The sequence below is a fragment of the Streptomyces argenteolus genome (assembly GCF_042902585.1).
Lineage (GTDB): Bacteria > Actinomycetota > Actinomycetes > Streptomycetales > Streptomycetaceae > Streptomyces > Streptomyces argenteolus.
Genome location: NZ_JBIBEG010000002.1, coordinates 1,000,705 through 1,058,030 on the forward strand (window position 1 = coordinate 1,000,705; position 57,326 = coordinate 1,058,030).

General features: G+C 73.3%; 53 protein-coding genes (1 of these 53 running past the window's edge). 35 read left to right on the plus strand and 18 right to left on the minus strand.

What is annotated here, in order from left to right:
- Positions 1–126: 126 nt before the first annotated feature.
- On the minus strand, positions 127–306 hold the full coding sequence (locus ACFY8O_RS11065) for a hypothetical protein (protein ID WP_387900674.1): 180 nt from the start codon (positions 304–306) through the stop codon (positions 127–129).
- Between the two features lie 283 nt (positions 307–589).
- Between ACFY8O_RS11065 and ACFY8O_RS11070 the strand changes: the two genes are divergently transcribed.
- From ACFY8O_RS11070 to ACFY8O_RS11085, 4 genes are all read left to right on the plus strand, one after another.
- A complete protein-coding gene (locus ACFY8O_RS11070) occupies positions 590–1,849 on the plus strand; it encodes an NYN domain-containing protein (protein WP_387901101.1) in 1,260 nt (419 codons plus the stop codon).
- 106 nt (positions 1,850–1,955) lie between these two features.
- On the plus strand, positions 1,956–2,939 hold the full coding sequence (locus tag ACFY8O_RS11075) for an ABC transporter ATP-binding protein (RefSeq protein ID WP_387901104.1): 984 nt from the start codon (positions 1,956–1,958) through the stop codon (positions 2,937–2,939).
- A gap of 43 nt (positions 2,940–2,982) precedes the next feature.
- Positions 2,983–3,831, plus strand: a complete 849-nt coding sequence (locus ACFY8O_RS11080) for an ABC transporter permease (RefSeq protein WP_387900676.1) — start codon at positions 2,983–2,985, stop codon at positions 3,829–3,831.
- A 34-nt stretch (positions 3,832–3,865) separates the two neighbouring features.
- Positions 3,866–4,603, plus strand: coding sequence for an ABC transporter permease (locus ACFY8O_RS11085; protein ID WP_387900678.1), 738 nt, complete (start codon positions 3,866–3,868; stop codon positions 4,601–4,603).
- 112 nt (positions 4,604–4,715) lie between these two features.
- On the opposite strand, the gene ybaK is transcribed toward ACFY8O_RS11085, so the two are convergent.
- From ybaK to ACFY8O_RS11105, 4 genes are all read right to left on the minus strand, one after another.
- Positions 4,716–5,216: a Cys-tRNA(Pro) deacylase gene (gene ybaK, locus ACFY8O_RS11090; RefSeq protein ID WP_387900679.1), complete on the minus strand. Its 501-nt coding sequence runs from the start codon at positions 5,214–5,216 to the stop codon at positions 4,716–4,718.
- 16 nt (positions 5,217–5,232) lie between these two features.
- Complete coding sequence (locus ACFY8O_RS11095) at positions 5,233–6,009, minus strand: LON peptidase substrate-binding domain-containing protein (protein WP_145802193.1); 777 nt, start codon at positions 6,007–6,009, stop codon at positions 5,233–5,235.
- Positions 6,010–6,020: 11 nt separating this feature from the next.
- Positions 6,021–7,055 carry a hypothetical protein gene (locus ACFY8O_RS11100; RefSeq protein ID WP_145802195.1) on the minus strand — a complete coding sequence of 345 codons (1,035 nt, stop codon included), beginning with the start codon at positions 7,053–7,055 and terminating at the stop codon, positions 6,021–6,023.
- Positions 7,056–7,277: 222 nt separating this feature from the next.
- Positions 7,278–8,879 carry an oxidoreductase gene (locus ACFY8O_RS11105; protein ID WP_387900680.1) on the minus strand — a complete coding sequence of 534 codons (1,602 nt, stop codon included), beginning with the start codon at positions 8,877–8,879 and terminating at the stop codon, positions 7,278–7,280.
- Positions 8,880–9,039: 160 nt separating this feature from the next.
- Between ACFY8O_RS11105 and hisD the strand changes: the two genes are divergently transcribed.
- The 10 genes from hisD to bdeA (ACFY8O_RS11155) all read left to right on the plus strand — a co-directional run bounded on the left by hisD (position 9,040) and on the right by bdeA (ACFY8O_RS11155) (position 17,104).
- Positions 9,040–10,362, plus strand: coding sequence for a histidinol dehydrogenase (gene hisD, locus ACFY8O_RS11110; RefSeq protein WP_387900682.1), 1,323 nt, complete (start codon positions 9,040–9,042; stop codon positions 10,360–10,362).
- A complete protein-coding gene (locus tag ACFY8O_RS11115; protein WP_145802200.1) occupies positions 10,359–11,486 on the plus strand; it encodes a histidinol-phosphate transaminase in 1,128 nt (375 codons plus the stop codon). The genes hisD and ACFY8O_RS11115 overlap by 4 nt, the downstream gene beginning before the upstream one ends.
- Positions 11,483–12,085, plus strand: coding sequence for an imidazoleglycerol-phosphate dehydratase HisB (hisB, locus tag ACFY8O_RS11120; protein WP_145802202.1), 603 nt, complete (start codon positions 11,483–11,485; stop codon positions 12,083–12,085). Before ACFY8O_RS11115 ends, hisB begins: the two co-directional genes overlap by 4 nt.
- Positions 12,082–12,249: a hypothetical protein gene (locus ACFY8O_RS11125; RefSeq protein ID WP_387900684.1), complete on the plus strand. Its 168-nt coding sequence runs from the start codon at positions 12,082–12,084 to the stop codon at positions 12,247–12,249. The genes hisB and ACFY8O_RS11125 overlap by 4 nt, the downstream gene beginning before the upstream one ends.
- A 9-nt stretch (positions 12,250–12,258) precedes the next feature.
- Complete coding sequence (gene hisH, locus ACFY8O_RS11130) at positions 12,259–12,900, plus strand: imidazole glycerol phosphate synthase subunit HisH (RefSeq protein ID WP_387900686.1); 642 nt, start codon at positions 12,259–12,261, stop codon at positions 12,898–12,900.
- Positions 12,900–13,625 (plus strand): bifunctional 1-(5-phosphoribosyl)-5-((5-phosphoribosylamino)methylideneamino)imidazole-4-carboxamide isomerase/phosphoribosylanthranilate isomerase PriA, encoded by a 726-nt coding sequence (gene priA / locus ACFY8O_RS11135; RefSeq protein WP_145802205.1) that lies wholly within the window; start codon positions 12,900–12,902, stop codon positions 13,623–13,625. The genes hisH and priA overlap by 1 nt, the downstream gene beginning before the upstream one ends.
- Entirely contained in the window at positions 13,622–14,020 is a 399-nt protein-coding gene (locus ACFY8O_RS11140) for a RidA family protein (protein WP_145802207.1), read from the plus strand. Before priA ends, ACFY8O_RS11140 begins: the two co-directional genes overlap by 4 nt.
- Positions 14,017–14,772, plus strand: a complete 756-nt coding sequence (gene hisF / locus ACFY8O_RS11145) for an imidazole glycerol phosphate synthase subunit HisF (RefSeq protein ID WP_145802209.1) — start codon at positions 14,017–14,019, stop codon at positions 14,770–14,772. The genes ACFY8O_RS11140 and hisF overlap by 4 nt, the downstream gene beginning before the upstream one ends.
- A gap of 210 nt (positions 14,773–14,982) precedes the next feature.
- Positions 14,983–15,915, plus strand: a complete 933-nt coding sequence (gene bdeA / locus ACFY8O_RS11150) for a bis(hydroxyethyl) terephthalate hydrolase (RefSeq protein WP_387900688.1) — start codon at positions 14,983–14,985, stop codon at positions 15,913–15,915.
- A gap of 253 nt (positions 15,916–16,168) precedes the next feature.
- Positions 16,169–17,104 (plus strand): bis(hydroxyethyl) terephthalate hydrolase, encoded by a 936-nt coding sequence (gene bdeA / locus ACFY8O_RS11155; RefSeq protein WP_387900690.1) that lies wholly within the window; start codon positions 16,169–16,171, stop codon positions 17,102–17,104.
- A 58-nt stretch (positions 17,105–17,162) separates the two neighbouring features.
- Here bdeA (ACFY8O_RS11155) and ACFY8O_RS11160 read toward each other — a convergent pair whose 3' ends face one another.
- Positions 17,163–17,936, minus strand: a complete 774-nt coding sequence (locus tag ACFY8O_RS11160) for an alpha/beta fold hydrolase (RefSeq protein WP_387900692.1) — start codon at positions 17,934–17,936, stop codon at positions 17,163–17,165.
- Between the two features lie 160 nt (positions 17,937–18,096).
- Here ACFY8O_RS11160 and ACFY8O_RS11165 point away from each other — a divergent pair, with 160 nt between their 5' ends.
- The 3 genes from ACFY8O_RS11165 to ACFY8O_RS11175 all read left to right on the plus strand — a co-directional run bounded on the left by ACFY8O_RS11165 (position 18,097) and on the right by ACFY8O_RS11175 (position 24,595).
- Entirely contained in the window at positions 18,097–20,901 is a 2,805-nt protein-coding gene (locus ACFY8O_RS11165) for a helix-turn-helix transcriptional regulator (protein WP_387900693.1), read from the plus strand.
- A 126-nt stretch (positions 20,902–21,027) separates the two neighbouring features.
- Positions 21,028–22,362 (plus strand): PucR family transcriptional regulator, encoded by a 1,335-nt coding sequence (locus ACFY8O_RS11170; RefSeq protein WP_387900695.1) that lies wholly within the window; start codon positions 21,028–21,030, stop codon positions 22,360–22,362.
- A gap of 631 nt (positions 22,363–22,993) precedes the next feature.
- Entirely contained in the window at positions 22,994–24,595 is a 1,602-nt protein-coding gene (locus tag ACFY8O_RS11175) for a sodium/solute symporter (RefSeq protein WP_387900697.1), read from the plus strand.
- Between the two features lie 114 nt (positions 24,596–24,709).
- On the opposite strand, the gene ACFY8O_RS11180 is transcribed toward ACFY8O_RS11175, so the two are convergent.
- Positions 24,710–25,342 carry a TIGR03085 family metal-binding protein gene (locus tag ACFY8O_RS11180; protein ID WP_145802222.1) on the minus strand — a complete coding sequence of 211 codons (633 nt, stop codon included), beginning with the start codon at positions 25,340–25,342 and terminating at the stop codon, positions 24,710–24,712.
- Between the two features lie 84 nt (positions 25,343–25,426).
- Here ACFY8O_RS11180 and hisI point away from each other — a divergent pair, with 84 nt between their 5' ends.
- From hisI to lgt, 11 genes are all read left to right on the plus strand, one after another.
- On the plus strand, positions 25,427–25,807 hold the full coding sequence (hisI, locus tag ACFY8O_RS11185) for a phosphoribosyl-AMP cyclohydrolase (RefSeq protein ID WP_145802224.1): 381 nt from the start codon (positions 25,427–25,429) through the stop codon (positions 25,805–25,807).
- Positions 25,808–25,818: 11 nt separating this feature from the next.
- The gene (locus ACFY8O_RS11190; RefSeq protein ID WP_145802226.1) at positions 25,819–27,312 is read left to right on the plus strand and encodes an anthranilate synthase component I; all 1,494 of its coding nucleotides are present in this window, start codon (positions 25,819–25,821) and stop codon (positions 27,310–27,312) included.
- A gap of 14 nt (positions 27,313–27,326) precedes the next feature.
- On the plus strand, positions 27,327–27,986 hold the full coding sequence (locus tag ACFY8O_RS11195) for a TIGR02234 family membrane protein (protein ID WP_387900700.1): 660 nt from the start codon (positions 27,327–27,329) through the stop codon (positions 27,984–27,986).
- A 91-nt stretch (positions 27,987–28,077) separates the two neighbouring features.
- Positions 28,078–28,329 (plus strand): HGxxPAAW family protein, encoded by a 252-nt coding sequence (locus tag ACFY8O_RS11200; protein ID WP_145802230.1) that lies wholly within the window; start codon positions 28,078–28,080, stop codon positions 28,327–28,329.
- 124 nt (positions 28,330–28,453) lie between these two features.
- Entirely contained in the window at positions 28,454–28,897 is a 444-nt protein-coding gene (locus tag ACFY8O_RS11205; protein WP_387901108.1) for a DUF2752 domain-containing protein, read from the plus strand.
- Between the two features lie 114 nt (positions 28,898–29,011).
- Complete coding sequence (trpC, locus tag ACFY8O_RS11210; RefSeq protein ID WP_145802232.1) at positions 29,012–29,821, plus strand: indole-3-glycerol phosphate synthase TrpC; 810 nt, start codon at positions 29,012–29,014, stop codon at positions 29,819–29,821.
- Positions 29,822–29,847: 26 nt separating this feature from the next.
- Positions 29,848–30,045 (plus strand): tryptophan biosynthesis modulator TrpM, encoded by a 198-nt coding sequence (trpM, locus tag ACFY8O_RS11215; RefSeq protein WP_387901110.1) that lies wholly within the window; start codon positions 29,848–29,850, stop codon positions 30,043–30,045.
- Between the two features lie 191 nt (positions 30,046–30,236).
- Entirely contained in the window at positions 30,237–31,517 is a 1,281-nt protein-coding gene (trpB, locus tag ACFY8O_RS11220; RefSeq protein WP_145802234.1) for a tryptophan synthase subunit beta, read from the plus strand.
- Entirely contained in the window at positions 31,514–32,326 is an 813-nt protein-coding gene (trpA, locus tag ACFY8O_RS11225) for a tryptophan synthase subunit alpha (RefSeq protein ID WP_387900703.1), read from the plus strand. The genes trpB and trpA overlap by 4 nt, the downstream gene beginning before the upstream one ends.
- Before the next feature lie 75 nt (positions 32,327–32,401).
- On the plus strand, positions 32,402–33,226 hold the full coding sequence (locus tag ACFY8O_RS11230) for a DsbA family protein (protein WP_145802238.1): 825 nt from the start codon (positions 32,402–32,404) through the stop codon (positions 33,224–33,226).
- 117 nt (positions 33,227–33,343) lie between these two features.
- The gene (lgt, locus tag ACFY8O_RS11235) at positions 33,344–34,354 is read left to right on the plus strand and encodes a prolipoprotein diacylglyceryl transferase (RefSeq protein ID WP_387900705.1); all 1,011 of its coding nucleotides are present in this window, start codon (positions 33,344–33,346) and stop codon (positions 34,352–34,354) included.
- A 117-nt stretch (positions 34,355–34,471) separates the two neighbouring features.
- Here lgt and ACFY8O_RS11240 read toward each other — a convergent pair whose 3' ends face one another.
- From ACFY8O_RS11240 to ACFY8O_RS11270, 7 genes are all read right to left on the minus strand, one after another.
- Positions 34,472–35,287 carry an HpcH/HpaI aldolase/citrate lyase family protein gene (locus ACFY8O_RS11240; protein ID WP_387900707.1) on the minus strand — a complete coding sequence of 272 codons (816 nt, stop codon included), beginning with the start codon at positions 35,285–35,287 and terminating at the stop codon, positions 34,472–34,474.
- The gene (locus ACFY8O_RS11245) at positions 35,284–36,492 is read right to left on the minus strand and encodes a CaiB/BaiF CoA transferase family protein (RefSeq protein WP_387900709.1); all 1,209 of its coding nucleotides are present in this window, start codon (positions 36,490–36,492) and stop codon (positions 35,284–35,286) included. The genes ACFY8O_RS11240 and ACFY8O_RS11245 overlap by 4 nt, the downstream gene beginning before the upstream one ends.
- On the minus strand, positions 36,489–37,373 hold the full coding sequence (gene rbsK, locus ACFY8O_RS11250) for a ribokinase (protein ID WP_387900711.1): 885 nt from the start codon (positions 37,371–37,373) through the stop codon (positions 36,489–36,491). The genes ACFY8O_RS11245 and rbsK overlap by 4 nt, the downstream gene beginning before the upstream one ends.
- Entirely contained in the window at positions 37,370–38,737 is a 1,368-nt protein-coding gene (locus tag ACFY8O_RS11255; RefSeq protein WP_387900713.1) for an ADP-ribosylglycohydrolase family protein, read from the minus strand. Before ACFY8O_RS11255 ends, rbsK begins: the two co-directional genes overlap by 4 nt.
- The gene (locus ACFY8O_RS11260; RefSeq protein ID WP_387900715.1) at positions 38,734–39,921 is read right to left on the minus strand and encodes an ADP-ribosylglycohydrolase family protein; all 1,188 of its coding nucleotides are present in this window, start codon (positions 39,919–39,921) and stop codon (positions 38,734–38,736) included. The genes ACFY8O_RS11255 and ACFY8O_RS11260 overlap by 4 nt, the downstream gene beginning before the upstream one ends.
- Entirely contained in the window at positions 39,866–41,107 is a 1,242-nt protein-coding gene (locus tag ACFY8O_RS11265) for an ADP-ribosylglycohydrolase family protein (RefSeq protein WP_387901112.1), read from the minus strand. The genes ACFY8O_RS11260 and ACFY8O_RS11265 overlap by 56 nt, the downstream gene beginning before the upstream one ends.
- 74 nt (positions 41,108–41,181) lie before the next feature.
- On the minus strand, positions 41,182–42,333 hold the full coding sequence (locus tag ACFY8O_RS11270; RefSeq protein WP_387900717.1) for an ADP-ribosylglycohydrolase family protein: 1,152 nt from the start codon (positions 42,331–42,333) through the stop codon (positions 41,182–41,184).
- A 224-nt stretch (positions 42,334–42,557) separates the two neighbouring features.
- Between ACFY8O_RS11270 and ACFY8O_RS11275 the strand changes: the two genes are divergently transcribed.
- The 3 genes from ACFY8O_RS11275 (at position 42,558) to ACFY8O_RS11285 (ending at position 49,732) form a co-directional block, all read left to right on the plus strand.
- Positions 42,558–43,289 (plus strand): VIT1/CCC1 transporter family protein, encoded by a 732-nt coding sequence (locus ACFY8O_RS11275; protein WP_145802253.1) that lies wholly within the window; start codon positions 42,558–42,560, stop codon positions 43,287–43,289.
- 430 nt (positions 43,290–43,719) lie between these two features.
- Positions 43,720–48,279: a glutamate synthase large subunit gene (gene gltB, locus ACFY8O_RS11280; RefSeq protein ID WP_387900718.1), complete on the plus strand. Its 4,560-nt coding sequence runs from the start codon at positions 43,720–43,722 to the stop codon at positions 48,277–48,279.
- On the plus strand, positions 48,272–49,732 hold the full coding sequence (locus ACFY8O_RS11285) for a glutamate synthase subunit beta (protein WP_145802258.1): 1,461 nt from the start codon (positions 48,272–48,274) through the stop codon (positions 49,730–49,732). Before gltB ends, ACFY8O_RS11285 begins: the two co-directional genes overlap by 8 nt.
- A 198-nt stretch (positions 49,733–49,930) precedes the next feature.
- Here ACFY8O_RS11285 and ACFY8O_RS11290 read toward each other — a convergent pair whose 3' ends face one another.
- The gene (locus tag ACFY8O_RS11290; protein ID WP_145802260.1) at positions 49,931–50,845 is read right to left on the minus strand and encodes a rhomboid family intramembrane serine protease; all 915 of its coding nucleotides are present in this window, start codon (positions 50,843–50,845) and stop codon (positions 49,931–49,933) included.
- 272 nt (positions 50,846–51,117) lie between these two features.
- On the opposite strand from ACFY8O_RS11290, the gene ACFY8O_RS11295 reads away from it, so the two are divergent.
- The 4 genes from ACFY8O_RS11295 (at position 51,118) to ACFY8O_RS11310 (ending at position 54,924) form a co-directional block, all read left to right on the plus strand.
- Positions 51,118–51,639, plus strand: coding sequence for a pyridoxamine 5'-phosphate oxidase family protein (locus ACFY8O_RS11295; protein ID WP_145802262.1), 522 nt, complete (start codon positions 51,118–51,120; stop codon positions 51,637–51,639).
- A 58-nt stretch (positions 51,640–51,697) separates the two neighbouring features.
- On the plus strand, positions 51,698–52,309 hold the full coding sequence (locus tag ACFY8O_RS11300) for a TetR/AcrR family transcriptional regulator (RefSeq protein ID WP_387900720.1): 612 nt from the start codon (positions 51,698–51,700) through the stop codon (positions 52,307–52,309).
- Positions 52,310–52,844: 535 nt separating this feature from the next.
- Entirely contained in the window at positions 52,845–53,048 is a 204-nt protein-coding gene (locus tag ACFY8O_RS11305) for a cold-shock protein (RefSeq protein ID WP_015607926.1), read from the plus strand.
- A gap of 208 nt (positions 53,049–53,256) precedes the next feature.
- Complete coding sequence (locus ACFY8O_RS11310) at positions 53,257–54,924, plus strand: DEAD/DEAH box helicase (protein ID WP_387900721.1); 1,668 nt, start codon at positions 53,257–53,259, stop codon at positions 54,922–54,924.
- 92 nt (positions 54,925–55,016) lie between these two features.
- On the opposite strand, the gene ACFY8O_RS11315 is transcribed toward ACFY8O_RS11310, so the two are convergent.
- The 3 genes from ACFY8O_RS11315 to ACFY8O_RS11325 all read right to left on the minus strand — a co-directional run.
- Complete coding sequence (locus ACFY8O_RS11315) at positions 55,017–56,132, minus strand: ankyrin repeat domain-containing protein (protein ID WP_387900723.1); 1,116 nt, start codon at positions 56,130–56,132, stop codon at positions 55,017–55,019.
- 35 nt (positions 56,133–56,167) lie between these two features.
- Positions 56,168–57,073 (minus strand): hypothetical protein, encoded by a 906-nt coding sequence (locus tag ACFY8O_RS11320; protein ID WP_387900725.1) that lies wholly within the window; start codon positions 57,071–57,073, stop codon positions 56,168–56,170.
- A 150-nt stretch (positions 57,074–57,223) separates the two neighbouring features.
- Positions 57,224–57,326 carry the end of a glycoside hydrolase family 35 protein gene (locus ACFY8O_RS11325; protein ID WP_387900726.1) on the minus strand. 1,676 nt of this gene lie beyond the right edge of the window, so 103 of the gene's 1,779 nt are visible here — the last part of the coding sequence; its start codon lies beyond the right edge, outside the window — the gene reads right to left on this strand; its stop codon occupies positions 57,224–57,226.

Below are 57,326 nucleotides of genomic sequence, written 5' to 3' on the forward strand. Positions count from 1 at the left end.
CCAGCTTAGGGGGGGGGGCGGGGGGGGGGCGGGGGCGGGCGCCCCCCCGCCCCCCCCCCCCCCGCGGGGGGGGCCCCCCCGGGGGGGGGGGGGCCGCCCCTCTCGGCCTGTCGGCCCGGCGGGCCGTCAGTTGTGGCCGAAACGCTTCTGGTGCTTGCGCGCGACGTCGGCCGGGCTGCCCTGCGCCTGTGTCTGGGGCTGCGTCTGCGACTCGTACGCCGTCGACTTGGCCTGCTCCGCGCCGCGCTCGGCCGCGGAGGCGCGGTCGGGCTGGCTGCTCTGCTTGCGATTCTTGTTCTTCGCCATGGTGATACCTCCTGTGGAGAGATCCGGGGGGTCCAGAACCGCTGTCAGACTCACATATCACCACAAAGGCCGCATGTTGGATCATTACCCAGTGTAGTAGGGGAGGTATCATGCGCCGTTTTCCGGATCCGCCACGCCGATGATCGAGTTCCGGACCTCAACCCCACTGCCGTCGGGCAGACTCGAAGGAAACCCTGAGTGAGCGAAACCCGGGTCACCGGGTGAGTGGGTCCACCCCCCCATGTCCGGACCCGCTGACTCCGCTCCCGACTCCTGGAAGAGGGTGGAACGCGTGGACCGTTGCGTCGTCCTGGTGGACGCCGGCTACCTGCTGGGCGCAGCCGCGAGTCTGCTGGCCGGAGAGCCCGCCCGTTCCCGCATCACGGTGGACCACGCGGCCCTGATCCAGGGCCTGCGCGAGCGTGCCGAGGCCGACACGGAACAGCCTCTCCTGCGCATCTACTGGTTCGACGGCGCCCCCGACCGCGTACCCCAGCCCGAGCACCGCAGGCTACGCGTCATGCCCAGGGTGACGGTTCGGCTGGGTGCGCTCACGCGCAGTGACGGCCGGTGGGCCCAGAAGGGCGTCGACGCGGCCATGCACGCCGAGCTGACCGAGCTGGCCAGGAACCGCGCCTGCTCCGACGTGGTGCTCGTGACCGGAGACGGCGATCTGCTGCCCGGCCTCATGTCCGCCAAGGAGCACGGGGTCGCCGTCCACCTCTGGGCGGTCCAGGCCGCCGACGGTGACTACAACCAGTCCGAGGACCTGGTGGCCGAGGCCGACGAACGGCGGGTGCTCGACCGGATCTGGATCACCAAGGCCGTCCGGGCCAAGGAGACGGGCGGCGTGTGCGCGCCCTCGCCGGTCCCGCGTCCGGAGATCGCCGCCATCCTCTCCGCGCCGCTGCCCGAGGCGGCCCTCGCGGCCTCCGCCGAGCGCGCCTCGGAGGCCCAGGCCGCCGCGGCCCGCAACGGCACCGCCGCACCGTCCGGCGACACCGTGACCCACGCGCAGCCCGCCCCGGGACACAAGGGCGTCCCCACCCCCAAGGACCTGGCCGGTCTGCGCGCCCCCGGCGACCGGGGCGCGCACGCCCCCGCGCAGCAGCCCGCGCCCAACGCCACCCTGCGCTGGTCCTCCGACAGGGGCTGGGTGGAGCGCGGCGGGCCGCTCGGCGAACCCGCCGAGACCGCGTCGCTGCCCACCCTGGCCCAGCTGACGAGCGCCGAGCAGCGCTGGGCCGACCGGGAGGAGGACATCACCACCGTCGGCGGCGACCCCTTCGAGGTCGGCCAGGTCTTCGCCCGGCGCTGGATGGAACGGCTCCCGGAAACCGTCCACCTGCAAAAACTCTCCACGATGTACCCCCGCATCCCGCACCGCATCGACGGCGAACTGCTGAGGTACGCGGCCCGCTTCGGGCTGCTCGCGCACAAGGACGACCAGATCGACGAGCACGACCGCTATGCCATCCGCGCGGGGTTCTGGCGTGAGATCGACGTACGGGCCGCCGCCGAGCACGCCCCGGCGGGGGAATGAGCGGGGCGCCTCAGCCATGCCCCGGACGCGATACGGGGCATCCGACCCCGTACTCTCGTACCTCGTGAGTACGGGCACAGCACAGGCACAGACCGGGACCGGGACCGTGTGCGCGGTGCGTGATCTGGTCAAGACCTACCCCGCGGTCCGCGGCCGACGCGGCCGGGCCGCCACCCCCGAGGTGCGCGCCACCGACGGGGTCGGCCTCGACGTCCGGCGCGGCGAGATCTTCGGGCTGCTCGGGCCCAACGGGGCGGGCAAGTCCACGCTCGTACGGCAGCTCACCGGACTGATGCGCCCCGACTCCGGAAGCGTCGAGGTGCTGGGACACGATCTCGTGCGCCATCCCGAGCGAGCCTCCCGGCTCATCGGCTACCTCGGCCAGGAGTCCACCGCCCTCGACGAACTGACCGTGTCGCTCGCCGCCGAGACCACCGGACGCCTCAGGGGCCTGCCCGTGCGTGCGGCGCGCGCCGCACGCGACGAGGTGCTGGAGGAGCTGGGCCTCACCGAGCTCGCCGGGCGCCCGCTGAAGAAGCTGTCGGGCGGTCAGCGCAGGCTCGCCTGCTTCGCCGCCACCCTGGTGGGGGAGCGCCCCGTCCTGGTGCTGGACGAGCCGACGACCGGGATGGACCCCGTCGCCCGCCGTTCCGTCTGGTCCGCCGTCGACCGGCGGCGTGCCGAACGGGGAGCCACGGTGCTGCTGGTGACCCACAACGTCATCGAGGCCGAGACGGTCCTGGACCGGGTCGCCGTCATGGAGCGCGGCAAGGTCATCGCCTGTGACACCCCGTCCGGGCTCAAGGAACAGGTCGCCGGAGAGGTCCGGGTCGAGCTGGTGTGGCGCGAGCGCGCGCCGCTGGACGTCCCCGAGGTCGCCGCGCTGCGCGCCTCCGCCCAGGAGTCGGGACGCCGCTGGGTGCTGCGGCTCGGCGCCGACGAGGCACGGGCCGCGGTCGCCGCCGTGACCGGTGGGGCCGCGTTCTCCTCGCTGGACGACTTCACGCTGGCCACGCCCAGCCTGGAGGACGTCTATCTGGCGCTCGGCGGGGACGCGGCCCGGGCCACCGAGGGGCTGGTGAAGGCGTGATCATGGACTCGAAGGTGAACGTGTCGGACGGGAGCTGTGCCAGGTGACGAGCATCGTTCCCACGGAGTCCGCGCAGGTGGCCGGCCCGACACCGCGGAACTCCGCGGTGCGGACCGGCCGCCCCACCCGTACCGCCCCGGCCCCCCTCGCGCCCCGCGCCAGGCTGCTGCCCTCGCTGGCCGCCGTGTACCGCGCGCAGCTGTCGCGCGCACGGGTCGCCCGGATCCCGCTGCTCTTCGTCGCGACCTTCCAGTCCGTCGGGATCATGGTGCTGATGCGCGGCGTCGTCGACGGCGGCGCGGAGGCGCGCGCCGTCGTGGCCGGGTCCAGCGTGCTGGTGGTGGCCTTCGTCGCGCTCAACCTGCTCGCCCAGTACTTCGGCCAGCTCCGGGCCGGCGGGGGACTCGACCACTACGCGACCCTTCCCGTACCGCCCGCCGCCGTGGTGCTGGGTGCGGCGGGCGCGTACGCCTCGTTCACCGTGCCCGGCACGATCGTCACGGCCGTGGCGGGCAGCGCCCTGTTCGGCCTGCCGATGACGCACCTCTGGGTGCTGGTCGCGGTCATCCCGCTGTCCGGGGCGGCGCTCTCCGGGCTCGGCGCAGCGCTCGGCCTGCTGGCGCCGAGGCAGGAACTGGCGACGCTGCTCGGGCAGCTGGGCATGTCCGCGGCGCTGCTGCTGGGCGTGCTCCCGGCGGAGCGGCTGCCGGCCCCCGTCGGGTGGGCACGCGACCTGCTCCCCTCGACCTACGGGGTCGAGGCGCTGTCCCGGTCCTTCGACGCCCACCCCGACTGGGCGGTCGTCGCCCTCGACCTCGCCGTGTGCGCGGCGGTCGGTGTGCTGTCGCTGGCGGTCGCCACATGGGCGTACCGCCGTGCGGCGGTCCGGTGAGGCGGTACCCGGACACGCCTGGCACGATGGCACCGTGACCGCACCGTTGACGCCGCCGCACCAGCCACAGCCGAACGACCCCTGGCAGGGCCCGCCCGCCGGCTCGCACGCCGTGCCCGGCGACCGGCCGGATGCGGACGAGCGGCGCCTGGAACTCCGTCAGGGCGCGACGATCGCCGCCCTGCTGACGGTGGCGGGTGTGGGTCTCGGCCTCCTCTGGCTCTGGCTCGCGCCGAGGGTGCCGCTCGTCTCCGACGACACGGCCGTCTTCCTCAAGAACAGCGAGGGCGAGGAGGCGATCGGCGCAGACGGCACCTTCGTCCTGCTCGCCCTGGCCTTCGGCCTCGTCTCGGGACTCGCCGTCTTCCTCTTCCGCAGGCGCGGTGGCATCCCGCTGGTGGTGGGGCTCGCTCTGGGCGGGCTGCTCGGGTCCCTGCTGGCGTGGGGGATCGGGACCTGGTTCGGTCCCACATCGGACGTGGTGGCCCACGCCAAGGAGGTCGGCAAGGGGGTCACGTTCGACGCGCCGCTGGAACTGCACGCGGTGGGGGCGGGGATGCTCGCCTGGCCCGTCGCCGCGATGATCGTGCACCTCGGGCTGACGGCCCTGTTCGGGCCCAGGGACCCCGAGCCGGAGTGGGGCGGGCCCTACGGGGACCCGTACGCGGCGCACCTCTCGGAGTCCTCCACGGAGCCGGAGCCCGGGCGGGAGCCCCAGTCGCGGCCGGCGGAGAACGGCGGAGCGCCGGGGGAGTGGCCGCGGCGCCCGTAGCGGCACCCACCGGCCCGGCGCCGTCGCGGCCGGGCCTCCCTCTACGCGCGGCCGACCGGGGCCGGGCGCCTGTGGTCTCCTGCGCGGCCGACCGGGGCCGGGCCGACCGGGGTCACGTGCGGCCGATCGGGGCCAGGGTGGCGGTCGTCATGGCCGTGAGGTCCTCGGGGGACAGCTCGACCTCCAGGCCACGGCGGCCCGCCGAGACGCAGATCGTGGGATGGGACGCGGCCGACGCGTCCAGCACCGTACGCAGCCGCTTGCGCTGACCCAGCGGGGAGATCCCGCCCCGCACGTAGCCCGTCGTGCGTTCCGCCGCCGCGGGGTCCGCCATGGCGGCCCGCTTGCCCCCGACCGCCGCTGCCAGCGCCTTCAGGTCCAGCGATCCCGCGACCGGCACGACCGCGACGACCAGCTCGCCGTCGACGTCGGCCACCAGAGTCTTGAACACCCGGTCCGGTGAGACGCCGAGGGCCTCCGCGGCCTCCTCGCCGTAGGACGCCGAGGACGGGTCGTGCTCGTAGGAGTGGACGGTGAACGCGGTGCCTGCCGTGGTCAGGGCGACCGTGGCCGGGGTGCCGCCGGGCTGCTGTTTCCTGGACTTCTTCGCCACCTGGCTGGTCCTCGGGTCAGTTGGGGTGGGTGGGGCCGCGGGTCAGGTCGATCGCCGGCAGCGACGGCAGGTGCCGGATCACGGCGGTCTCCTTGCGCAGGAGGGCGAGCTCCTCGCGCAGCCGGGTCGCCGTGTCCGGCGCCTGGAGCAGCCGCTGCTTCGAGGGCACGTCGAGCACGGCGGCGGCGGCCACCAGGTACGAGACGACGGACGGGTCGTCCGGCAGGTCCGAACTCGTCGTCAGCGAACGCTCGCTGGCACCGGCCAGCCGCTTCTGGTAGCTGCGGAACGCGCGCAGGACACCCTCGGCGAGGGCCCCCGCCTCGTCCGGGGGCGAGATCTCGTCCTCGGCGGTCCCCGGGTCCTCGGGCAGTTCCTCGACCTCGGCCGTCAGGAACGGGCCGCTCGCGTCGACGGAGAGCAGCCGGACGCGCGTGGTGCCCGTCGCCAGGACCTCGTAGCTGCCGTCGGCCCGCTCACGGATCTTCGCCGCGTCCGCGACGCAGCCGACCCGGTGGAAGGTCTGGATGGGATCGGGACCGAAGCCGTCGGCCGGGGCCCGCTCGGCAGGGGGTGCCGTGGAGACCGTGTCCGGCATCCCGGTGGCCGTCGGGGCGGTCTCGCGGCCGTCGCGGATCGCGACCACCACGAAGCGGCGCGGTTCGTCCTCGTCGATCTCGAGCAGCTCACGCATCATGGCGCGATAGCGCTCCTCGAAGACGTTGAGCGGCAGCACGAGGCCGGGGAACAGCACCGCGTTCAGCGGGAAGAGGGGCAGGCGAGCGGTGGTCACAACGGCCAAGCCTAATGGCCACGGCGCCCGCTGTGCTCCGGCCTCCCGCGCAACGGCGTCGAAGAGGCCACCCCGAGCCGGGCGGCGGCCCGCGCTTCGAGGAAACCGCCGAGCGCCTCCCCGGTCACGTGGGCCCAGGGGAAGGACGTGGCGTACGGCCCGATCAGCCGGAACTGCTCCAGTGCGTCGGCCGAGCGGCCCCGCGCGACCAGCACGTAGGCGAGCAGGTTACGGACCTCGGCCGGCCAGGGGTCACCGGCAGGAAAGGCGGACGAGAGCCCGATCGCGAGATCGGCCGCGTCGTCGATCCGGTCCTCCTGCACGGAGGTCGCCCGCGCCCAGGCCCGCTCGTCGCGCAACAGGGCGTACGCCGCCCGCACGGGCAGCGCCTGCACGAGGGAATCCCCGGCGGCGTCCTCGGCCGCCCGCTCGGCGAAGTCGAAGCACTCGCGGTGGGACCCGTACCACTGCGCCGAGAGGTACCGGAGCGCGGCGACATGACTGCCGTAGTGGTGCGGGGAGCGGCGAACGGCCTGCTCCCAGAGCGATTCGAAGACCGTGTGCGTGGCATGGGTGCCCCGGGCGTGGTCGAGCGCCAGCCGCCACGGGACCGGGTCACGGGGGTCCGCCTCGGCAGCCGCCGTGATCAGCGGGCCGACGTCGCGCAGCAGCTCGGCGTGGGCGGGGGACTCCCACGCGCGGCGCACCGCCAGGGCCGCCTTGACGAGCAGGGCGTCCGGGTCGCGCGGGGCGGCGGCCAGCCAGCCGCCGAGCCAGCCGTCCCGGCTGCGGGCGAAGGCGACCAGCAGGGCGAGGCAGCGGTCGCGGCTCTCCCAGTCCGCGGCGTCCCGGGTGGTGGCCAGGAGCTTGGCCGCCGGTTCGAAGTCCCCCAGGGCCGCCGCGACCAGGGCCGGGGAGAGCCGCTCGTCCGGGGCGTCGAGCAGCACCGCGTCGTCCGAAGGCAGCCCGGCGGACAGCCCGGGGCCCCACCGGAACGCGCGCGCGGAACTCAGCAGAGCGCGGAGGAAAGCCATGGTGCAGACCATTGAAAAGCCCTGGTAGGGGCGGCGCCAGAGAGCCACTGTGAAGCTTCTGTAGCGAGTGGGAGGGTTGCCCTGGAGCAGGTCAAGAAAGGGCAAAGGAAGCGCTACCCGGCGGCCGGAATCCGACCTTCCCGTCGAGGGGAACCGCCCGCCCTGCCGGGCCTCGACCGGCCTTTCGAGCGAGGAGCCGCCCGGGCGCCGGGCCGGAGCGAGGAGTCCTTCGGGTCAGCCGCGGCGCAGCAGCCGCGACGCGCCCGCCGCCACCGTCGTGGCCAATATCCACCCGAGCAGGACCAGTGCCGCCGCCGCCCACTGCCAGCCGCCCTCCAGCAGCCAGTACCCGTCCTGCCCGAGGTTGATCACCGGCACCAGCAGATCCAGCGCGTACAGCGCCGGGTTCCACTGCGGATGCTCGTTCCCCTTGATCGACTCCGGCTCGTACTGCGAGAAGGCCACCGCGCCGGCAGCCCACAGCACCGCCATCCACACCAGGGCGCGCCCCGGCCGGTAGCCGTAGGCCACCATCCAGTCCTGGAGGTAGCCCCAGGCCCTGCCCGCGGGCGGCAGGGTCTCGCGCCGGCGCCGCTGTTTGGCCAGCAGCACCTCGCGCGCGTCCGCGTCCTCCCCGCAGCTGCGGAGCACCGTCGCGAGGCGCTCGTACGGCTCCGGGACGTACTCCGGGGTCGCGGCCAGCACCCACTCCAGGCGGCGCGACAACGGGAAGTGGCCGTAGGGCACGAGGTTCTCGTAGACGAAGCCGTCCATCGCCAGGCCGCCCGGCCCCGGCCAGCTGGTCGACACGTCGATCAGCGTGACGACCTTCGCGCCGTTCAGGACGACCCGGCCCTCCTGGGGGCGCTCCGCGTTGAAGCGCAGCTCCGGCGTGACGATCCTGCGCAGGGAGAGCTCCTCGCGCCCGGCGAGGACGAAGCGGGCCTTGTGCAGGTCCACCGCGTCACCGAAGCGCCCGTCGTCCAGCCGCACCGCGCCCCGGCACTCGAAGACCTGCGCACGCGTCCCGCGCGCAGGACCGCCCTCGCGGGCGATGCCGAACGGGGGAGTGGTGCCCTGGTTCCCCGTGTCGATGCTCACCCAGGCCTCCGTCATGTACAGCGTGCGCTCCACGCTGAGCTGCGGGGCGTTCAGCGCCCGCCGCCCGTCCGAGGCGCGCAGCCTGCTCCCGCGCAGGCTCAGCGATCCGCCGACCTTCGCCCCGCGCAGGCTCAGCTCGCCGCGCGTCTCGATCATCTCGGCCTGGAGGTCCTGGGCGACCGACATCCCGTCGCCGACGAACGCGCGCCCGCGCCGGTCGGGGCCGACGCCGAGCTGGTTGATCAGCAGGTCCGTGCCGATCTGCGCGTCGGTCAGCCGGATGCCGCGCTCGATCCGGCAGCGCGGCAGATGCAGATCCCCCTCCGTGTGCAGCCGTGCCGCGTCCAGCCGCGGCACCGCGCAGCCCACCAGCCGGAGCGTCGTGAAATAGCACTCGGGCAGCACCACCTCCTGCTCGAAGCGGCAGCCGGTCAGCTCCACGTACGGCGAGACGCGGCCACCCGCCAGATCCAGCTTCCCCGTGATCCGTACGCCCCGGAGCTTCAGGGCCGCCACCCGCCCCGGACGGGCCGGCGGCCCGCTCAGCAGCAGCCGTGCCACCGTCCTGGCCCCGACGCTGCGCTCCGGCCCCCAGAGGTGCGGCGCGAAGGGATCGTCGCGCACCGGGTCGTGGGAGCGCAGATCGTACGTCGTGCCGTTCCGGAAGGCCTGCCACATGCCCAGCTCCGCCGCGCTGAGCCCGTCGGGGATCTCGCCGTCGTGCGGTTCGATCACTGCCTCACCTCCGCCCGCGCGGTTCACCCCGCGCTTCGTACAGTCGTTCTTCCCTCTGTGTGACCGTGTGAAAGCTAACGGTCAGCAGTGACAGCCGGGGCATGTATCAGCCAGTGATACGGACGACCGGGCGCCTGAACCGGTCTGAGAGAATTGCGGTGTGATCTCTCGAATCGATCTGCGCGGCACCGCCCTCCCCGAGGGCGGCGACCTGCGCGACCTGCTGCCCCGTGCCGAGTTCGACGTGGAAGCCGCCCTGGAGACGGTGCGGCCCATCTGCGAGGACGTACGCCATCGTGGCTCCGCGGCAGTGATCGAGTGGGGAGAGAAATTCGACGGTGTGCGGATCGAGTCGCTGCGGGTCCCCGCCGACGTGATCGCCGGGGCGCTGGAGCGCCTCGACCCCGCCGTGCGGGCCGCCCTCGAGGAGTCGATCCGCCGCGCCCGCCTCGTCCACCGCGCACAGCGCCGCACCACCCACACCACCCAGGTCGTCCCCGGCGGCACGGTCACCGAGAAGTGGGTGCCCGTCGAGCGCGTGGGGCTCTACGTCCCGGGCGGTCGCTCGGTCTACCCCTCCTCCGTCGTGATGAACGTGGTCCCGGCCCAGGAGGCGGGTGTCGAGGGCATCGCCGTCGCCTCCCCGCCGCAGAAGGGGTTCGGCGGCCTGCCGCACCCCACGATCCTCGCCGCCTGCGCCCTCCTCGGCGTCGACGAGGTGTACGCCGCCGGAGGCTCCCAGGCCGTCGCGATGTTCGCGTACGGCACCGAGGACTGCCTGCCCGTGAACCTCGTCACCGGCCCCGGCAACATCTACGTCGCCGCCGCCAAGCGCCTCCTCAAGGGCCGTGTCGGCATCGACGCCGAGGCCGGCCCCACCGAGATCGCGATCCTCGCCGACGCGAGCGCCGACCCCGTGCACGTCGCCGCCGACCTGATCAGCCAGGCCGAGCACGACCCCATGGCCGCGGCCGTGCTGGTGACCGACTCCGAGGAGCTCGCCGCCGCCACCGAGGCCGAGCTGAGGCCCCAGATCGCCGCGACCAGGCACGTCACCGACCGCATCGAGCCGGCGCTCGCCGGGCGCCAGTCCGCGATCGTCCTCGTCAACGACCTGGAGGACGGTCTCAAGGTCGTCGACGCGTACGCGGCCGAGCACCTGGAGATCCAGACGGAGAACGCCGCCGCCGTCGCCGACCGGGTCCGCAACGCCGGAGCCGTCTTCGTCGGACCCTGGTCGCCCGTCTCCCTCGGCGACTACTGCGCCGGCTCCAACCACGTCCTGCCCACCGGCGGCTGCGCCTGCCACTCCTCGGGCCTGTCCGTGCAGTCCTTCCTGCGCGGCATCCACATCGTCGACTACACCCGCGACGCGCTGGCCGAGGTCACCCACCACGTGGTCACCCTCGCCGAGGCGGAGGACCTCCCCGCCCACGGCGCCGCGCTCAAGGCCAGGTTCGGCTGGAAGGTTCCGCAGGCGTGACGAACAGCAGCACCCCCCAGAACGCGTGGGACGCCCTCCCGATCCGCGACGAGCTCCGCGGCCAGTCCCCGTACGGGGCGCCCCAGCTCGACGTGCCGGTCCGGCTGAACACCAACGAGAACCCGTACCCGCTGCCCGACGCGCTCGTCGACCGCATCGCGGAGCGGGTCCGCGAGGCCGCCCGCGACCTCAACCGCTACCCCGACCGCGACGCCGTCGAGCTCCGCACCGAGCTCGCCCGCTACCTCACCCGCACCGCCGGGCACGAGGTCGCCGCCGCCAACGTCTGGGCGGCCAACGGCTCCAACGAGGTCCTCCAGCAACTGCTGCAGACCTTCGGCGGCCCCGGCCGCACCGCGATCGGCTTCGAGCCCTCGTACTCCATGCACGCCCTCATCGCACGCGGCACCGGCACCGGCTGGATCTCCGGGCCGCGCAACGAGGACTTCACCATCGACGTGGAGGCCGCGAAGAAGGCCGTCGCCGAGCACCGGCCCGAGGTCGTCTTCATCACCTCACCCAACAACCCCACCGGCACCGCCGTGGACGCAGAGACCGTCGTCGAGCTCTACGACGCCGCCCAGGCCGCCCGGCCGTCGATGGTGGTCGTCGACGAGGCGTACGGCGAGTTCAGCCACCACCCCTCGCTGCTGCCGCTCATCGAGGGCCGCCCCCACCTGGTGCTCTCCCGCACCATGTCCAAGGCCTTCGGCGCCGCCGGCCTGCGCCTCGGCTACCTCGCGGCGGCCCCGGCCGTCGTGGACGCGGTCCAGCTGGTCCGGCTGCCCTACCACCTGTCCTCGATCACGCAGGCCACCGCGCTCGCCGCCCTGGAGCACACCGATACCCTTCTCGGGTACGTCGCGCAGCTCAAGAGCGAGCGCGACCGGCTGGTCGACGGCCTGCGGGAGCTCGGCTTCGCCGTGACCGACTCGGACGCCAACTTCGTCCAGTTCGGCCGCTTCGCCGACAGCCACACCGCCTGGCGGCAGATCCTCGACCGGGGCGTCCTGGTCCGGGACAACGGCGTACCGGGATGGCTGCGGGTCTCCGCGGGAACCCCGGCAGAGAACGACGCGTTCCTCGATGCGGTGCGCGAACTGAAGAAGGAGCACGACGCATGACTCGCGAGGCCCGCGTAGGAAGAGTGGAGCGGACCACCAAGGAGACCTCCGTGCTCGTCGAGATCAATCTCGACGGCACCGGCAAGGTCGACGTCTCGACCGGGGTCGGTTTCTACGACCACATGCTCGACCAGCTCGGCCGCCACGGCCTCTTCGACCTCACGGTCAAGACCGAGGGCGACCTGCACATCGACTCGCACCACACCATCGAGGACACCGCCCTCGCGCTCGGCGCCGCCTTCAGGCAGGCGCTCGGCGACAAGGTCGGGATCTACCGCTTCGGCAACTGCACCGTCCCGCTGGACGAGTCGCTCGCCCAGGTCACCGTCGACCTCTCCGGCCGCCCCTACCTGGTGCACACCGAGCCGGAGAAGATGGCGCCGATGATCGGCGAGTACGACACGACGATGACCCGGCACATCCTGGAGTCCTTCGTCGCCCAGGCGCAGATCGCCCTGCACGTCCACGTCCCGTACGGCCGCAACGCCCACCACATCGTGGAGTGCCAGTTCAAGGCGCTGGCCCGCGCCCTGCGGTACGCCAGTGAGCACGACCCGCGTGCGGCCGGCATCCTTCCGTCCACGAAGGGCGCCCTGTGACCGGCCTCAACACCGTTCTGATCGTCGTCGGCCTCTTCCTGGCCGGCGGCGTCTACTCCTTCTGGAAGCAGGGCATGCCCAAGGGCGTCCTCGTGCTCCTCGGGATCGGCTCCGTGATGTGCCTGGTGGCAGGCGTCATGCGGATCCAGGGACTCTGGGACTGAGGTGGCACTGTGAGCGACAAGAAGAAGATCGTCGTCTTCGACTACGGCTTCGGCAACGTCCGTTCGGCCGAGCGGGCACTCGCCCATGTCGGCGGGGACGTGGAGATCACCCGCGACTTCGACACCGCGATGAACGCCGACGGGCTGCTCGTGCCCGGCGTCGGCGCCTTCTCCGCCTGCATGACGGGTCTCAAGAAGGCACGCGGCGAGTGGATCATCGGCCGTCGGCTGGCCGGCGGACGCCCCGTCATGGGCATCTGCGTCGGTATGCAGATCCTGTTCGAGCGCGGCATCGAGCACGGCGTGGAGACCGAGGGCCTCGACGAGTGGCCCGGCACCGTCGGCCCGCTGAAGGCCGACATCGTCCCGCACATGGGCTGGAACACCGTCGAAGCCCCCGAGGACAGCCAGCTCTTCGCGGGTCTCGGCGCCGACGCCCGCTACTACTTCGTGCACTCCTACGCGGCGCACGACTGGTCCCTCGAAGTGACCAACGACAAGATCCGTGCGCCCAAGGTCACCTGGGCGACGCACGGAGAGCGGTTCGTGGCCGCCGTGGAGAACGGCGCGCTGTGGGCCACCCAGTTCCACCCCGAGAAGTCCGGCGATGCCGGCGCCCAGCTGCTGACCAACTGGATCGAGACGCTGTAATGCCGAAGCTTGAACTGCTCCCCGCCGTAGACGTCCGCGACGGCCAGGCCGTCCGCCTCGTCCACGGCGAATCCGGCTCCGAGACCTCCTACGGCTCGCCGCTGGAGGCGGCCCTCGCCTGGCAGAGCGCCGGCGCCGAGTGGCTGCACCTCGTCGACCTGGACGCCGCCTTCGGCACCGGCGACAACCGCGCCCTCATCGCCGAGGTGGCCGGCGCCATGGACATCAAGGTCGAGCTCTCCGGGGGCATCCGCGACGACGCCTCGCTCGCCGCCGCCCTGGCCACCGGCTGCCGCCGGGTCAACCTCGGCACCGCCGCCCTGGAGAGCCCCGAGTGGGTCGCCAAGGTCATCGCCGAGCACGGAGACAAGATCGCCGTCGGCCTCGACGTCCGGGGCACCACCCTGCGCGGCCGGGGCTGGACCCGCGACGGAGGCGACCTGTACGAGACGCTCGCCCGCCTCGACTCCGAGGGCTGCGCCCGCTACGTCGTCACCGACATCGCCAAGGACGGCACGCTGGAGGGTCCCAACCTCGCCCTCCTGCGTGACGTCTGCGCCGCCACCGACCGGCCCGTCGTCGCCTCCGGCGGTGTCTCCTCGCTCGCCGACCTGCGCGCGATCTCCCTGCTCGTCCCCGAAGGCGTCGAGGGAGCCATCGTCGGCAAGGCGCTCTACGCCAAGGCCTTCACCCTCGAAGAGGCCCTCAAGGCGGTCGCCGCATGACGGACTCCGTACGCCGCGTCTCCTCGGGCGGCCCCTGGGAGGAGAAGTTCGGCTACTCCCGCGCGGTGCAGCTGCCGAACGGACTCGTCCTCGTCGCGGGCTGCACGTCCGTGGTCAACGGCCAGATCTCCGCGGGCGGTCCGTACGACCAGGCCGTCGCCTCCTTCCAGGTCGCCTTCGACGCGCTGAAGCAGGTCGGACTCGGCCGCGAGGACGTCGTCCGTACCCGGATGTACATCACCCACGCCCGGGACGTCGACGAGGTGGGCCGCGCCCACAAGGAACTCTTCGACGACGTGCGCCCCGCCGCGTCCATGATCATCGTCTCCGGCTTCGTCGACCCCTCGCTGGTCGTCGAGGTCGAGGTCGAGGCCTACCGGGCAGGTGCGCGATGACGCTGGCCGTACGGGTCATCCCCTGCCTGGACGTGGACAACGGCCGTGTCGTCAAGGGCGTCAACTTCCAGAACCTGCGCGACGCGGGCGACCCGGTCGAGATGGCGAAGCTGTACGACGCCGAGGGCGCCGACGAGCTGACCTTCCTCGACATCACCGCCTCCAGCGGTGACCGCGAGACGACGTACGACGTGGTGCGCCGCACCGCCGAGCAGGTCTTCATCCCGCTCACCGTCGGCGGCGGGGTCCGCACCCCCGACGACGTCGACAAGCTGCTGCGCGCCGGTGCCGACAAGGTCGGGGTCAACACCGCTGCCATCGCCCGCCCGGAGCTGATCCGCGAGATCGCCGAACGCTTCGGGCGCCAGGTGCTCGTGCTCTCCGTCGACGCGCGGCGCACCCCCGAGGGCACCTTCGAGGTGACCACGCACGGGGGCCGCAGGGGCACCGGCATCGACGCGGTCGAGTGGGCGCACCGGGCGGCCGAGCTCGGCGCGGGGGAGATCCTCCTCAACTCGATGGACGCCGACGGCACGAAGGACGGCTACGACACCGAGATGATCAAGGCGGTACGGGCGCACGTCACCGTCCCCGTCATCGCCTCCGGCGGCGCGGGCCGGCTCTCCGACTTCCCGCCCGCCATCGAGGCGGGCGCCGACGCCGTCCTCGCCGCGTCCGTCTTCCACTTCGGTGACCTGCGGATCTCCGAGGTCAAGGGCGCACTGCGGGAGGCCGGTCAGCCCGTTCGCTGACCTCGGCCGGACGTCGTTCAGGCTTCGGCCACGGTGAGGACCGGGTGCGGACACCGGCGATCTCGCCGATGTCCGCACCCGGGGCGCGCCGCCAGAGTGGCGCCGTCAGCACATGACGGCGCCACCCACGCGGTGCTCCCCCGAGGCCCAGGACGACGAGGCCTTCGGCTGCCGCGGTGGGGTGCGCCACAACCGAGAGGATCCCCCCTCGTGCAGCAGCACCTCCCCTCCGGCGACGTCTCCCCGCGCCGCCACCGGACGTCCACGAGCCGCTCCCGCACCGTCAGGTTCGGTCTGGCCGCAGCGGCGGCGACCGCGGGCCTGGTCACCGCGCTCATACCGGGCGCGCACGCCGCCGACAATCCGTACGAGCGTGGTCCGGCGCCGAGCAACTCGAGCATCGAGGCGCTCCGCGGTCCGTACGCCACGTCCGAGACGTCCGTGTCCTCGCTGAGCGTCAGAGGGTTCGGCGGTGGCACGATCTACTACCCGACGTCCACGTCGGACGGGACGTTCGGCGCGGTGGTCATCTCGCCCGGTTTCACCGCCTATCAGTCGAGCATCGCGTGGCTGGGTCCGCGTCTGGCCTCGCAGGGTTTCGTGGTGTTCACCATCGACACCAACACCACGGCGGACCAGCCGGCGAGCCGTGGTGACCAGCTGCTGGCTGCGCTGGACTACCTGACGGGCAGCAGTTCGGTGCGCGGCAGGATCGACTCGTCCCGGCTGGGCGTGATGGGCCACTCCATGGGTGGTGGCGGAACCCTCGAAGCCGCGAAGGACCGGCCGTCGCTCCAGGCGGCGATCCCGCTGACGGGGTGGAACACGGACAAGACCTGGCCCGAGGTGAAGACCCCTACCCTGGTGATCGGTGCGGACGGGGACACGATCGCCCCGGTCGCCACGCACTCGCAGCCGTTCTACAACTCGCTGCCGAGTTCGCTGGACAAGGCGTACCTGGAGCTGCGGGGTGCCACGCACTTCACTCCGAACTCGTCGAACACGACGATCGCGAAGTACAGCATCTCGTGGCTGAAGCGGTTCATCGACAACGACACCCGCTACGAGCAGTTCCTCTGCCCGCTGCCCTCGACCAGCCTGACCATCGCCGAGTACAAGGGCAACTGCCCGCACACCTCCTGACGGACAGCGCCACCCCGGGGCCGGACCGCGTCGCGCGGTCCGGCCCTCCGTGCTGCCGTCCGCCGCCTGGACGCCGGGTGGCCAGGGAACGAAGACCGGCGATCTCGCCGATGTCCGCGCGGGGGTCCCGCCGCGACAGTGGCGGCAGGCCAACGAACGACGGCGCCCACCTGCGTGCACCCCCGAACGCCCCCGGACGACGGGGCCTTCGGCGGCCATGTCGAGGTGACGCCCTCACCCGAGAGGAATCCCCGTGCAGCAGCACCTCCCCTCCGGAGACATCTCCCCGCGCCGCCACCGGACGTCCACGAGCCGCTCCCGCACCGTCAGGTTCGGTCTGGCCGCAGCGGCGGCGACCGCGGGTCTGCTCACCGCGCTCGTCCCCGGCGGTGCCCAGGCCGCCGACAACCCCTATGAGCGTGGTCCGGCGCCGAGCAACTCGAGCATCGAGGCGCTCCGCGGTCCGTACGCCACCTCGCAGACATCCGTTTCCTCGCTCAGTGTCAGAGGGTTCGGCGGTGGCACGATCTACTACCCGACGTCCACGTCGGACGGGACGTTCGGCGCGGTGGTCATCTCGCCCGGTTTCACCGCCTACGAGTCGAGCATCGCGTGGCTGGGTCCGCGTCTGGCCTCGCAGGGTTTCGTGGTGTTCACCATCGACACCAACACCACGCTGGACCAGCCGGCGAGCCGTGGTGACCAGCTGCTGGCTGCGCTGGACTACCTGACGGGCAGCAGTTCGGTGCGCGGCAGGATCGACTCGTCCCGGCTGGGCGTGATGGGCCACTCCATGGGTGGCGGCGGCACGCTGGAGGCGGCGAAGGACCGGCCGTCGCTCCAGGCGGCGATCCCGCTGACGGGGTGGAACACGGACAAGACCTGGCCCGAGGTGAAGACCCCGACCCTGGTCATCGGTGCGGACGGGGACACGATCGCCCCGGTCGCCACGCACTCGCAGCCGTTCTACAACTCGCTGCCGAGTTCGCTGGACAAGGCGTACCTGGAGCTGCGGGGTGCCACGCACTTCACTCCGAACTCGTCGAACACGACGATCGCGAAGTACAGCATCTCGTGGCTGAAGCGGTTCATCGACAACGACACCCGCTACGAGCAGTTCCTCTGCCCGCTGCCCTCGACCAGCCTGACCATCGCCGAGTACAAGGGCAACTGCCCGCACACCTCCTGACCACGGGGGACGAGGGCCGGGCCGCGCGTACCGCGGTCCGGCCCTTCGTGCGTGGCGCTCACCCCCGCGAGAGGAACTCCGCGATGGCACCGGCGAACCCGGGATCGCGTACCGCCGTCAGATGGTCCCCCGGCAGCGTCGTCAGCTCCGCCCCCGCGATCGCGGAGGCCAGCACCTGGGGCCGGGTGGCCAGCGGATCGCTCTCGCCGGTGAGCACCAGCGTGGGAACCGTTATCCGGTCCAGCGGCAGCGCGTCCCGGTGCACCGAGCGGATCTGCGCGGCCAGCGCAAGCCGGTCGCACCCCGCTGTGTCCGCCAGCACGCGGAAGGCCCGGGTCCGCTCGGGCGCGTCCGCCGCGTCCTCGGCCGTCAGCGCGGCGGACACCAGCTCCGGAGGCATCACCCGGGTGTCCAGGCCACCCACCTCCACCGCGCCCGCACCGATACCGCCGACCACCAGGCGGCTGACGCGCTCGTCCACGGCCGTCGCCAGCACCGCCACCACGGCGCCCATGGAGTAGCCCACGAGATGCACCCGCTCCGCGCCCGTGCGGTCGATGAGCAGGCGCACGTCACGGGCCATCAGCGACTCGCCGTAGCGCGTGTCGTCGTGGGGCCGGTCCGACTCACCGTGGCCCCGCGCGTCCAGGGCGTACACCCGCCGGCCGCGCGCCACCAGGGCCTCGACCACCCCCGGCCCCTCCCAGTTCAGCCGCGCGTGAGCGGCGAAGCCGTGCAGCAGCACCACCGGGGGCAGGGAGGTGTCCGGGTCCCGCGACCAGGACCAGTAACGCAGGGTCAAACCGTCGTGTGTACGCAATTCATCGGTCATGCACCGACGTTAGGGGCGGCCGTGGCGGGACGCGCCGGGACTGTGCCCCGGCACAGCGTGGCTGCCGTTCTGTTGGGAGCCCGCACCGCTCCGGGCCGCCCGGGAACGGGGAGCGGACGCGAGCCTTCCGACGCTGTTTACGCGGAAGTAACGTGAAAGCGTGACCCCATCGACGACCGTGCACAGTCCGCTCCGGCTGTACGGCCGCAGCGGTGAACTCGCCATCCTGGAAACCCTGTTGGGACGGCTGCGGGCAGGGGACGGCGGAGCGCTGGTGCTGACCTCGCCCCCCGGCCTCGGCCGCACCGCCCTGCTGCGGCAGACGGCCGCCGACTACCGCGTCCGGCACGGCGGCCCCGTCGTGTACGCCGCGGCGGCCCCCACCGAACAGCGCCTGCCCTACAGCGGGCTGCACGCCCTGCTCTGCTCGGCCCCCGGCCCGCTGCCGCTCGCCCCCGACTCCGTCCTGCGCTCCGGGATCACCCCCGGAGGGCTGCTCTGCCTGCTGCGCGAGCTGGGCGCCGAACAGCCGCTGCTGGTCTGTGTGGACGACGCGCACGCCTGGGACCCGGACTCCCGCGCCGCCCTGGGCTTCGCCGCGCGCAGGCTCGGCGAGGGCAGCCGGGTCGCGGTGGTGATCGGCGCCGCCGACGAGAGGGCCTTCGCCGGACTGCCCGCGCTCCGTCTCGGCCCGCTCGACGACGACGCCGGGGCCGCGCTCCTGGACCGCCTCACCGACGGCACGGCGGACGTCGACCCCGTCGTACGCAGCGAACTCCTGCGCGAGGCCGCGGGGAACCCACGGCTGCTGGCCGGGCTCGTCGGCCGGCTCACCCCGGGCCAGCTCGCCGGGCGCACGGCCCTGCCCTACCCGCTGCCCGGCGCCGAGAGCGTCCTCGACGCCCATGCCGAACACCTGGACGAGCTCTCTCCCGACACCCGCACCCTGCTCCTGCTGGCCGCGGCGGCGGAGGAGCACGAGCCGGACGGGGCGGGCGCGGACGCCGCCCTGCTCCTGCGGGCCGGCCCCCGCGCCGGGCTCGCCGCCGCCCACCTCGACCGGGTGCTCTTCGCGCCCGCCGGGACCGCCGGGGCGCTCCAGCGGGCGGGCAGCCGCGTCCACTTCAGCCACCCGCTGCTGCGCCGTGCGGTCCTGCACCGGGAACCGCCGGGCCGCCGCAGGGCCGTGCACGAGCTGCTCGCCGGGCTGCTCGCGGGCCCCGGCTCACCCCCGCTGCCCGCCCTGGTCCAGCGGGCCTGCGCCGCACCCGGCCCCGACGCCGCCCTCGCCGCGCAGCTGGAGGCGGCGGCCACCGCCCCGCGCCCGCACGGCGAACGGTCCGCGGCGCTGGCCCGGGCCGCCGCGCTCTCCACCGACGACACCCTGCGCGCCGCACGCTTCACGGCCGCCGCCGAGCAGGCGCGACTCGCCGGGGACACCGGCCGGGCCCGCGCCATGCTGGCCCGCGTCGGCCCTCACCTCGCCGGGGGCGCCGCACCCTACGTACGAGGCATGCTCGCCCTGAGTGACGGGCCGGTGGCCGACGCCCGGGAGGCGCTGCTGACCGCGGCGGAGCTCCTCGCCCCGCACGACGCCCGGCGCACCCTCGACGCGCTGTTCGGCGCCGCGGAGGCCGCCTGGGACATGGGGGACGCCATCGCGTACCTGGACGCCATGAACCGCGTCCCCGTCGCCGCGGCCGACCGCTCCATGGCGCAGTACCGCGCGGGTATGTGTGCCGTGCTCGCCGGTCACCCCGACCGTGGCCACGCCCTGCTGCGCTGCTGCCTGGACTCCGCGGACCGCGCCGAGGACGCGGGTGAGCTGCTGCGGGCGGGCGCGTCCGCCCTGGTGCTCGGTGAGGTCGACGCCGCCTGCCGGGCGGGCGCACGCGCGCTCGCCGCCGTACGGACCAGAGGCCCCGAGTCCCTGCTGCCGCACGCCCTGGAACAGCTCGCCTACGCCGAACTGCGCGCGGGCCAGCACGCCAGGGCCAGGGCCCACGCGCTGGAAGGGCTGCACGCGGCCAGGCGCACCGGACAGCGGAACTCCGCCACCCATCTGCACGCCGTGCTCGCGCTCGCCGCCTCCGTGGAGGGACCCGCCGAGGCGTGCGCCGCCCACGCCGACGCGGCCCTCGCGGGCGCGGGACCGCACGGGCTGGCCCAGGCGGCCATGCTCGCCACCTGGGCGGTCGCCCGTGCGGACCTCGCCGCCGGGCGGCCGGGCGAAGCGGCGGCCCGGCTCGGTCCGCTGGTCCGCCCCGGCCCGGGGACAGGGCATTTCGCCACCCGGATGCTGGCGGTCCCGTGCTGGGTCGAGGCGATGGTGGCCTCCGGCCGTGCGGAGGAGGGGGCGGCTGAACTCTCCGCGGCCGTGGACGAGTTCGCCCTGTGGACCGCCCGGACGACCGATCCGCAGGTCCCCGCCCAGCTGGCCCGCTGCCGCGCGCTGCTGGCGCCGCCCGACGAGGCGGCGGCGGGCTACGAGGAGGCGCTCGCCCATCACGACCGTGCGGGCGGCGACTTCGAGCGCGCCCGCACCCAGCTCCTCCACGGCCAGCTGCTGCGCCGGCTGCGGCGCACCCGTGAGGCCAGGGGCCCGCTGCGCGACGCGCTGGTCGCCTTCGAGCGCTGCTCCGCCCGCGTCTGGGCGGAACGGGCGGGCGGGGAGCTGCGGGCGGCGGGGGAGGCGGTGGACGCCGCTCCCGACCGGAGCGGCCCCGGCCCGCTGGCCGGGCTGACCCCGCAGCAGCAGCGGATCGCCCGCTGCGTCGCGGAGGGGGCCACCAACCGCGAGGTCGCGGTGCGCCTCTCGGTGAGCCCGCGCACCGTCGACCACCACCTGCGCAACGTCTTCGCCGCGCTCGGCGTCCGGTCCCGGACCGAGCTCGCACGGCTCCTGGACCGCCCGGGCGGGACGAGGTTGCAGGACCGTGATGAGAAGAACCGCGCAGACCTCTAGGTACCGACCGGGCGGTATGCCATTCTGCGGACGTCAGGATCGATCGGTGTGCGCCCGCCCAGCACCGGGCCGGGCACACACCGGGGCCGGCCCACCGCAGCCGGCCGATTCCCGGTGGAGGCCGCCATGCCACAGGTCGTACGTTCACGGATCAGGGCGCTGCACGGACCGCCCCCCGTAACCCCGTTGCCGCACCGCGCACGCTCCCTCGCCGACCGCGACGCCGTGGCCGTGCTCCACCGGGCGGCCCGCGTGCTGCTGGACGCGCTGCCGGAGCTCACGGACCGGCTCGTCGAGGCGCTGCGGGAGCAGGAACCCGCCTACCGCGCCGCGATGGAGACCGAGGCCGCCGAGATCTGGCAGGAGGTCCACCACTCCCTGCGGCACAACGTCGCCTCCCTCATCCAGCCCCGGGAGTTCCGCGAGGCCGCCCACCGCACCTCCCGGTGGATCGGCGAGACCAGGGCCGAGCAGGGCGTACCGCTCGACGCGGTCATGCACGCCTTCCGCATGGGCGGCGCGATGGTCTGGCAGGACCTGGTCGACGACACCGCGCGACGCTCCCCGGAGGACACCCGGCTGCTCGTCCATGTCGCCGCGGACGTCTGGAACTTCGTCGACGAGCACTGCGCCGTGGTGGCCGAGGCCTACCGCCAGGCCGAGCGCCGGCTCTCCTGGCGCCGCGAGAACCGCCAGCGCCTGATGACGGCGGCCCTGCTGGACGGCACCGCCCGGATCGCGGACCTGCCGGACGCCGCCGCGATGCTGGGACTCCCGGTGCACGGGCGGTACGCCGTCCTCGCGGTGGCCGCGGCGCGGCGCGCCCCGCACGGCGCCGGCGAGCCGCCCGTCACCCTGCCCGAGGACACACCCGCGCTCTGGCACTCGGCGGGCGAGCTGGAGCTGGCGATCATCCCGCTGGGACCGGCACCCGCCGACGTCGAGCCGCCCGCGGAGGGAGAGGCCGAGCCCGCGCCCACCGCCGAACCGGCCGCCGGACTCGACCTCCTGGCAGCCGAGCTGACGGCTCCTGCCGGCACGCGCACGGGGATCAGCTCGGTCGTCGAGGGGCTCGCGTCCGTCGGCGACGCGCGGCGGCTCGCCGAGACGGCGCTGCGGGCCTGCCCCGCGTCGGGAGGCACGATCCTGCTCGACGAGCACCTGCCCGCCGCGCTCGTCGTGTCCTCGCCGGGGCTCGGCACCGCACTCGCCGCCCGTGTCCTCGGTCCGCTGGACCGGCTGGACCCGGCCGACCGGGACGTACTCATCGAGACGCTGACCGCCTGGCTCGACTCGGACGGCTCCGCGCAGCGGGCGGGGGCCCGGCTCTACTGCCACCGCAACACCGTGCTCAACCGGCTGCGGCGCTTCGAGCAGCTGACGGGGCGCTGCCTGACCAGGCCCTCGGACGCGGTCGAGATCTCCATGGCCCTGGCGGCGCGGCGGCTCCTGGTGGGCTGAGTTGCGCCGGGGCCTGTGCCGGGCCGGCCCCGCTGCCCGCCGGCACCTGCCGCTGCCGCCACCGGGCCCCTGCCGCTGCCGGTGCCGCTGGGAGCGGGCGCCGCGCCGCGCGGGGGCGGCCGGGGGACGAGGGGGCGAAGGGGCCGTGCGGTCACGCCCGCGGGGGAGCGGGCGCCGCCCGGCCCGGCGCCCGGGGCGGGGCGTACAGAGCGGTGGAGCGGTTCCCACGGCTGTGCGGCCGGCCCGCACCGTCCCTCAGGCGGCGGTCGCCGCTCGGGCCCCCGCCTGCCGGGCCGCTGACGCCCGGCCGCACCGTCCCGTCGGCGGCTGCCGACTCGGGCTCCTCCGCCCTGCCGGGCCGCTGCCGACCCGGCCCGGTCCGCCCTGCCGAGCGCCACGCGACCCGCCCTCGCACCCTGCCGAGCCGCCGCCGGAGCGGACCGCGCCGTTCCGCCGGACACCGAACGCGGAACGCCGAACAGCCTTGTGCCGGTGCACAGTTCGGGGCGTGGCAGGCTGTACCGGCGCCGCGCCCGGACCTCACCCCCTGTGCCGCACACGCCTCACCTGGTGCCATGGCGCGCATGTCATCTGCTGCCCCTTGTGGAGCCGTACCGGCGGAGCGAACCCGGTGAGCGGCGCGGTCGACGCCCGGTCCCTGGCCGTCGTCATCTTCCTCGCGTTCGTCGCCGTATCCCTGCTGCTGTGCGGACTCGCCGCCGCGGACCAGGACGACCCCGAGCACTTCTACGCGGGCGGTGCCACCCTCGGCCCCGTCGGCGCGGGACTCGCCATCGCCGGGGACTACGTCTCCGCCGCCACCCTGCTCTCCACCACCGGCTCCGTCGCACTCGCAGGATTCGACGGCCTGCTGTTCGCGCTGGCCACGGTCGCCTCACTCGTCCTGGTCATGCGGGTCTTCGCCGAACGCCTGCGCCGCAAGGGCGTGTTCACGATGGGCGACTTCCTCGCCGACCGGCTCGGCGACAACTCCGTACGCCGGGCGCTCGGGGTGGCCACCCTCATGGTGCTGGCCCCGCTGCTGCTCGTGCAGCTCACGACCGCAGGGCGCGTCATGACCGCCATGTTCGGGCTCCCGGAGGGCGCCCTCACCGGCTGCACCGTGGCCAGTGGCGCGCTGATGGTCTGTTACTCGGCCTTCGGCGGGATGCGTGGCACCGGCTACATCCAGATCCTCAAGGTGGCCGTCGTCCTGGGCGCCGTCACCCTCCTCGCCGGGCTCGTTCTCGCGCGCTACGACTGGTCTCCCTTCGCCCTGTTCGACGCCGCCCAGGCGGGCAGCAAGGCGGGCGGGGACTACGCCCGCCCCGGGCTCCAGTTCGGGCACGGGCTCGCCGGCGGACTCGACCTGATCGGCTTCCAGCTCACCCTGGTGCTGGGCGCCGCCTGCATGCCGCACATCATGATGCGGCTGCATCCCCTCCGCGACGCCTGGACCGCCCGCCGGGCCGGTGTGTGGGCCACGGCCCCCGTCGCCCTGCTGTGCGCGGGCATCGTCGTCGTCGGGCTCGGCGCCTCCGCGCTCATCGGCAGGGACCTGCTGCACGCCGCCGACCCCGCGGGCGGTACCGCCCTGCTGATGGTCACCGGCGCCCTGGACCCCGGCGCCTCCGGACCGCGCGACAGCCCGCTGTTCGCCCTCGTCGCCTGCGCCGCCTTCGCCACCACCCTGGCCGCCGTCGCCGGGATCACCCTGGCCGCCGCCTCGTCCCTGGCCCGCGACTTCACGGTGAAGTCGGGCGCCCAGGGGGAGGGCAAGGCGTCAGCGAGGGAGATCCGGCACGCCCGCTGGGCCGTCGTCGGGATCGGCGCGTTCGCCGTGTTCCTGTCGGCGTACACCCACGACCGCAACCCCCAGGTGCTGCTCTCCCTGTCGTTCGCCGCCGCCGCGTCCATCCTGCCGCCGGTGCTGCTGTACGCCCTGTTCCGCCCGGGCTTCGACGCGCGGGGGGTGCGGTGGACCGTCTACGGGACGCTGCCGCTCATCGGCGTCCTGATGGTGATGTCCCCGGCCTTCTCCGGTACACCCGTGGCCCTCTTCCCGGAGTGGGACTTCGCCGTCTTCCCGCTCCAGACACCGGGCCTGGTCACCATCCCCGCCGGTTTCCTCCTCGGGCTGCTCGGGTCAGGGCGCGGCCCGGACACCGCACCGGACGCGCGCAACCGTCACCGGGCCCGCTGGTCTCCCGCCCGCGCACGCGGCGGAGTCTGAGCGGGCCGCACGCCCGGGCCGCGCCGCACGTCCGGACTTCCGCCCCTCCGCACGGCGGGGCCTGAGCGAGCCGCGCGGGGCGGGGCCGTGAGCGGCGCCCGCCCCGCCCGCCCGCTACAGACCGAGCTCGGCCGTGTGCAGCCGGGCCAGCGCGTCCTTGTCGCCCTCCAGCTCCACCCGCGCCGCGTCCTGGCGCCCCGCGGCGAACAGCAGCAGCTCACCCGGCTCCCCGGTGACCGTCACCACCGGGGTGCCCTTGTGGGCCACCGCCGTCTGGCCGTCCGGCCGCCGCAGCACCAGGCCCACCGGGGCCCGGCGGCCCAGCATCCGGGCCGTCTTCTCCGTGCGCGACCACAGCACATCGGCGAAGACCGGATCGAGGTCGCGCTGCGACCAGTCCGGCTGCGCCCGGCGCACGTCCTCCGCGTGGATGAAGAACTCGACGGTGTTCGCCGCCTCGTCCAGCTGCTTGAGGCCGAAGGGCGACATACGCGGCGGACCCGTACGGATGAGCTGGATCAGCTCCTCGTACGGCTTGGCGGCGAACTCGGCCTGGACGCGCTCCAGCCGGTTCTTCAGGGCGCCCAGCACAATCCCGCCCGCGGCGTCGGCGCGGCGTTCGCGCACCACGACATGGGCCGCCAGGTCACGGGTCTTCCAGCCGTTGCACAGGGTCAGGGCCTCGGGACCCGCCGCTTCCAACAGGTCGGCGAGCAGAAGACGTTCACGCTTCGCATGGGTCGACATGCCCGCCAGCGTACGACCGGCGCCCCCGGTCCGCCCAGTGGACGCACGGCCGGAGTGCCCTGCCCGCGCGGCACAATGGGGCGCATGACCAGCACGCCCGGCCCCACGCCCGCCAGCAACCTCGACCCGGCCGTCGCCGCCCGCCTCAAGCGCGGCCCCGACGGACTGGTCCCGGCCATCGCCCAGCAGTACGACACGGGCGAGGTGCTCATGCTCGGCTGGATGGACGACGAGGCGCTGCACCGCACCCTCACCACCGGCCGCTGCACCTACTGGTCCCGCAGCCGCCAGGAGTACTGGGTCAAGGGCGACACCTCCGGCCACATCCAGCGGGTGAAGTCCGTCGCCCTCGACTGCGACGCGGACACCGTGCTGGTCAAGGTCGACCAGACGGGCGCGGCCTGCCACACGGGCGCCCGCACCTGCTTCGACGAGGACGTCCTCCCCCTCTCCGGCCCCCGGTAAGGTCACCCGCCATGGATCTCGAGACCTTCCGCAAGCTCGCCGTCGACCGGCGTGTCATCCCCGTCAGCCGCCGGCTCCTCGCGGACGGCGACACCCCGGTCGGGCTCTACCGCAAGCTCGCGGCCGAGCGCACCGGCACCTTCCTCCTCGAATCCGCGGAGAACGGCCGCACCTGGTCGCGCTACTCCTTCATCGGCGTACGCAGCGCCGCGACCCTGACCGCGCTCGACGGACGGGCCCACTGGGCCGGGACCCCGCCCGTCGGCGTCCCCGTCGACGGGGATCCCCTGGAGGCCCTGCGGGCCACGGTCGAGACCCTCCACACCCCCCGCGACCTGGTCGCCGACGACGGTCTGCCGCCCTTCACCGGCGGCATGGTCGGCTATCTCGGTTACGACGTCGTGCGCCGGCTCGAGCGGATCACCGAGCACGGCGGCGACGACCTGCGGCTCCCCGAGCTCACGATGCTGCTCACCTCGGACCTCGCCGTGCTCGACCACGGGAACGGCACCGTCCTGCTGATCGCCAACGCGATCAACCACAACGACCTGGACACCGGTGTCGACGAGGCGTACGCCGACGCGGTCGCCCGGCTCGACGCCATGGAGCGCGACCTGTCCCGGCCGGTGGAGAACACCCCCGCCGTCCTGCCGCCCTCCGAGCTCCCGCCCTACACCGCGCTCTGGGGCGGCCAGGCCTTCCGGGACGCCGTCGAGGACGTCAAGGAGCGGATCAGGGCGGGCGAAGCCTTCCAGGTGGTGCCCTCCCAGCGCTTCGAGACCCCGTGCACGGCGAGTGCGCTGGACGTCTACCGGGTCCTGCGCGCCACCAATCCGTCGCCGTACATGTACCTCCTCCGCTTCGACGGCTTCGACGTCGTCGGCTCCAGCCCCGAGGCCCTCGTCAAGGTCGAGGACGGCCGGGCGATGGTCCACCCGATCGCGGGAACCCGGCACCGGGGCGCCACCCCGCAGGAGGACCAGGCACTCGCCGACGAACTCCTCGCCGACCCCAAGGAACGCGCCGAGCACCTCATGCTCGTCGACCTCGGGCGCAACGACCTGGGACGCGTCTGCGCTCCCGGAAGCGTCGAGGTGGTCGACTTCATGTCGGTCGAGCGCTACTCGCACGTCATGCACATCGTCTCCACCGTCACCGGGAAGGTTGCCGAGGGCCGCAGCGCCTTCGACGTCCTCACGGCGTGCTTCCCCGCAGGCACCCTCTCCGGCGCGCCCAAGCCACGTGCCCTGCAGATCATCGAGGAGCTCGAACCCAGTCGCCGGGGCCTGTACGGGGGCTGCGTCGGCTACCTCGACTTCGCCGGGGACTCGGACACCGCCATCGCCATCCGGACCGCGCTGCTGCGCGACGGAACCGCGTACGTCCAGGCGGGCGCGGGCATCGTCGCGGACTCCGATCCCGCCGCCGAGGACACCGAGTGCCGCAACAAGGCCGCCGCGGTCCTGCGGGCCGTGCATACGGCGAACCGCCTCGGAGCACGCTGAGCCGGTAGGGGATAGTGGAGTACGTGAGTGCCGTCCCCGTACCCCAGCCCCGTACCCGAGCCGCCTCCGCGCCCGACAGCGCGGGAAGCCGCCGAAGCCTGGCCGCCGGCCTGCTCCTCGGGGCGGCCGGCGCCACCGTCGTCCTCCTCGCCTCGGGCCAGACCTGGGCCGAGGGCGAGGCGGCCGTCGGCGGCGGCACGCTGCCGCTCAGCGCCGACGGCCAGGACGTCACCGGCGTCCCCGCCGCGCTGGCGGTCGTCGGCCTGGCCGCCCTCGTCGCCGTCTTCGCCGTCCGCGGCGGCGGCCGGAGGCTGGTCGCCGGACTCCTGGCCCTGAGCGGTCTCGGCGCCGGGCTGAGCGCCTGGGCCGGCGCCTCGGACAGCGCGGCACTGGACGAGCGGGCCGCCGAGACCACCGGCAACACCGCCGCCACCATCGACGCCCTCAGCCACACCGCCTGGCCCTACGTCACCGCTGCCGGCGGACTGCTGATCCTCGTCGCGGGGCTGCTCGCCCTGCGCTACGGCAGCCGCTGGCCCACGATGTCGGGCCGCTACGAACGCGACGGCACGCCCCGCCCCCGCAAGGCCGCCCGTACCGCCCCGGACCCCGAGCGGCCCGAGGAACTGTGGAAGGCGCTCGACCGGGGCGAGGACCCGACGCGCGAGGCGTGACCCCGAGCCTCACGTCCACCGGCCCGTACGGGACAATGGGAGTGAGCTTTCCCAGCGACACCTTCAGCGCAACACCAACAAGGAGCAACTCATGGCGGGCAGCAGCCACGGACACACCCCGGCCGCCTGGACCGGTGTCATCATCTCCTTCATCGGCTTCTGCATCGCGGGCCTCTTCATGGTGGCGGCGAACACGCTCGGCTTCTGGGCCGGGATCGCGGTCGTCCTCCTCGGCGGCGTCGTCGGATTCGCCATGAAGCTGGCCGGCCTCGGCATGCCGAAGGAGTCCGCCGAGATGGCGGCAGCCAGGGCCCGCGCGTCGGAAGCCCAGATCACCGCCTGACCGGGTGCCGGACACAGGACGAGACGCGAGGCGCAGCCCGGACCGGGCTGCGCCTCTCCGCGTGAACGGGGACAATCGGCGCGTGGACGCCTCAGCCTCTCCCGCCGCCCCCGACCGGGCCCCCGTGCCGCACGCTCCCGGTCCGGTGCCCCCGCAGCCCTCCGCGCCCGCCTCGAGACTCCGGAGGCTCGTGACCCCTGTCGGGGTCATGGCCGCCGTCGTCGGGGCCTTCGGCTACGTGGCCACCGTCGACCCCAACGAGCCCGGCCACTACCCGGTCTGTCCCATGCTCCGCTTCACCGGGGTGTTCTGCCCCGGCTGCGGAGGACTCCGCAGCGCCCACGCGTTCGCCCACGGCGACCTGGTCACCGCCCTCGGCTCCAACGCCCTGGCCGTCGTGGGCTACCTCGCCTTCGCTGCCGTCTGGGTGGCCTGGACGGTGAGCGCGAGCCGGGGCCGGCCCCTGCGCATCGCCCTCGGGCCCGTGCACTGGTGGGCCGTGGGCGCGGCGCTGCTGATCTTCTCCGTGGTCCGGAACCTGCCGTTCGGCTCGGCCCTGGCTCCCTGAGTGACCAGGTAGTGGGACGTGCGCCCGGCGGATGCGAGCCCTGGGCCCTCCTGCGGATACCATCGAGACGGCTGATCCTTGTACCTGTCACCGCTTCGGAAGGGGGCCGCTCGCGTGAGTGTGCTCGACGAGATCATTGACGGCGTTCGCGCCGACCTCGCGGAGCGGCAGGCGCGCGTCAGCCTCGACGAGCTCAAGGAGCGCGCCGCACGCGCTCCCCGGGCCAAGGACGGAGTCGCCGCCCTGCGCGGCGAGGGTGTGACCGTCATCTGCGAGGTCAAGCGCTCCAGCCCCTCCAAGGGCGCCCTGGCCGCCATCGCCGACCCGGCCGCGCTCGCCGCGGACTACGAGGCCGGCGGGGCGTCCGTCATCTCGGTCCTCACCGAGGAGCGCCGGTTCGGCGGCTCGCTCGCCGACCTGGAGGCCGTCCGCGCCAAGGTCGACATCCCCGTCCTGCGCAAGGACTTCATCGTCACCTCGTACCAGCTGTGGGAGGCACGGGCCTACGGCGCCGACCTCGCCCTGCTGATCGTCGCTGCGCTCGACCAGGAGGCCCTGGTCTCGCTCATCGAGCGCGCCGAGTCGATCGGCCTGACGCCGCTCGTCGAGGCGCACGACGAGGAGGAGGCGGAGCGCGCCGTGGACGCCGGGGCGAAGATCATCGGTGTCAACGCGCGCAACCTGAAGGACCTCAAGGTCGACCGTTCCACCTTCGAGCGCGTCGCCCCCGAGATCCCCGACCACATCGTCAAGGTCGCCGAGTCGGGCGTCCGCGGACCGCACGACCTCATCGCCTACGCCAACGCCGGCGCGGACGCGGTGCTCGTCGGCGAGTCCCTGGTCACCGGCCGTGACCCGCGGGCAGCCGTGGCCGACCTGGTCGCCGCCGGCGCCCACCCCGCTCTCCGGCACGGACGGGGCTGATCCCGCCCGTGTCCGCCGACCGTCCCGTGTCCCGCGTCCGGCCGGGCCTGCGCCCCGCCGTGGCCGGTGCCCGGGATCCGCACGCGCCGCTGGCGCGCGGCTGCCGCCCCCGCGGCTGCCGCGCCCCCGCCCGGCGCGTGCACGGCCGGCGTGTGCGGTACGTGATCGGGGACGAGCCGGGCCAGGTCAACGGCATGCGATGGCGCACGGGGTCCGCGCCGTAGCGAGCCCCGGCCGTCGTCTCCCGTAGAGGGAAGGTCCCCCCGCCCACCCGGGGCGGCCGTACGACCCCACCGCACCGACCGTCCACCGGCCGGCGCGGCGCTCCGCTCATGGCGCACACGGTGAGAGCACCCGTTGCGCCGGTGGCGCACACGGTGAGAACACCCGTCGCGATTTCGAGGAGCATGTCGCAATGTCGTCCGACTTCTTCATTCCGGACCCCGAGGGTCTGATCCCCAGCGCCGAAGGCTACTTCGGCGCGTTCGGGGGCAAGTTCATCCCGGAGGCGCTGGTCGCCGCCGTGGACGAGGTGGCCGTCGAGTACGACAAGGCCAAGGCGGACCCGGCCTTCGCCGCCGAACTCAACCAGCTCATGGTCGACTACACGGGGCGCCCCAGCGCCCTGACCGAGGTCGCCCGCTTCGCCGAGCACGCGGGCGGCGCCCGCGTCTTCCTCAAGCGCGAGGACCTCAACCACACCGGCTCGCACAAGATCAACAACGTGCTCGGCCAGGCCCTCCTGACCAGGCGCATGGGCAAGACCCGCATCATCGCGGAGACCGGAGCCGGCCAGCACGGTGTCGCCACCGCGACCGCCTGCGCGCTCTTCGGACTCGAGTGCACCATCTACATGGGTGAGATCGACACCGAGCGCCAGGCGCTGAACGTCGCGCGCATGCGGATGCTCGGTGCCGAGGTCGTCGCCGTGAAGTCCGGCTCCAGGACCCTCAAGGACGCCATCAACGAGGCCTTCCGCGACTGGGTCGCCAACGTGGACCGCACCCACTACCTCTTCGGCACGGTCGCCGGGCCGCACCCCTTCCCGGCGATGGTCCGCGACTTCCACCGGGTGATCGGCGTCGAGGCCCGGCGGCAGATCCTGGAACGCACCGGGCGGCTCCCCGACGCCGCGGTCGCCTGCGTCGGCGGCGGCTCCAACGCCATCGGCCTCTTCCACGCCTTCATCCCGGACGAGCGCGTCCGGCTGATCGGCTGCGAGCCGGCCGGACACGGCGTCGAGACCGGCGAGCACGCGGCCACCCTGACCGCGGGCGAGCCGGGCATCCTGCACGGCTCACGCTCGTACGTCCTCCAGGACGAGGAGGGCCAGATCACCGAGCCGTACTCGATCTCGGCCGGGCTCGACTACCCGGGCATCGGCCCGGAGCACGCCTACCTCAAGGACGTCGGCCGCGGGGAGTACCGCGCGGTCACCGACGACGCCGCCATGCAGGCCCTGCGCCTGCTCTCCCGCACCGAGGGGATCATCCCGGCCATCGAGAGCGCGCACGCGCTGGCCGGAGCCCTGGAGGTCGGCAGGGAGCTCGGCGAGGACGGGCTGATCCTGATCAACCTGTCCGGCCGCGGTGACAAGGACATGGACACCGCAGCCCGGTACTTCGGGCTGTACGACGGTGCGGACGCGGTCGTCGAGGCCGACGTGGCTGACGGAGAGGAAGAGGTCACCAAGTGAGCGGCAACCGAGAACTTCTCGAAGCCACGCTGGCCGAGGCGGAGTCCGAGGACAGGGCGGCGCTCATCGCCTACCTCCCCGGTGGCTTCCCGACCGTCGACGGCGGCATCGCGGCGGTCAAGGCCGCCGTCGCGGGCGGAGCCGACGTCATCGAGGTGGGCCTCCCGCACAGTGACCCCGTGCTCGACGGACCGGTCATCCAGACCGCCGACGACATCGCGCTGCGCGGCGGCGTCAAGATCGCCGACATCATGCGCACCGTCCGCGAGGCGCACGAGGCCACCGGCGCGCCGATCCTGGTCATGACGTACTGGAACCCCATCGACCGCTACGGCGTGGAGCGCTTCACCGCCGAGCTCGCCGAGGCGGGCGGCGCCGGGTGCATCCTGCCCGACCTCCCGGTCCAGGAGTCGGGCCTGTGGAGGGAGCACGCCGAGAAGCACGGTCTCGCCACCGTCTTCGTCGTCGCCCCGAGCAGCAAGGACGCGCGCCTCGCCACCATCACGGCGGCGGGCACCGGCTTCGTCTACGCCGCCTCGCTGATGGGTGTCACCGGCACCCGCGAGTCGGTCGGCGAGCAGGCCCAGGACCTGGTGCGGCGCACCCGCGCCACCAGCGACCTGCCGGTCTGTGTCGGCATCGGTGTGTCCACCGCCGAGCACGCCCGGCAGGTCGCGGGCTTCGCCGACGGGGTGATCGTCGGTTCGGCCTTCGTCAAGCTGATGCTGGACGCCCCGGACGAGGCCGCGGGCCTCGAAGGCGTCCGCGCTCTGGCGGCCGAACTGGCCGAAGGCGTTCGAAAGCGCTGACAGCGCTCGTCATCCGTACGGGTGGACATCGGACCGGGGAGGCGCTCGCGCGCCTCCCCGGTTCGTTTGCGCGGTGTGAGCGAGAAGAACCAAGACCGAAGAAGAGCCGCGCGTGACCGGCTGGCCCAGCAGCGTGAGCAGGACCGGGCGCGGGAGCGCCGCCGCCGCACGCTGATCGTCGCGACCGCCGTGGTGGGGGTGCTCGCGCTGGCCGCCGTGATCGGCCTGATCGCCGCCAACGCCGGGAAGAACGACCAGGACAGCGAAGCCGGACCCGCGGTCACCCCGTCCGGGGCCATGGGCGAGGACGGACTCGCCCTCCAGGTCGGGGCGGACGACGCGCCGTCCACGCTCACGATCTGGGAGGACTTCCGCTGCCCGGTCTGCGCCCAGTTCGAGAACGCCTTCCGTGACACGATCGCGGAGCTGGCGGAGAGCGGACAGCTCAAGGTGCAGTACCACCTGGCGACGATCATCGACGGCAATCTCGGCGGCAGCGGATCCCTGCGCGCGGCCAACGCCGCGGCCTGTGCCCAGGACGCCGGCATGTTCGCCCCGTACCACGACGTCCTCTACAGCAATCAGCCCGCCGAGACCGACGACGCCTTCGGCGAGAACAGCAAGCTGATCGAGCTGGCGGGGAAGGTGGACGGTCTCGACACGCCGGCGTTCCGCAGCTGCGTGGAGGACGGCACGCACGACAGCTGGGTCGAGAAGTCGAACAAGGCCTTCACCGAGGGCGGCTTCGAGGGGACCCCGACGGCCCTGCTCAACGGCGACTCGATCTTCCCCAAGAAGGGGGACGAGCAGATCTCCGAGGCGAATCTCAGGAAGTGGGTGGCAGAGGCCAACAAGGGGAAGAAGCCCGGCACGGTGCGGGCCACCCCCTCCGCGTCGTAGGCGGCGGACGAGGGCCCTGGCGGGCGCCCGGGGTGTGCTCCGGCAGGGCCCCGTTACCCAGAAGTTGCCGGACGGCTTGCCGTACGTCCGGTCCGGCAGGGTAGCGTCGACCTCGTCATGAACCTTGCCTACATTCCCAGCCCGTCGACCGGGGTGATCGAGCTCGGCCCGATCCCGCTCCGCGGCTACGCGTTCTGCATCATCATCGGTGTCTTCGTCGCCGTCTGGTTCGGCAACAAGCGCTGGATCGCCAGGGGAGGTAAAGCCGGCACCGTCGCCGACATCGCCGTCTGGGCCGTGCCCTTCGGCCTCGTCGGAGGCAGGCTGTACCACGTCATCACCGACTACCAGCTGTACTTCAGCGACGGTGAGGACTGGGTGGACGCCTTCAAGATCTGGGAGGGCGGCCTCGGTATCTGGGGCGCGATCGCGCTGGGCGCGGTCGGTGCCTGGATCGGCTGCCGCCGCCGTGGGATCCCGCTCCCTGCCTGGGCGGACGCCCTGGCACCCGGGATCGCCTTCGCCCAGGCGATCGGCCGCTGGGGCAACTGGTTCAACCAGGAGCTGTACGGCAAGCCGACGGATCTGCCCTGGGCGGTGAAGATCAGCGAGGGAGCGAACCGGGTCGAGGGCACCTACCACCCGACCTTCCTCTACGAGTCGCTCTGGTGCGTCGGCGTCGCCCTGCTGGTCATCTGGGCGGACCGCCGCTTCAAGCTCGGGCACGGCCGGGCCTTCGCCCTGTACGTCGCGGCGTACTGCGCGGGCCGCGGCTGGATCGAGTACATGCGCGTCGACGAGGCGCACCACGTGCTGGGCCTCCGGCTCAACGTGTGGACCGCGATCGTCGTCTTCGTGCTGGCGGTGACGTACATCGTGATCTCGGCGAAGAAGCGCCCGGGCCGCGAGGAGATCGTCGAGCCCGACGCGGCGCGGTCCGGCGAGGACAGCGGGAAGGACGCCTCCTCCCAGGACACCCCCGCCGAGGACACCTCCGCCGAGGACTCCGCCATCGAGGACTCCTCCGCCGAGGACTCCGCCGCCGGCACCCCCGGTGCCGGCGGGACCGGGACGGAAGCGACGGAGACCGAGAGCGACGGGTCACCGCAGAAGGCCGACAGGAGCTGACGCTCCGCAGACCGCGAAGGGGCCGCCGGACCGCAGAGGTCCGGCGGCCCCTTCGCGTGTCCCGGGCGCAGCCGGCCGGGACACGGCCGTGCGCGCCGGGAACTCAGCGCCGGGAACTCAGCGCCGGGCCAGCGAGAGGGTGCGTTCCGCCGTCGCCACCACCGCCGCGTCGACGAACCTCCCGTCCGGCAGCGCCTGCGCCCCCGCCTCGGCGCGGGACGCCTCCAGGATCTGTTCGGCCGCCTCGACCTCCCGCGCCGTCGGGCGGAAGGCCCGTTCGATGACCGGCAGCTGCCGGGGGTGGATCGCCGCCCGGCCCAGCAGGCCCAGATCCCGGCCGTGCGCACAGGACGAGCGCAGTCCGGACAGGTCGCGGACGTCCGTGTACACCGACATGACGGGCGGAGCGAGCCCCGCCGCCCGCGCCGCCACGACCACGCGGCTGCGCGGCCAGTCCAGCCCGGCGTCGTCCCGCACCCCCAGATCCGCCCGCAGGTCCGCCTCGCCCAGGGCGATGCCCCGTACGGCGTGATGCGACCCGGCGATCGAGTACGCGTGCTCGATCGCCAGCGCCGACTCCAGCAGCGGGTACAGCGCCACACCAGGGGCCAGGGCAGCGACATGGTGCACGGACCCCGCGTGCGTGATCTTGGGGAGCCGCATCCCGGACAGCCCCGGCAGTCCCGCCAGCGCCTTCACGTCGTCCTCGCAGTGGACCCGCACATGGACCGGCACCCCCAGCGGGTCCGCCGTGACCGGGTCCGTGAGGAGCTCCGCCGTGGCCGCGCGGGCGTACTCCTTGCGGTGCGGGGCGACCGCGTCCTCCAGGTCGACGATCACGACGTCCGCGCCCGCGCCAAGCGCCTTGCGGACCACCTCCGGCCGGTCCCCGGGAACGTACAGCCAGGTCAGCGGCGTCGCCTCGCCGTTCACAGGGCTCCTTCGTCCCGCAGGGCCGCGATCCTCGGCGCGGAGAGACCGAGCTCCGCCAGGATCTCCTCCGTGTCCGCCCCGTGCGGGCGGCCCGCCCAGCGGATCGCCCCGGGGGTCTCGGAGAGCCGGAAGAGCACGTTCTGCATCCGCAGCGTCCCCAGCTCCGGGTCCTCGACCTCGGCGATGGTGCCCAGAGCCCGGTACTGCGGGTTCTCCATCACCTCGCGGACGTCATGGATGGGTGCGATCGCCGCCTCGGCCTTCTCGAACGCGTCCACCGCCTCCTCCCGGGTGCGGCGGGCGATCCAGTGGCCGACGGCCTCGTCCAGTTCGTCGGCGTGCTCGGCCCGGGTGGTCCCGGCGGTGAACCACGGCTCCTCGATCAGCTCGGGGCGCCCGACCAGGCGCATCACGCGTTCCGCGATCGACTGGGCGGAGGTCGAGACGGCCACCCAGTGCCCGTCGGCGGTGCGGTAGGTGTTGCGCGGCGCGTTGTTGCGGGAGCGGTTGCCGGTGCGCGGCTGGACGTAGCCGAGCTGGTCGTACCAGAGCGGCTGCGGCCCCAGCACGGTCAGGATCGGCTCGATGATCGCCATGTCCACCACCTGACCGCGCCCGGTCAGGTCACGTCCCGCCAGGGCGGTCATCACCGCGTACGCCGTGGCCAGGGCCGCGATCGAGTCGGCGAGCCCGAACGGCGGAAGGGTGGGCGGTCCGTCCGGTTCCCCCGTGACGGCGGCGAAGCCGCTCATCGCCTCGGCGAGGGTGCCGAAGCCGGGGCGGTGCGCGTACGGGCCCGACTGGCCGAAGCCCGTCACCCGGGCCAGCACCAGCCGCGGATTGACCTCCCGCAGTTCCTCCCAGCCCAGACCCCAGCGCTCCAGCGTGCCGGGCCGGAAGTTCTCGACGATCACGTCGGTGTCCGCCGCCAGCCGCAGCAGCACGTCCCGGCCGCCCGGGCTCGACAGGTCGAGGGTCAGGGTGCGCTTGTTGCGGCCGAGCAGCTTCCACCACAGGCCGATCCCGTCCTTCGCGGGGCCGTGGCCGCGCGAGGGGTCGGGCTTGCGGGGGTGCTCGACCTTGATGACCTCGGCCCCGAAGTCCCCGAGCATGGTGGCCGCGAGCGGCCCGGCGAAGAGGGTGGCGAGGTCCAGGACCCGCAGACCCGCGAGCGGCGGCGGATTCGAGGCAGCGGCAGCGGTCATGAGGCATCGATCTCACTGCGGTAGGGCATGGACGTCGAGGCACCGGGCCGCTGCACGCAGAGCGCCGCGGCCGACGAGGCCCAGCCCACCGCTTCGGGGACGGACCGGCCCTCACCGAGCGCCACGGCCAGCGTGCCGACGAAGGTGTCCCCGGCCCCGGTCGTGTCGACGGCGGTGACCTCGGGAGCCGGGAAGAACACCGGTTCGCCGCCCCGGGCCGCGTACAGACAGCCTCTGCTGCCGAGTGTGATCACGACCTCGGGCACCTGCCGCAGCAGCGACAACGCCGCCGCCCGGGGGTCGGTGTGCCCGGTCAGCTCCGCCGCCTCGTGCTCGTTGGGGATCAGCAGGTCGACCGAGTCGGCCAGCCCGGCGGGCAGGGGCTGCACGGGGGAGGGCGTGAGGATCGTACGCACGCCCCGGGCCTTCGCCGTCATCGCCCCTTCCGTCACCACGGTCATCGGGAGTTCCAGCTGGAGGAGCAGCAGGCCGGCCGCCGCGATGGCCGCCTTCTCGCCCGGGCCGAGCGCGGTCACGGTGCCGTTCGCGCCGGGGATCACCACGATGGCGTTGGACCCCTCGTCGTCGACCACGATGTGCGCGGTGCCGCTGGGTCCGGCGGCGGTGTGCAGCAGATCCGTGTCCACGCCCGCGTGCTCCAGATTCGTCCGCAGCCGGGAGCCGTACTCGTCGGTCCCCACCGCGCCGATCATCACCACCTCACCCCCGGCGCGGGCCGCGGCGACGGCCTGGTTGGCGCCCTTGCCACCGGGGACCGTGCGCAGCTCCCGCCCGGTGACGGTCTCCCCGCGCCCGGGCGCCCGGGCGACGTAGGCGACCACGTCCATGTTGGTGCTGCCGAGCACCGCGATCACTGTCATGGGCGGTGTACCTCCTGGTAGGTCAGTTCCGCGAGGGTGTCGAAGCCGATGGAGCCGAATCCGGGTACGGACGTGGCGAGGCGGTTCTTGAGCGGGGCGGTCCACCGGTCGGGCAGCCCGGCGGGCCGGCCGACGAGCAGGCCCGCGAGGGAGCCGGCCGTCGCCCCGTTCGAGTCGGTGTCCCAGCCGCCGGAGACCGCGTAGCCGATGGAGCGGCCGAAGTCCCCGTCCCCGCGGGTGAGGGCGGCGGCCAGCAGCGCGGCGTTGGGCAGGACGTGCACCCAGTGGTGGGTGGATCCGTAGACGGCGTGCAGCCGGTCCACGACCGTGTCGAAGTCCTCCTCGGCGCGCGCCGCCCCGATCCCGAGGCGCACGGCTTCGGCGTACCGCGAGCGGGGCGGCACCACACGCAGCCCCACGGCCAGGCAGCCGTGCACATCGGTCTCGCCGCCCGCCGCCTCGGCGAGCACGGCCGCGGTGAACATCGCCCCGTACACGCCGTTCGCCGTGTGGGTCAGGACCGCGTCCCGGTGGGCCTGTTCCGCCGCGGCCCCGGGGTCGCCGGGGTGGGTCCAGCCGTGCACATCCGCCCGGATCTGCGCGCCGATCCACTCCCGGAACGGGTTGCGGTGGCGTGCGGTGTCAGGAGGCTCGACGCCGTCGAGCAGGTTGCGGTACGCGACGCGCTCGGCGGTGAACACCCGGCCGGCCGGAAGCTCGTCGAGCCACAGCCGGGCGAGATCGCAGGTGCTGAAGGCGCGTCCGTACCTCTGGAGCAACAGCACGGTGAGCAGGGGGTAGTTGAGGTCGTCGTCCTCCGGCATCCCGTCGATGTTCTCGGCCAGGGAGGTGGGTGCGGAGCGGCGGTTCCACGGGTGGGCCGCGGCCAGTTCGGCCGGTACCCCGCGGGCCGTGAACCAGGTGGTGAGCGGCCAGTTGCCGGTGGCCCGCGCCAGTGCGCGGATGCCCTCCAGCGGCAGCTTCTCCACGGGCTTGCCGAGCAGGCAGCCCGCCGCCCGGCCCAGCCACGCCGCGTGCAGGCGCTCGGGGCCGAGGGAGACCGGCCGGGTGCGGGGGGAGGGCCAGCGCGGGCAGGCGGCACGGATCGCGGACAGCGCGGTCGGCTCGTCCGCCGCCAGCGGGCTCTCCAGCCGGGCCAGCTCGTCGAGCAGCTGCTCGGCGACGGCGCGCAGCCGGCGTGGAGCGGGGGGCTGCGAGGCGCCCGCGCGCTCGGGAGCCGGGGCGCCGCCCGCCGCGTACCAGCGCCGCTCGATCTCCCCGGCCTCGCGCCCGTCCTGCGCGGCCTGCCGCAGCTCGTGGCCCACCAGATCCTCTGGCTGCACCCACGTCAGGCGTACGGTCACCGCTCGTCGCCCGCCAGCGCGGCGAACGCCGCCTCGTGTGCGCGGCGCCGCGCGGTGTCCCGTACGAAGATCTCGCGGGCGACCTCCGTCAGGGCCAGCGCCGGGGCGTGCAGATCCAGGCGGCTCGCGTCGGCGACCGTCTTCACCCAGCCGGCCGGGATCGCCTGCTCGCCGTGGAGCGCACCCGCGAGCGCGCCGCTCATGGTGGCGATCGAGTCGCAGTCACGCCCGTAGTTCACCGACCCCAGCACCGTGTGGCGGTAGTCGCCCCCGCCGACGAGCAGCATGCCGAGCGCGACGGGGAGCTCCTCGATGGAATGGAGCCGGGAGGGCCGACGGGCGCCCAGCGACGGTTCGCGGTAGTGCGGCCCCACCGTGTCGAAGGGGGCGACGGCGGCGCGCAGCGGGACCAGCGCCGACTCGAAGTCCGTGTGGCGGGAGGCCACTTCGCACACCGACTCGATCGCGGAGCGGGTGCCGTCCTTGGCGAGTGCCAGAGCGGCCTCGACGACGGAGACCGGGGTCGCACCCGGGGTGCACGCGGCGGCCACCGCGGCGGCCAGGACCCCGGCCGCCTCCCGCCCGTACGAGGACTGGTGGGCCCCCGCGACATCCAGCGCCTCGGCGTACGCCGCCTCCGGATGGGCGGCGTTCACCAGCCCGACCGGGGCCATGTACATCGCCGCCCCGCAGTTGACGACGTTCCCCGAGCCCGCCTCGCGGGGGTCGGCGTGCCCGTAGTGCAGCCGTGTGACGATCCACTTCTCGGCCAGGAAGATCCGCTGCAGGGGGAGGGCCTCCGCCTCCAGCTCCGGGATCCAGCGGGGCCGGGACATCAGGTCCGGTACGAGGTGGTCGGCCACGGAGTACGCGTCGAGGTGGTCCCGTACCGTCTCGTACACCCGCACCAGCGCATGGGTCATCAGGGTGTCGTCGGTGACGTGCCCGTCGCCCTTGTGGTACGGGGCGATGGGGCGCGCGGTACGCCAGTCGTCGCCGTACCAGGGCCCGACCACCCCGGTCACCCTGCCGCCGTGCCGCTCGGCGATCTGCTCCGGCGTCCAGCCCTCGACGGGTCCGCCGAGCGCGTCCCCCACGGCGGCGCCCACCAGCGCGCCGGTGACGCGTTCAGCCAGGGTGAGCGTCGTGGCCGCCACGGGCAGTTCGGATGTTTTGTGTGTCATGCCGGAATTGTCCACCCGGAGTCGCCGGTTCCGTGGCTGCGAGCAGCCCGGCGAGTTCGATGAGGTCGGTGCCCGCGAGGCGGGGCAGAGCACACCCGGCCAGTGTGCGGCAGGCCTCCCGCCAGCCCGCCGGCACGGTGGCCGCGCCGCCCAGCGCGCCGGTCAGGGCCCCCGCGAGGGCGGGCGCGGAATCGGCGACCCGGGACAGACAGGCCGCCGCGGGCACCGCCTGGGCGAAGTCGCCCCGGGCGGCGGTCGTCAGGGCGAGGGCCACCGGCACGGTCTCGGCCGCCGCGATCCCGTAGCTGTAGACGTGGTCCACGATCTGATGCTCCAGCACCGGTACGAGGGCGAAGGCTCCGGCCGCCTCGTCCGCGAACTCCCGCGCCAGCCGCACCGCATGGACTGCGTTGCGGGCGATCTCGGTGCCCTCGGGGAGCCGGTCGAGCGCCGCGTTCACGACGGTGTCGACGTCCGACCCGGCCAGCGCCTCGGCGATCGCGGCGGCGAGGGCACGCGCGCCGTGGACCCCGTCACCGTCCTGGGTGTACCGGGCGTCGAACTCGGCGAGCTCGGCCGCCGCCGCGGGGTCCCCGGGGTGCACGACCGCGAGCACGGCCGCCCGCACACAGGCCGCGTCGTCGAAGTAGTGCGGATTGTCGTGCCCGGTGGCGGGCGGGCGCAGCCCGGCGGCGAGGTTGCCGAGCCCGGCCCGGACGGAGATCCGGGCCCGCAGCGGCAGGACGGCCGACTCGACCTCGGGCGCCCGGGCGCTCGCGGCGGCCACCTTCGCGGCCAGCGCGTTCCACGACCGGTCGATCGCGTCCCGCATCCGGTGCCCGGCGGAGAGGCCCGGCGCGTGGTCGGCCGCCGCGGACAGCACGGTGCGGGCCGCGAAGGCCGCCCACTCCGCGTCGTCGGACGGACCGAGCCGAAGCGGCTCGGGCGGCTGGTTGAGCGCGATGGGCACGGGCAGTGTCGTCGTGGCGTTCTGCTCCGCGAAGGTGTCCAGCTCCCGGGTGAGCCGCCTGGTCCATTCGGGCATCCTCGCCGCCCGGTGCCGCGCCGCGGGCCAGCCGGCGGCGTCCCCGGCCGCCAGGCCCAGCAGCAGCCCTTCGATCCTGGCCCGCCTGCCGGGCGAACCCGCCTCCCGCGGGCCCCCTGCGACGGCCGGGGCAGCCGTGATCCTGATGGCCACATGGGGAGCGGCGGGGTCCGGCGCCGGCGTGGACGCTCCCTGGGCGGCCCTGCGGGCGGCGCTCACCGGACGCCCCGCCCCGCGCGCCCGGCAGCCTCGTGCGACGGGGAGACCCCGGGCGGCGCCGCTCCGGCAGCCCGGCTGCCGGCAGGCCCACCGCCGCGTGCCGCGCCGCACGTCCCGTGCGGGGAGGGCGGCGGGGCGTACGGCGGCTCCTCCACGTCGTCCGGGGTCAGCAGCTCCGCGATGTCCAGGACGTGGTAGCCCCGCATCGACGGCAGGCAGCTGCCCCGCACCGGCCCGATGGCCGCCGACCAGTCCCGGGGGATCGCAGACGCCCCGTGCAGCGCCCCGGCCAGCGCACCCGCGACGGCCGCGGTGGTGTCGGCGTCCCGGCCCATGTTCACGGCCGTGAGCACCGCCTCACGGAAATCGCCCCGCGCCGCCGTCAGGGCGCCGAAGGCGAGGCCGACCGCCTCCGGCGCGAGGTCCGTCCACGGATAGCCGCCGATCACCACCGCCGAGCGCACCGCGCGCTCCGCCGCCAGCCGGTCCGGGTACGGACGCTGGGCCGCCGAGACCGCCCGGCGCAGCGAGCGGGCCGTCCAGGAGTCCATCGGCACGACCGAGAGCGCGGCGGCGATCACGGAGGCGAGCCCCGCGCCGACCATCGCCGCGGCCACCCCGGCCGCCACCGCCTGCCCGCCGTAGATGCCCTCCCCGTCATGGCTGACCCGTCCGTCCACGGCGACCAGCCGGGCGGCCTCGGCGGGCCGGCCCGCCGCGAAGACCCCGAACGGCGCCGCCCGCATCGCGAGACCGTCGCTCCACGCGTGCCGGTGCTGCGCCGAGATCGGGGCGGCCAGACCCCGCCGCAGATTCTCCAGCGTGCCGCGCTCGCTGAACCCCGCGCCCCGGAAAGGGCCCTCGTCCAGATCTGCGATCCAGTGGTGCCAGGCCCGCTCGACGTGGGAGACGGTGAGCGCGGAACCGTGCCTGGCCAGCAGCAGCCCGGAGAAGATCGCGTACTCCGTGTCGTCCGTCCCCGCCGGGTCGTCGCTCACGAAACCCTCGATGCGTCCCCAGCGGCGGCGGATCTCCGACGGGCGCATGTTCTCCGCCGGGGCGCCGAGCGCGTCCCCCACCGCGAGCCCCAGCAAGGCCCCCCGGGCCCGGTCCGCCGTGGCCGCTGTGCCGTCCGCCTTGAGCTCCATCGTGTCGCCCCTTCGCTCCCACCCCGAATCACCGGATGTACGAGGCTTCCCCGATTCGGCGGGAGCGAGGCGCGCATGGCGGACAGATCGGCCGCCCGGGTGAGGCGCTCGCAGCAGGTAAGTTCGGCCTTCCTTGCTGGCGGGAGGCCTTTTTCGTGCGTACTTTCGAGGGTGCGGAGCGGGGGTGGAACATCGGGATCCCGCTCCCGGAAAAGGGGAGAGCTGTGTCCATCATCGAGACCGACGCCGTACTGCACGAGGCCCACCGTGACAACCACACCCACCGTGACGTCAACGGCGGCTGGCTGCGGCCCGCGGTCTTCGGTGCCATGGACGGGCTCGTCTCCAACCTCGCCCTGATGACGGGTGTCGCCGGCGGGGCGGTCTCCCACCAGACCATCGTGATCACGGGCATGGCCGGACTCGCGGCCGGCGCGTTCTCCATGGCGGCGGGGGAGTACACCTCGGTGGCCTCGCAGCGTGAACTGGTCGAGGCCGAGCTCGACGTCGAGCGCCGTGAACTGCGCAAGCACCCCAAGGACGAGATGGCGGAGCTCGCCGCGCTGTACGAGTCGCGCGGCGTCGAGCCCGCCCTCGCCCAGGAGGTCGCGCGGCAGCTCTCCAGGGACCCGGAACAGGCCCTGGAGATCCACGCCCGCGAGGAGCTCGGCATCGACCCCGGCGACCTGCCCTCGCCGCTCGTCGCCGCCGTCTCCTCCTTCGGAGCCTTCGCGCTGGGCGCCCTGCTGCCCGTGCTGCCCTACCTCCTCGGCGCGACCCAGCTGTGGCCCGCCGTGCTGCTCGCCCTCGCCGGGCTGTTCGGGTGCGGCGCGGTGGTCGCCCGGGTGACGGCGCGGAGCTGGTGGTTCAGCGGGCTGCGTCAGCTCGTGCTCGGCGGCGCCGCCGCCGCGATCACGTACGGCCTGGGCACCCTCTTCGGCGTGGCCGTCGGCTGACCTGACGCCGGTACGGCACCCCACGGCACGGCACCCGGGAAGCCCCGGGTGCCGTGCCGTGTTGCACGGGTGTGACGTACGTCTTGGCGCACGTCACTGGGCGGATGGGGTGAGCGCACCTTAAAGTGAGACGCTATGCAGTGCTACACATAAGTAGCCGTTACTCGGCGGTTTCGATTCCATGACCGCTGGGCAAGAGCCGTAGACACCGCGGGCAACGACGCCTGCTCTCTGCGGTCTCCCCGGACAGTGATCCACAAGGATTCGTTCGATCATGACCCACCCGCACCACGGCTCCGTGGTGTCCGCATGGTGGAACGGACTATTCGCTTTTTGAGAAGCGTTCCATCATGTAACCTGCACGAAATTTCGCAGAGGGCCAGCGTCGTCCCTCGGCACAGCACATGCCACGACGACGACGGGAGAGCCGATGCGTTCCGACGCCTGGTCGCCCATGGACGGTCGCCCCGCCCAGCAGGGGATGTACGACCCCCGTAACGAGCACGACGCCTGTGGCGTCGGGTTCGTGGCCACTCTGACCGGTGTGGCCAGCCATGAGCTGGTCGAGCAGGCGCTGACCGTACTGCGCAACCTCGAACACCGCGGCGCCACAGGATCCGAGCCCGACTCGGGTGACGGCGCCGGCATCCTGCTTCAGGTTCCGGACGCCTTCCTGCGGGAAGAGGTCACGTTCGAGCTCCCCGAGGCCGGCTCCTACGCCGTGGGTATCGCCTTCCTGCCGGCCGACGACTCCACCGGCGCCGTCCAGCGGATCGAGAAGATCGCCGCGGAGGAGGGCCTCGACGTCCTCGGCTGGCGCGCGGTCCCCGTCACGCCGGAGATCCTCGGCAACGGCGCCCGCGCCGTCATGCCCGAGTTCCGCCAGCTGATCGTCGCCGACGGCACGAGCACCGGCATCGCGCTGGACCGCAAGGCCTTCGTCCTGCGCAAGCGCGCCGAGCGTGAGGCCGGGGTGTACTTCCCCTCGCTCTCCGCACGCACGATCGTCTACAAGGGCATGCTCACCACCGGGCAGCTGGAGCCGTTCTTCCCGGACCTCTCCGACCGCCGCTTCGCCACCACGGTCGCGCTGGTCCACTCCCGCTTCTCGACCAACACCTTCCCCAGCTGGCCGCTCGCCCACCCGTACCGCTTCGTCGCGCACAACGGCGAGATCAACACGGTCAAGGGCAACCGCAACTGGATGAAGGCCCGCGAGTCCCAGCTCGCCTCCAGCCTCTTCGGCGCGGAGAGCCTGGAGCGGATCTTCCCCGTCTGCACGCCGGACGCCTCCGACTCGGCCTCCTTCGACGAGGTCCTGGAGCTGCTCCACCTCGGCGGCCGCTCGCTGCCGCACTCGGTGCTGATGATGGTCCCCGAGGCGTGGGAGAACCACGCCTCCATGGACCCGGCCCGCCGCGCCTTCTACCAGTACCACTCCACGATGATGGAGCCCTGGGACGGCCCGGCCTGCGTCACCTTCACCGACGGCACCCAGGTCGGCGCGGTCCTCGACCGCAACGGTCTGCGCCCCGGCCGCTACTGGGTCACCGACGACGGCCTCGTCGTCCTGTCCTCCGAGGTCGGCGTCCTGGACATCGACCCCTCCAAGGTCGTCCGCAAGGGCCGCCTCCAGCCCGGCAAGATGTTCCTCGTCGACACCGCCGAGCACCGCATCATCGAGGACGACGAGATCAAGGCGTCCCTGGCCGCCGAGAACCCGTACTCCGAATGGCTGGAGACGGGCGAGATCGAGCTCGAGGACCTCCCCGAGCGCGAGCACATCGTCCACACCCACGCCTCGGTCACCCGCCGCCAGCAGACCTTCGGCTACACCGAGGAGGAGCTCCGCGTCCTCCTCGCCCCGATGGCCCGCACCGCCGGCGAGCCCCTCGGCTCCATGGGCACCGACTCGCCGATCGCCGCGCTCTCCGAGCGCCCCCGGCTGCTCTTCGACTACTTCACCCAGCTCTTCGCGCAGGTCACCAACCCGCCGCTGGACGCCATCCGCGAGGAGCTCGTCACCTCGCTGCGCTCCACGCTCGGTCCCCAGGGCAACATCCTGGAGCCCACCCCCGCCGCGTGCCGCGCCGTCACGCTGCCCTTCCCGGTGATCGACAACGACGAGCTGGCCAAGCTCATACACATCAACGCCGACGGCGACATGCCGGGCATGAAGGCCGCGACCCTGTCCGGTCTCTACCGCGTCAGCGGCGGCGGCGACGCCCTCGCCGCCCGGATCGAGCAGATCACCACCGAGGTCGACGCCGCCATAGAGGACGGCGCCCGCCTCATCGTCCTGTCCGACCGGCACTCCGACGCCGAGCACGCGCCGATCCCCTCGCTGCTGCTCACCTCGGCCGTCCACCACCACCTCATCCGCACCAAGCAGCGCACCCAGGTGGGGCTGCTGGTCGAGGCCGGAGACGTCCGCGAGGTCCACCACGTCGCCCTGCTCATCGGGTACGGCGCCGCCGCCGTCAACCCCTACCTCGCGATGGAGTCCGTCGAGGACCTCGTCCGCGCCGGTACGTTCATCGAGGGCATCGAGCCCGAGCTGGCCATCCGCAACCTGATCTACGCCCTCGGCAAGGGCGTCCTGAAGGTCATGTCGAAGATGGGCATCTCGACCGTCGCCTCCTACCGCGGCGCCCAGGTCTTCGAGGCCGTCGGCCTCGACGAGGCCTTCGTCGCCACGTACTTCAACGGCACCGCCACCAAGATCGGCGGCGCCGGACTCGACGTCGTCGCCAAGGAGGTCGCCGCCCGCCACGCCAAGGCGTACCCCGCCTCCGGCATCTCCGCCTCGCACCGTGCGCTGGAGATCGGCGGCGAGTACCAGTGGCGCCGCGAGGGCGAGCCGCACCTGTTCGACCCGGAGACGGTCTTCCGCCTCCAGCACGCCACCCGCAACCGCCGGTACGACATCTTCAAGAAGTACACCGGCCGGGTCAACGAGCAGTCCGAGCGCCTCATGACGCTCCGCGGGCTCTTCGGCTTCAAGAGCGGCCGCGAGCCGATCTCCATCGACGAGGTCGAGTCCGCCGCCGAGATCGTCAAGCGCTTCTCCACCGGCGCCATGTCGTACGGCTCCATCTCCCAGGAGGCGCACGAGACCCTCGCCATCGCCATGAACCAGCTGGGCGGCAAGTCCAACACCGGTGAGGGCGGCGAGGACGCCGAGCGGCTGTACGACCCGGCGCGGCGCTCGTCCATCAAGCAGGTCGCCTCCGGCCGCTTCGGTGTGACCAGCGAGTACCTGGTCAACGCGGACGACATCCAGATCAAGATGGCGCAGGGCGCCAAGCCCGGCGAGGGCGGCCAGCTGCCAGGCCACAAGGTCTACCCCTGGGTCGCCAAGACCCGGCACTCCACCCCGGGCGTCGGCCTCATCTCGCCGCCCCCGCACCACGACATCTACTCCATCGAGGACCTGGCTCAGCTGATCCACGACCTCAAGAACGCCAACCCGGCGGCCCGCATCCACGTGAAGCTGGTCTCCGAGGTCGGCGTCGGCACGGTCGCGGCCGGTGTGTCCAAGGCCCACGCGGACGTCGTCCTCATCTCCGGCCACGACGGCGGCACGGGCGCCTCCCCGCTCACCTCGCTCAAGCACGCGGGCGGACCCTGGGAGCTCGGCCTCGCCGAGACCCAGCAGACGCTGCTGCTCAACGGCCTGCGCGACCGCATCGTCGTCCAGACCGACGGCCAGCTCAAGACCGGCCGCGACGTCGTCATCGCCGCGCTGCTGGGCGCCGAGGAGTTCGGTTTCGCGACCGCGCCGCTCGTCGTCTCCGGCTGCGTCATGATGCGCGTCTGCCACCTCGACACCTGCCCCGTCGGCATCGCCACGCAGAACCCCGTCCTGCGTGACCGCTTCTCCGGCAAGGCCGAGTACATCGTCAACTTCTTCGAGTTCATCGCCGAGGAGGTCCGCGAGATCCTCGCGGAGCTGGGCTTCCGCTCGATCGAGGAGGCCGTCGGCCACGCCGAACTCCTCGACACCGACCGGGCCGTCACCCACTGGAAGGCACAGGGCCTCGACCTGGCGCCCCTCTTCCACGTGCCCGAACTGCCCGAGGGCGCGGTGCGCCACCAGATCGCCGAGCAGGACCACGGACTGTCCAAGGCCCTCGACAACGAGCTGATCAAGCTCGCCGCCGACGCCCTCGGCGCCGACAGCGCCGAAGCCGCCCAGCCCGTCCGGGCCCAGATCGCGATCCGCAACATCAACCGCACCGTCGGCACGATGCTCGGACACGAGGTCACCAAGAAGTTCGGCGGTGCGGGCCTGCCCGACGACACCATCGACATCACCTTCACCGGCTCCGCCGGCCAGTCCTTCGGCGCCTTCGTGCCGCGCGGCGTGACGCTGCGCCTGGAGGGCGACGCCAACGACTACGTCGGCAAGGGCCTCTCCGGCGGTCGCGTCATCGTCCGCCCCGACCGCGGCGCCGACCACCTCGCCGAGTACTCCACCATCGCCGGCAACACCATCGGCTACGGTGCGACCGGCGGCGAGCTGTTCCTCCGCGGCCGGACCGGCGAGCGCTTCTGCGTCCGCAACTCCGGTGCCACGGTCGTCTCGGAAGGCGTGGGCGACCACGGCTGCGAGTACATGACCGGTGGTCACGCGGTCGTCCTCGGCGAGACCGGACGCAACTTCGCCGCAGGCATGTCGGGCGGCGTCGCGTACGTCATCGACCTCGACCTCGACAACGTCAACACGGGCAACATCGGCGCCGTCGAGACGCTCGACAGCACCGACGAGCAGTGGCTGCACGACGTCGTGCGCCGCCACCAGGAGGAGACCGGATCCACGGTCGCCGAGAAGCTGCTGGCCGACTGGGACTCCGCCGTCGCCCGCTTCAGCAAGATCATCCCGTCCACCTACAAGGCAGTGCTCGCCGCCAAGGACGCCGCTGAGCTCGCCGGTCTCTCCGAGCAGGAGACCACCGAGAAGATGATGGAGGCGGCGACCAATGGCTGACCCCAAGGGCTTCCTGACCACCGGACGCGAGGTCGCCAAGACCCGTCCCGTCGCCGAGCGTGTGAAGGACTGGAACGAGGTCTACGTTCCGGGTTCGCTGCTCCCGATCATCAGCAAGCAGGCCGGCCGCTGCATGGACTGCGGCATCCCGTTCTGCCACAACGGCTGTCCCCTCGGAAACCTCATCCCCGAGTGGAACGACTACGCCTACCGTGAGGACTGGTCGGCCGCGTCCGAGCGCCTGCACGCCACGAACAACTTCCCGGAGTTCACGGGCCGCCTGTGCCCCGCTCCCTGCGAGTCGGCGTGCGTCCTCGGCATCAACCAGCCGGCCGTCACCATCAAGAACGTCGAAGTCAGCATCATCGACAAGGCGTGGGACAGCGGCGACGTCACCCCGCAGCCGCCCGAGCGCCTCTCCGGCAAGACCGTCGCCGTCATCGGCTCCGGCCCGGCGGGACTCGCCGCGGCCCAGCAGCTGACCCGGGCCGGTCACACCGTCGCCGTCTTCGAGCGCGCGGACCGTATCGGGGGCCTGCTGCGCTACGGCATCCCCGAGTTCAAGATGGAGAAGTCGCACATCAACCGCCGCATCGAGCAGATGCGCGCGGAGGGCACCAAGTTCCGTACGGAGGTGGAGATCGGCAAGGACATCGACGCCGCCAAGCTCCGCCGCCGTTACGACGCGGTCGTCATCGCCGCCGGTGCCACCGTCTCCCGCGACCTGCCCGTCCCGGGCCGCGAGCTGAACGGCGTGCACTTCGCGATGGAGTACCTCCCGCTCGCCAACAAGGTGCAGGAGGGCGACCTCACGGTCTCCCCGATCACCGCCGAGGGCAAGCACGTCGTCGTCATCGGCGGCGGCGACACCGGCGCCGACTGCGTGGGCACCGCGCACCGTCAGGGCGCGGCCTCCGTCACCCAGCTGGAGATCATGCCGCAGCCGGGCGCGGAGCGTAACGCCAACCAGCCCTGGCCGACCTTCCCGATGCTCTACAAGGTCACCTCCGCGCACGAGGAGGGCGGCGAGCGGATCTACTCCGTCTCCACCACCCACTTCGAGGGCGACGAGGACGGCAACGTGCAGTCCCTGCACCTCATCGAGGTGGAGTTCAAGGACGGCAAGCTGGAGCAGAAGGCCGGCACCGAGCGGGTCATCCCGGCCCAGCTCGTCACCCTGGCCATGGGCTTCACCGGCACCGACCAGGCCAACGGTCTCGTCCAGCAGTTCGGCCTCGAACTCGACGAGCGCGGTAACATCGCGCGCGACGAGAACTACGCGACCAACGTCGACGGCGTCTACGTCGCCGGTGACGCGGGCCGTGGCCAGTCGCTCATCGTCTGGGCCATCGCCGAGGGCCGCTCCGCGGCGCGCGGCGTGGACCGCTTCCTCACCGGGGCCAGCGCACTGCCCGCCCCGATCCGCCCGACGGACCGTTCCCTGATGGTCTGATCCGCGGCACACAGACGTCCCGTACAACGGCGTACGGAACTGAACGCGGCGCCCGCCTCGTCCCCGACCGGACCAGGGCGGGCGCTGCGGCGTGTCCGGGGACGCACACCCGGGGCCTACGGGCCGGCCTCACCGCCGGCGGCCACGCGCAGGGGCCGCCCCGCGACGCGGAGCGGCCCCTCACGGACGTACGGCCCCTCAGGCCTGACCGGTCAGCGCGGCGGTCCGTACGGCCACCACCACGGCCAGCAGCGCCACCAGCGCGACACCGCCGGCCAGCTGGGCCGGAGAGGTCCTCAACTTCGCCGGGGCGTACGCCAGTCCGTAGGTCACCAGGCCCCCCGTGAGCAGACCGCCCAGATGGCCCTCCCACGAGGTGAACGCCGCGGAGATCACCATCCACAGCAGGAACCCGGCCATGAAGCGGTTGACCGGCCGCATGTCCCGGCCCAGACGCCTGTTGATGACGTAGAAGGACGCCGCCAGGCCGAAGATCGCCCCCGACGCGCCGACCGCCGTCGTCTCCGGCGACACCAGATACACCAGCACCGAACCGCCCACCGCGGACAGCAGGTACAGCGCCAGGTACCGGGCCCGGCCCAGCTGGCCCTCCACGACGCGGCCGAGGTTCCACAGCGCGAGCATGTTGAAGACCAGGTGCATCACACCGAACGACGAGTCGGGCGGCAGATGCAGGAAGGCGCCGGTCACCAGCCGGTACCACTCACCGTCGGCCACCCCGGTCAGCTCGAATCCGGGATACACCCCGCCCTCGTAGTAGTACTGCCCGCCCGCCGGGTCGACCAGCACCGCGCCGAGCATCCCGAACCGGTCCACCGTCTCGGCACGGACCACCTCGACGACGTACGCCACGATGTTCAGCGCCATCAGCACGTACGTCACCAGGGGAGTCGCCGCGCTCGGCACCGCCCCGCCGAACAGCGAGCGGGCCTGCCGCACCGAGCGCTGCCCCTCCTTCACGCACTCCACGCAGTGATGGCCGACGGCGGCCTCGCGCATGCAGTCGGGGCAGATGTAGCGGTCGCAGCGGGTGCAGCGCACATACGTCTCGTACGACGGGTGGCGGTAACACGTGGTGGCGGCGGCCTCCATGGCCGGCTCCTTCATTCGTGGACGGGCAGGAGGGGCGGCCGCTGGGGCGGCGGCAGCTCAAGATAGCGAACCGCCCCCCGCCGCGGCACACCTGGGGGCGAACCCGGTGGCACACCCCGAACTCCCCTCGGGGCAGGGGCGGAAGCCCGCGCACGGAGCGGGGCCGCCCGGCCGGACCGCCCACCCCGGAGGCACCACGTGCGGGACCGTTCGGCGCCGATCCGGGGACACGCGGCAAAGCACGACAGAAGATGTCCTGATTACGGGGTTCGATGGCACCCATGACATCGAGCACGCCACCCAGCTCCTGGCAGGACTTCCGTGCGGCGGAGCCGGACTTCGCCGACACCGTGCAGAAGCGGTTCCAGCTGTACAAGCACCACGTCCTCGCGACCCTGCGCAAGGACGGCTCCCCCCGGGTCACCGGCCTGGAGGTCGAGTTCCGGATGGACACCCTGTGGTTCGGCATGATGCCCAACTCCCGCAAGGCGCTCGACCTGCGACGCGACCCGCGCTTCGCCGTCCAGGCCAACCCGGGCCCGGACGCCGAGATGGCCGACGGCGACATCCGGGTCTCCGGCCTGGCGGTGGAGATCACCGACCCCGCCGTACGCGCCCGCTTCGTCCAGGAGGTGAGCCCGCCCGAGCCCTTCCTCCTCTTCCGCGCGGACCCCGCCGAGGTCGTCCGCACCGCGCTCGACGGCGACGACATCGTCCTGCAGGTGTGGCGTCCCGGCGCACCGCTGCGCACCCTGCGCAGAAGGGGCGACGAGAGCCCGGTCCGCGAGTCGTGACGCCCTGACCTGCGGCCACGCGGTTCTGGCGGCCCGCGGCCGGGCGGACAATGGGGGAGTGCCTACCAAGAAGAAGCCCGCGGCGTCCTCCCGGCCGGGCCGCCGCCCCGAACTGCTCGCCGTCGCGGCGGAGGTCTTCGCCGCGCAGGGGTACGACGCCACCACCGTCCGCGGGATCGCGGACGAGGCGGGGATGCTCGCCGGCAGCCTCTACCACCACTTCGATTCGAAGGAATCGATGGTCGACGAGATCCTCTCCACCTTCCTGGACGGGCTCCGGAACGCGTACGACACCGTGCTCGGCTCCGGACTCGCCCCGCGCGAGACGCTCGAAGCCCTCGTCACCGAGTCCTTCCGGCAGATCGGCCGCAACCCCGCCGCCGCCGCGATCTACCGGACCGAGGCGGCCCACCTCGCCACCCGCCCCGGCTTCGGCTACCTCGCCGAAGCCCAGCCGTTCTTCGAGGACGCCTGGCACCGCACGCTGGAGCGCGGCGTCGCCGACCGGACGCTCAGCGCGGGCCCCGACCTCCGGCTGACCGCCCGCTTCATCGGTGACGCGGTCTGGGGTGCGGCCTCCTGGTACCGGCCCGGCGGCGGACACGACCCCGCCGACCTCGCCCGCGCGGCCCTCGCCCTCCTGCTGGACGGCCTCGCGCCGCGCGGCTGACCCCGTCCGGAGCGAGGGCCGTCCGAAGGGGCCCCGGGGACCCGCACCGGCGCGCGGGCACCCGTACGGCGTAACGCCACTGCGTGGATCAGGCCGTGCCGCCCTGCTTCCGGCCCCGGCGTGGAGCGGGCGCGGGTGTGGCGTTCGGGTGAATCCGCCCGGCCGCCGCGCAGCTCCCGCCGGGCCCTCGCGACGCGCCTCGCCGGCGAGGGGTGGAGCCCCGTCCGCCCTTGGGGGAACTGCCCGGGGGCCCTGCGCGAACGTGAGGGGACACGGCGGTGAACAGCCCCCGCGACCGCGCACCCGGGCGGAAGTCTCCGGCGCTCCGGTGCGAAGTGATCTGCCGCTCCGCGACGGAACGTGCTACGGTTGCCCAGTTGCAGTTTTGGTACCCATGAACTTTATGTGCGCCTGACGGGAACCCTCCATCAGGCGCTTTATTGTTTTCCGGCTTTCTCCGGATGGGGCTCAATGCGGCGACTTGGAATTCGTAAAGTGCGGATTTCCGGCACTGCACCTCTTTTAGGAGAATGACATGGCTACTGGAACCGTGAAGTGGTTCAACTCGGAAAAGGGCTTCGGCTTCATCGAGCAGGACGGCGGCGGCGCCGACGTCTTCGCCCACTACTCCAACATCGCCACCCAGGGCTTCCGTGAGCTCCAGGAGGGCCAGAAGGTCTCCTTCGACGTCACGCAGGGCCAGAAGGGCCCGCAGGCGGAGAACATCGTCCCGGCCTAATCTCCGGACGCGTACCTCGCAACCGGGGCCCGCACCGCAAGGTGCGGGCCCCGGTTTGTGCTGTTTCCGGCTCGTCCGGCCCCCGTCCCGGCCTCTCGCCGGGACACCTGCTCTGTGCATGCATCCTGGGGCGCACATCGAGCAGTCCGCAGCAGGCGGCAGAGAACACCCAAGCAATCCCAGGAATCCCCCAGGAGGGCAATTCCGTATGACCCGCTCCGAACGCCAGGACCGACCGACCCGCAACCGCCCCGCCCGAGGGCGCGGTACGGACCGGACGCAGGCGACGAACACCCGTGGCTCCGGCAAGGCACCCGCCCGCCGCAGGCCCGCGCCCGCGCAGGGCGGCGAATTCGCCCTGCCCGAGACGATGACCCCCGCGCTGCCCGCCGTCGAGGCGTTCGCCGAGCTGGACATGCCCGCCGCGCTGCTGAAGACCCTCGCGGCCCAGGGCGTGACCGACCCCTTCCCCATCCAGGGCGCCACCCTGCCGAACTCGCTGGCCGGCCGGGACATCCTCGGCCGTGGCCGCACCGGCTCGGGCAAGACCCTGGCCTTCGGCCTGGCCCTGCTCGCCCGCACCGCCGGACGCCGCTCCGAGCCGCACGCCCCGCTGGCGCTCGTCCTCGTCCCCACCCGTGAGCTCGCCCAGCAGGTCACCGACGCGCTGACCCCGTACGCCACCGCCGTGAACCTGCGCGTCGCCACCGTCGTGGGCGGCATGTCGATCAGCAGGCAGTCCGGCGCGCTGCGCCGCGGCGCCGAGGTGCTCGTCGCCACCCCCGGCCGGCTGAAGGACCTCATCGAGCGCGGCGACTGCCGCCTCGACCAGGTCGCGATCACGGTCCTCGACGAGGCCGACCAGATGGCCGACATGGGCTTCATGCCGCAGGTCGTCGCGCTGCTCAAGCAGGTCGAGCCCGACGGGCAGCGGATGCTCTTCTCCGCCACCCTCGACAAGAACATCGACCGGCTGGTCAAGATGTTCCTCACCGACCCCGTCGTGCACTCGGTCGACCCCTCCGCCGGCGCCGTCACCACCATGGAGCACCACGTGCTCCACGTGGCCGACGAGACCGACAAGAAGGCCGTCGCCACCCGCATCGCCGCCCGCGAGGGCCGCGTGATCATGTTCGTGGACACCAAGCGCGCCGCCGACCGCTTCGCCAAGCGGCTCCTCGCCAGCGGCGTACGGGCAGCGGCCCTGCACGGCGGCCGGTCCCAGCCGCAGCGCAACCGCACGCTGGACCAGTTCAAGAACGGCCAGGTCACCGCCCTCGTCGCGACGAACGTGGCGGCCCGTGGCATCCACATCGACGACCTGGACCTGGTCGTCAACGTGGACCCGCCGACCGACCACAAGGACTACCTCCACCGCGGCGGGCGCACGGCGCGCGCCGGGGAGTCCGGCAGCGTCGTCACGCTCGTGCTGCCCGACGAGAAGCGCGACATGACCCGGCTGATGCAGGACGCGGGCATCGCGCCGCGCACCACCCGGATCAAGTCCAGCGACGAGGAGCTCAGCAAGATCACGGGGGCCCGTGAGCCGTCCGGTGTCGCGGTCGTCATAGAGGTGCCCCAGCCCACGCAGCCCAAGCCGCGTACGCGCGGCACGGGCAACGGCTCGGGCGCCGGCACCGGCGGGTCCTTCCGCTCCGGCAGCCGCGGCCGTGGACGTCGCGGTGGCACGGGCGCCGCCCCGGCCGCCGCACAGGGCAACGGCGCGACCCGCTCAGGCGCAGGCGGTGGCACGCGCGGCGGTGCGGCGCGCGGTGGCGCCGGCGGTGCGGGCACGTCGGGCCGTGCGGCCGGGGCCGGCCGCGCCGGTGGCAGCGGGCGCGGCAGCGCGCCCGGGCGTGGCCGCCGGGCCGCCTAGCCCAGAGGTGCGGTGACCGGCCCGGGCCGGCCACCGCACCTGGCGCCCCACCGCCGATCCGGGCTCACCGTCCGGGCCGGGGGTGCGGGCGCCTACGCGTATCCGCTGGAGTCCCCGCCCGGCTCCGCGCCGTGCCCGGGCCCCTCGCGCCCGTCCTCGTACCCGTCCAGCACCCGCGCCGCGGCCTCGGCGGGCACCGGGGCCCCAGTCCGTACGAGCTCACGCAGCAGCGGCACCGCCCGCTCGGCGAACGGCCGCGGATCCGTGTGGAACCCGAGCCGCGCCAGCACCTCCACCCCGAACGTCTGCCGCAACGGATCCTCGCTCGCCGTCCAGGCCGCAGCCGCCTGGAAGGTCTCCTCGTCGCCGCGCTGCCCCAGCGCGCCCACCGCCACCAGCCAGTTGTCCGTCCCCGGGCCGCCACCCCGCAGCGCCCTGGCCGCCAGCTCCTCGAACGGAGCCCGCACCCCCAGCGCCTCCTCAAGGAGCGTCGCGATCGCCCCGTGACCCGTCTGCCGGTCCTGCGACGCGAACGGCACGCCGTCCCGCAGCAGTTCGACCGTGACGGTCACCCCGCCGTCCTGCGCCACGCGGTGCACCTCGTACGCATGGCCCTCGTCGCCGTACAGGTCCCGCAGCGCCCTCCGCAGCTCCTGTTCCACGTCCGACGCCAGCGCGCGCCGGGCCTCCTCCAGTGCGGGTGCCAGGGCGCGGGCGCCGTGGCGGAGCAGCGCCCGCACGGTCCGCACCGACCCCCGCCCGGCCGCGACCACCAGCGGGGCCTCACCGTGCGGACCGGGCAGGTCCGGATCCGCACCATGGGTCAGGAGCGTCTCCACCACCGTGGCATGACCGAGGCCCGCCGCCCAGCGCAGCGCCGTGAAGTCGAGATCCTCCCGCAGATCCGGCTCGGCCCCCGCCGCCAGCAGAGCCTCGGCCACCTCCACGTGGCCACCGCAGGCCGCCCCGCACAACGGCAGGTCACCCTGGTCCGGGCCGCTCGCCCGGTTCGGGTCCGCGCCCGCCGCCAGCAGCAGCCGGACCGCCCCCGGAAGATCCTGCACGGACGCCAGATAGAGCGCGGTCGTGCCCTCCGCGTCGGCCGACTCGGCGGAGGCACCCGCACGGAGCGCCGCGATGACGGCGTTCTCGCCGTCGTACAACGCCTCGAAAAGGCTGTCGGCACCACCGACCGGACGATTCGTCATACACCGACCCTACGGCCACCGCCCGCGCGCCCTTCTCAGGTGTCGCACTCCAGGACCGTGCGGCACAGCCCGCACCTGGCCCGCGTCCTGCCGCGGACCGGCACACGGACGCGCTGGTGACAGGTGGGACACGAGAAGGAGACCCGCAACCCGTCCGGCCCCGACTCGAAGGCGTACGGGAGGGACGGGTCGTGGCCCGCCCCCGGGCGGTCCCTCGCCAGACGCCGGTCCTTGGCGTAGCGGCGCCGCCCCGCCCACCCCGTGGCGGTCAGCGGCGGCCGGTGCAGATCGCGCAACGCCTGCGCCCGGCCCCGGGTGTACGCGGTGTACGCCTGGGGGCTGGTGAACCACACCGACGGGTCCTCGTCGAAGACCATCGCGCGCTTGGCGAGTACATACCCGAACTCCTCGGGCGTGAGGTAGCCGAGCTTCTGGCTGGAGACCGCGTCCTGGCGGAAGGCGTCGAGCAGGAGCCAGCCCGCCCCGAGGTAGGCCGTCACGGTGTCGGTGAGGATCTCGTTGTCACGGGTGCCGGGGAGCTCCAGCCCCAGCCGGTGCAGCAGCACATGCGTGATCTCGTGCGCGAGCGCGGCCCCGATGTCCCGCCGGTGCGTGCGGAAGCGGTCGTTGAGCTCGACGAAGTACTCAGGCCCGGCCGTGAGCTCGACGCTCGCGGCGTGCTCCATCCGCCGGAAGCCCACGACGACACGGGCCTGCGGCAGTTGCAGATGCCGCACCAGCGCGCCCGCCACCCGCTGCGCGCCTGGATACAGGTCGTCCACGTCGGAGAAGGCCGCCTCCGCGGGGGAGAGGCTCGCGGCGTAGGAGCGCACACCCTCGGGGGAGAGGCGCCGGTACAGCGCCGTGATCGCGGACCGTACGGCGTCGAGATGCGGAAAACCGTGGACGACCGGACCACCCCCGCCACTTCCCTCGCTCACGTCCCCACCCCTCCGGCAGCCCTCGACGGACCTTCACTGTAGGCCCGGCCACCGGCACCGGGCGTGCTCCCGTGCGGGGCGCGGGGCACCCGCCCGCTCTCCCGCCCTCATCCGCCGCTCCGCGCGAGGGCCGCGGGCCTCCGCCCCGTCTCAGCCGGCGGGCAGCCCCGGGCCGAGCTCCACGAACAGCTCCCCCGCCTCCTCCAGCTCCAGTACCCACACCTCGTTGGCCCCCTCGCGCAGCACCGGCCCA

Coding starts and splice junctions, on each gene's coding strand:
- ACFY8O_RS11310 (WP_387900721.1), top strand. CDS start 53,257: ATGACCCGCTCCGAACGCCAGGACCGACCGACCCGCAACCGCCCCGCC.
- ACFY8O_RS11065 (WP_387900674.1), bottom strand. CDS start 306: ATGGCGAAGAACAAGAATCGCAAGCAGAGCAGCCAGCCCGACCGCGCC.
- ACFY8O_RS11305 (WP_015607926.1), top strand. CDS start 52,845: ATGGCTACTGGAACCGTGAAGTGGTTCAACTCGGAAAAGGGCTTCGGC.
- ACFY8O_RS11285 (WP_145802258.1), top strand. CDS start 48,272: ATGGCTGACCCCAAGGGCTTCCTGACCACCGGACGCGAGGTCGCCAAG.
- ACFY8O_RS11140 (WP_145802207.1), top strand. CDS start 13,622: ATGACGGACTCCGTACGCCGCGTCTCCTCGGGCGGCCCCTGGGAGGAG.
- ACFY8O_RS11200 (WP_145802230.1), top strand. CDS start 28,078: ATGGCGGGCAGCAGCCACGGACACACCCCGGCCGCCTGGACCGGTGTC.
- lgt (WP_387900705.1), top strand. CDS start 33,344: ATGAACCTTGCCTACATTCCCAGCCCGTCGACCGGGGTGATCGAGCTC.
- ACFY8O_RS11270 (WP_387900717.1), bottom strand. CDS start 42,333: ATGGAGCTCAAGGCGGACGGCACAGCGGCCACGGCGGACCGGGCCCGG.
- ACFY8O_RS11100 (WP_145802195.1), bottom strand. CDS start 7,055: ATGGTCTGCACCATGGCTTTCCTCCGCGCTCTGCTGAGTTCCGCGCGC.
- ACFY8O_RS11190 (WP_145802226.1), top strand. CDS start 25,819: ATGGATCTCGAGACCTTCCGCAAGCTCGCCGTCGACCGGCGTGTCATC.
- ACFY8O_RS11290 (WP_145802260.1), bottom strand. CDS start 50,845: ATGGAGGCCGCCGCCACCACGTGTTACCGCCACCCGTCGTACGAGACG.
- ACFY8O_RS11260 (WP_387900715.1), bottom strand. CDS start 39,921: ATGACACACAAAACATCCGAACTGCCCGTGGCGGCCACGACGCTCACC.
- ACFY8O_RS11295 (WP_145802262.1), top strand. CDS start 51,118: ATGGCACCCATGACATCGAGCACGCCACCCAGCTCCTGGCAGGACTTC.
- hisB (WP_145802202.1), top strand. CDS start 11,483: ATGACTCGCGAGGCCCGCGTAGGAAGAGTGGAGCGGACCACCAAGGAG.
- hisF (WP_145802209.1), top strand. CDS start 14,017: ATGACGCTGGCCGTACGGGTCATCCCCTGCCTGGACGTGGACAACGGC.
- ACFY8O_RS11180 (WP_145802222.1), bottom strand. CDS start 25,342: ATGTCGACCCATGCGAAGCGTGAACGTCTTCTGCTCGCCGACCTGTTG.
- hisI (WP_145802224.1), top strand. CDS start 25,427: ATGACCAGCACGCCCGGCCCCACGCCCGCCAGCAACCTCGACCCGGCC.
- ACFY8O_RS11245 (WP_387900709.1), bottom strand. CDS start 36,492: ATGACCGCTGCCGCTGCCTCGAATCCGCCGCCGCTCGCGGGTCTGCGG.
- ACFY8O_RS11170 (WP_387900695.1), top strand. CDS start 21,028: ATGCCACAGGTCGTACGTTCACGGATCAGGGCGCTGCACGGACCGCCC.
- ACFY8O_RS11160 (WP_387900692.1), bottom strand. CDS start 17,936: ATGACCGATGAATTGCGTACACACGACGGTTTGACCCTGCGTTACTGG.
- trpB (WP_145802234.1), top strand. CDS start 30,237: ATGTCGTCCGACTTCTTCATTCCGGACCCCGAGGGTCTGATCCCCAGC.
- priA (WP_145802205.1), top strand. CDS start 12,900: ATGCCGAAGCTTGAACTGCTCCCCGCCGTAGACGTCCGCGACGGCCAG.
- gltB (WP_387900718.1), top strand. CDS start 43,720: ATGCGTTCCGACGCCTGGTCGCCCATGGACGGTCGCCCCGCCCAGCAG.
- ACFY8O_RS11315 (WP_387900723.1), bottom strand. CDS start 56,132: ATGACGAATCGTCCGGTCGGTGGTGCCGACAGCCTTTTCGAGGCGTTG.
- rbsK (WP_387900711.1), bottom strand. CDS start 37,373: ATGACAGTGATCGCGGTGCTCGGCAGCACCAACATGGACGTGGTCGCC.